This is a genomic window from Bradyrhizobium sp. Ec3.3 (genome assembly GCF_000472925.1).
In the GTDB taxonomy this organism is placed as follows: Bacteria; Pseudomonadota; Alphaproteobacteria; order Rhizobiales; family Xanthobacteraceae; genus Bradyrhizobium.
On the sequence record NZ_AXAS01000007.1, the window covers coordinates 115343 to 173013 of the forward strand.

The 57671-nt window shown below is 59.9% G+C and carries 39 protein-coding genes and 1 pseudogene (2 of these 40 running past the window's edge); 17 read left to right on the plus strand and 23 right to left on the minus strand.

Annotated elements, in window-relative coordinates; all coding sequences use genetic code 11:
* The 11 genes from tssG to YUU_RS0108605 all read left to right on the plus strand — a co-directional run.
* A protein-coding gene (tssG, locus tag YUU_RS50375) for a type VI secretion system baseplate subunit TssG (RefSeq protein WP_051389662.1) crosses the window boundary here: on the plus strand, nucleotides 1-212 show its end. Its footprint begins 775 nt before the window's first position; only the last 212 of its 987 coding nucleotides appear in the window; its start codon lies beyond the left edge, outside the window; the stop codon is at nucleotides 210-212.
* Nucleotides 213-848: 636 nt separating this feature from the next.
* Nucleotides 849-2600: a type VI secretion system-associated FHA domain protein TagH gene (gene tagH, locus YUU_RS0108560; protein ID WP_027522011.1), complete on the plus strand. Its 1752-nt coding sequence runs from the start codon at nucleotides 849-851 to the stop codon at nucleotides 2598-2600.
* On the plus strand, nucleotides 2597-3103 hold the full coding sequence (gene tssJ / locus YUU_RS50380; RefSeq protein ID WP_084801370.1) for a type VI secretion system lipoprotein TssJ: 507 nt from the start codon (nucleotides 2597-2599) through the stop codon (nucleotides 3101-3103). The genes tagH and tssJ overlap by 4 nt, the downstream gene beginning before the upstream one ends.
* 61 nt (nucleotides 3104-3164) lie before the next feature.
* Entirely contained in the window at nucleotides 3165-4535 is a 1371-nt protein-coding gene (gene tssK, locus YUU_RS50385) for a type VI secretion system baseplate subunit TssK (protein ID WP_063621677.1), read from the plus strand.
* Nucleotides 4528-5409, plus strand: a complete 882-nt coding sequence (gene icmH, locus YUU_RS50390; RefSeq protein WP_084801371.1) for a type IVB secretion system protein IcmH/DotU — start codon at nucleotides 4528-4530, stop codon at nucleotides 5407-5409. The genes tssK and icmH overlap by 8 nt, the downstream gene beginning before the upstream one ends.
* 13 nt (nucleotides 5410-5422) lie before the next feature.
* On the plus strand, nucleotides 5423-9028 hold the full coding sequence (gene tssM, locus YUU_RS0108580; protein WP_027522012.1) for a type VI secretion system membrane subunit TssM: 3606 nt from the start codon (nucleotides 5423-5425) through the stop codon (nucleotides 9026-9028).
* A 268-nt stretch (nucleotides 9029-9296) separates the two neighbouring features.
* Nucleotides 9297-10235: a serine/threonine-protein kinase gene (locus YUU_RS0108585; protein WP_084801372.1), complete on the plus strand. Its 939-nt coding sequence runs from the start codon at nucleotides 9297-9299 to the stop codon at nucleotides 10233-10235.
* A 115-nt stretch (nucleotides 10236-10350) separates the two neighbouring features.
* On the plus strand, nucleotides 10351-11832 hold the full coding sequence (locus YUU_RS0108590; protein WP_035661662.1) for a type VI secretion system Vgr family protein: 1482 nt from the start codon (nucleotides 10351-10353) through the stop codon (nucleotides 11830-11832).
* 22 nt (nucleotides 11833-11854) lie between these two features.
* Nucleotides 11855-12214: a hypothetical protein gene (locus YUU_RS0108595; protein ID WP_027522015.1), complete on the plus strand. Its 360-nt coding sequence runs from the start codon at nucleotides 11855-11857 to the stop codon at nucleotides 12212-12214.
* A gap of 188 nt (nucleotides 12215-12402) precedes the next feature.
* The gene (locus YUU_RS50395; protein WP_063621685.1) at nucleotides 12403-12915 is read left to right on the plus strand and encodes an Hcp family type VI secretion system effector; all 513 of its coding nucleotides are present in this window, start codon (nucleotides 12403-12405) and stop codon (nucleotides 12913-12915) included.
* Between the two features lie 213 nt (nucleotides 12916-13128).
* Nucleotides 13129-13440 carry a hypothetical protein gene (locus tag YUU_RS0108605; protein ID WP_027522016.1) on the plus strand — a complete coding sequence of 104 codons (312 nt, stop codon included), beginning with the start codon at nucleotides 13129-13131 and terminating at the stop codon, nucleotides 13438-13440.
* Nucleotides 13441-14046: 606 nt separating this feature from the next.
* Here YUU_RS0108605 and YUU_RS0108615 read toward each other — a convergent pair.
* Nucleotides 14047-15480 carry a hypothetical protein gene (locus YUU_RS0108615; protein WP_027522018.1) on the minus strand — a complete coding sequence of 478 codons (1434 nt, stop codon included), beginning with the start codon at nucleotides 15478-15480 and terminating at the stop codon, nucleotides 14047-14049.
* A gap of 326 nt (nucleotides 15481-15806) precedes the next feature.
* Here YUU_RS0108615 and YUU_RS58465 point away from each other — a divergent pair.
* Nucleotides 15807-15927: pseudogene (locus tag YUU_RS58465) on the plus strand (IS481 family transposase); the annotation flags it as partial.
* Nucleotides 15928-16095: 168 nt separating this feature from the next.
* Here YUU_RS58465 and YUU_RS0108625 read toward each other — a convergent pair.
* From YUU_RS0108625 to YUU_RS0108675, 11 genes are all read right to left on the minus strand, one after another.
* Nucleotides 16096-17871, minus strand: coding sequence for a tetratricopeptide repeat protein (locus YUU_RS0108625; RefSeq protein WP_027522020.1), 1776 nt, complete (start codon nucleotides 17869-17871; stop codon nucleotides 16096-16098).
* A gap of 5 nt (nucleotides 17872-17876) precedes the next feature.
* Nucleotides 17877-18530 (minus strand): DUF3540 domain-containing protein, encoded by a 654-nt coding sequence (locus tag YUU_RS0108630; RefSeq protein WP_027522021.1) that lies wholly within the window; start codon nucleotides 18528-18530, stop codon nucleotides 17877-17879.
* A gap of 17 nt (nucleotides 18531-18547) precedes the next feature.
* On the minus strand, nucleotides 18548-19492 hold the full coding sequence (locus YUU_RS0108635; RefSeq protein WP_156944171.1) for a hypothetical protein: 945 nt from the start codon (nucleotides 19490-19492) through the stop codon (nucleotides 18548-18550).
* A gap of 31 nt (nucleotides 19493-19523) precedes the next feature.
* Complete coding sequence (locus YUU_RS0108640; protein ID WP_063621679.1) at nucleotides 19524-19931, minus strand: DUF4150 domain-containing protein; 408 nt, start codon at nucleotides 19929-19931, stop codon at nucleotides 19524-19526.
* A 3-nt stretch (nucleotides 19932-19934) separates the two neighbouring features.
* The gene (locus YUU_RS54985) at nucleotides 19935-21011 is read right to left on the minus strand and encodes a pentapeptide repeat-containing protein (RefSeq protein WP_027522024.1); all 1077 of its coding nucleotides are present in this window, start codon (nucleotides 21009-21011) and stop codon (nucleotides 19935-19937) included.
* Nucleotides 21001-24156 (minus strand): DUF2169 domain-containing protein, encoded by a 3156-nt coding sequence (locus YUU_RS54990; RefSeq protein WP_084801373.1) that lies wholly within the window; start codon nucleotides 24154-24156, stop codon nucleotides 21001-21003. The genes YUU_RS54985 and YUU_RS54990 overlap by 11 nt, the downstream gene beginning before the upstream one ends.
* Before the next feature lie 996 nt (nucleotides 24157-25152).
* Complete coding sequence (locus YUU_RS0108655; RefSeq protein WP_027522026.1) at nucleotides 25153-26226, minus strand: Gfo/Idh/MocA family protein; 1074 nt, start codon at nucleotides 26224-26226, stop codon at nucleotides 25153-25155.
* Between the two features lie 652 nt (nucleotides 26227-26878).
* A complete protein-coding gene (locus tag YUU_RS58470) occupies nucleotides 26879-27031 on the minus strand; it encodes a hypothetical protein (protein ID WP_156944172.1) in 153 nt (50 codons plus the stop codon).
* A gap of 371 nt (nucleotides 27032-27402) precedes the next feature.
* Nucleotides 27403-27669, minus strand: a complete 267-nt coding sequence (locus YUU_RS0108665) for a hypothetical protein (protein WP_027522027.1) — start codon at nucleotides 27667-27669, stop codon at nucleotides 27403-27405.
* The gene (locus tag YUU_RS0108670) at nucleotides 27670-27906 is read right to left on the minus strand and encodes a hypothetical protein (protein WP_027522028.1); all 237 of its coding nucleotides are present in this window, start codon (nucleotides 27904-27906) and stop codon (nucleotides 27670-27672) included.
* A 71-nt stretch (nucleotides 27907-27977) separates the two neighbouring features.
* A complete protein-coding gene (locus YUU_RS0108675) occupies nucleotides 27978-28892 on the minus strand; it encodes a S1/P1 nuclease (RefSeq protein WP_245287972.1) in 915 nt (304 codons plus the stop codon).
* A gap of 856 nt (nucleotides 28893-29748) precedes the next feature.
* Between YUU_RS0108675 and YUU_RS0108680 the strand changes: the two genes are divergently transcribed.
* Entirely contained in the window at nucleotides 29749-29979 is a 231-nt protein-coding gene (locus YUU_RS0108680) for a hypothetical protein (RefSeq protein ID WP_027522030.1), read from the plus strand.
* A 503-nt stretch (nucleotides 29980-30482) separates the two neighbouring features.
* Here YUU_RS0108680 and YUU_RS0108685 read toward each other — a convergent pair.
* The 7 genes from YUU_RS0108685 to YUU_RS62640 all read right to left on the minus strand — a co-directional run bounded on the left by YUU_RS0108685 (nucleotide 30483) and on the right by YUU_RS62640 (nucleotide 45344).
* The gene (locus YUU_RS0108685; protein WP_027522031.1) at nucleotides 30483-36407 is read right to left on the minus strand and encodes a DUF3320 domain-containing protein; all 5925 of its coding nucleotides are present in this window, start codon (nucleotides 36405-36407) and stop codon (nucleotides 30483-30485) included.
* Between the two features lie 536 nt (nucleotides 36408-36943).
* Nucleotides 36944-38680 carry an ATP-binding protein gene (locus YUU_RS0108690; RefSeq protein WP_027522032.1) on the minus strand — a complete coding sequence of 579 codons (1737 nt, stop codon included), beginning with the start codon at nucleotides 38678-38680 and terminating at the stop codon, nucleotides 36944-36946.
* Nucleotides 38677-39726, minus strand: coding sequence for an SIR2 family protein (locus YUU_RS0108695; RefSeq protein ID WP_051389667.1), 1050 nt, complete (start codon nucleotides 39724-39726; stop codon nucleotides 38677-38679). Before YUU_RS0108695 ends, YUU_RS0108690 begins: the two co-directional genes overlap by 4 nt.
* A 62-nt stretch (nucleotides 39727-39788) precedes the next feature.
* A complete protein-coding gene (locus YUU_RS0108700; protein ID WP_027522034.1) occupies nucleotides 39789-42425 on the minus strand; it encodes an AAA family ATPase in 2637 nt (878 codons plus the stop codon).
* Entirely contained in the window at nucleotides 42425-43543 is a 1119-nt protein-coding gene (locus YUU_RS0108705; RefSeq protein ID WP_027522035.1) for a DNA repair exonuclease, read from the minus strand. Before YUU_RS0108705 ends, YUU_RS0108700 begins: the two co-directional genes overlap by 1 nt.
* Nucleotides 43544-44832: 1289 nt before the next feature.
* Entirely contained in the window at nucleotides 44833-45114 is a 282-nt protein-coding gene (locus YUU_RS0108715) for a BrnA antitoxin family protein (RefSeq protein WP_027522036.1), read from the minus strand.
* 89 nt (nucleotides 45115-45203) lie between these two features.
* Nucleotides 45204-45344 carry a hypothetical protein gene (locus YUU_RS62640; protein ID WP_371260476.1) on the minus strand — a complete coding sequence of 47 codons (141 nt, stop codon included), beginning with the start codon at nucleotides 45342-45344 and terminating at the stop codon, nucleotides 45204-45206.
* A 631-nt stretch (nucleotides 45345-45975) separates the two neighbouring features.
* Here YUU_RS62640 and YUU_RS50420 point away from each other — a divergent pair.
* From YUU_RS50420 to YUU_RS62645, 4 genes are all read left to right on the plus strand, one after another.
* Nucleotides 45976-47697 carry an outer membrane beta-barrel protein gene (locus tag YUU_RS50420; RefSeq protein WP_084801374.1) on the plus strand — a complete coding sequence of 574 codons (1722 nt, stop codon included), beginning with the start codon at nucleotides 45976-45978 and terminating at the stop codon, nucleotides 47695-47697.
* Between the two features lie 1080 nt (nucleotides 47698-48777).
* Nucleotides 48778-50070 (plus strand): pitrilysin family protein, encoded by a 1293-nt coding sequence (locus YUU_RS0108745; RefSeq protein WP_245287973.1) that lies wholly within the window; start codon nucleotides 48778-48780, stop codon nucleotides 50068-50070.
* Nucleotides 49989-51440 (plus strand): pitrilysin family protein, encoded by a 1452-nt coding sequence (locus YUU_RS0108750; protein ID WP_084801375.1) that lies wholly within the window; start codon nucleotides 49989-49991, stop codon nucleotides 51438-51440. Before YUU_RS0108745 ends, YUU_RS0108750 begins: the two co-directional genes overlap by 82 nt.
* Before the next feature lie 1053 nt (nucleotides 51441-52493).
* Nucleotides 52494-52811, plus strand: coding sequence for a hypothetical protein (locus YUU_RS62645; protein WP_254108779.1), 318 nt, complete (start codon nucleotides 52494-52496; stop codon nucleotides 52809-52811).
* A 691-nt stretch (nucleotides 52812-53502) separates the two neighbouring features.
* On the opposite strand, the gene YUU_RS0108765 is transcribed toward YUU_RS62645, so the two are convergent.
* From YUU_RS0108765 to YUU_RS0108795, 4 genes are all read right to left on the minus strand, one after another.
* Nucleotides 53503-55104 carry a glycosyl hydrolase family 18 protein gene (locus tag YUU_RS0108765; RefSeq protein ID WP_027522041.1) on the minus strand — a complete coding sequence of 534 codons (1602 nt, stop codon included), beginning with the start codon at nucleotides 55102-55104 and terminating at the stop codon, nucleotides 53503-53505.
* A 584-nt stretch (nucleotides 55105-55688) separates the two neighbouring features.
* Complete coding sequence (locus tag YUU_RS58475; protein ID WP_156944173.1) at nucleotides 55689-56471, minus strand: hypothetical protein; 783 nt, start codon at nucleotides 56469-56471, stop codon at nucleotides 55689-55691.
* 6 nt (nucleotides 56472-56477) lie between these two features.
* Nucleotides 56478-57350, minus strand: coding sequence for a nucleotidyl transferase AbiEii/AbiGii toxin family protein (locus YUU_RS0108790; RefSeq protein WP_027522043.1), 873 nt, complete (start codon nucleotides 57348-57350; stop codon nucleotides 56478-56480).
* On the minus strand, nucleotides 57343-57671 hold the 3' portion of the coding sequence (locus YUU_RS0108795) for a type IV toxin-antitoxin system AbiEi family antitoxin domain-containing protein (RefSeq protein WP_027522044.1). Its footprint extends 319 nt past the window's final position; the window shows 329 of its 648 coding nt (coding positions 320-648); the start codon falls outside the window, past its right edge; the stop codon is at nucleotides 57343-57345. Before YUU_RS0108795 ends, YUU_RS0108790 begins: the two co-directional genes overlap by 8 nt.

The window sequence follows — 57671 nt, forward strand, 5'->3', positions numbered from 1 at the left end:
AGCAGCAGTTTTTGTCACTGCTGCCCGCTCGCGAGACCCACACCATCCTTTGCCGTCTTATAAGTGCCGTGTTGCGCGAGCCGCTGGCCTGGGACCTCAAGCTAGAACTGGCGCCCGGAGAGATGCCGGAATGGGTTCTGGGTAGAGGAGAATTGGGCTGGACAACGTTGATCGACCCTTTCGAGGCGACAGAGAGCTCAGTTCTCTTGTGATCGTCTTCGCAACTTCATTCGTCAGGTTCGACGTATCGAGGTCCGGCGCGCACGCTTCTGGCAGGCCCTCGTCTTTGATGCATTGAAAGGACGGAGCCAGATGGTACATCCGCAAGCATCCAGCGACCGCCCAAGTGCCTCTGCCGAGCCTGCACGGATCGGCTACACGGCGAGATCAAGTGAAGGGGTCGTGTCGGAGCTCAGCCCCATGTTGACGCTTGTCCAGTATCTGACAATCGTAGCGCCTTGTCACGTTCAGAACACCGGCCGCTGCTTGCGGCGCCCCATTTTTCAAATGCCGATCAGTAGCTTGAAGAGTGAGAACCGTTGGCACGGCGGTTGCTAACAGGATGCCGTTAAGAGAGGGGCTTAAATGCAGGCGGACACGCAGGACGAGCGATGCTCTTCTTCTCTCGCACCTATGTGCCGCGCTCCTGAGAGGGAAAAATCACTGCCTCCTTCACCCGCCTGAGAGTCCACGAAAAGCGAATGTGCGTGCGAATCGGCCGATCGACCTCAAAATCTGGTGCAAGGAACAGGTGCAAGGGAGGTAGCTACGGTTGGCGCCTCGCACAAGTCTGGTCTGGTGGGCGCATACGAAAGGCGCGCTGAAAAGTAAAGTCGAACAAGGCTGGGATGCATCTCATACTCGGAATCATCGGAGAGAACGCTGAAAGCCTGGGCCGAAACGCAATACAGACGTTTGGACCGGAAGGTGGCGTTATCGGGCGGGGACTTGGCTGCAACTGGCAGCTTCCGGATCCAACCAATACTTTATCGGCACGCCATGCGCAGATCGCGTTCAAGGGTATCGGATTCTCCGTCACCGACACCAGTACGAACGGCATCTACATCAACACGATCGACGCGCCGTTGGGGCGCGGCAATACGGCGCCGTTGGCCGATGGCGACACATTATACATGGCCAGCTACATCATCTCGGTCATGATCGAGCACGATCCTGACGAGAAACGCAAGCAGCTCGGCTTAACGAGCTCGAACGCCGTGCGCATCAGTGGCGGAACGCCGGCTGTGCCGTCGCCTTCACTCGGTGAGGAATTGCCCGATGTGCTCCTTACGGCTGCCGGGCTGTTGGGTAGGCATGCAGATCTTCCACTCGATCCGTTAACGGCGATCGACGGGTGCCAGTCGTCCTCCCATTCAGCTGCGCAAGAGAAGCGACAGGCGGTCGTTTCACCACAGGTGCGTGATCTCTTGTGTCTTCTTGAAGACGAGGTTCCCGGCAAGGACGAGGGATCAGCCGAGCCGGATCTGCTGGCGGACTCGTCTCGGATGGCGCGATGCTCGAGCGCGGTTGACGCGGAGATGCCGCCCGCGCATGCGCGACTGCGCGAACCTCCTTTTCCGTTGCCGCAGGCTGAGACCTCATTTGACGAGCCATTGCGTCGGCCGCCTACACTCTTCAAGGAAAGCTCGGCCGCACAATCGACCGGCCGTCCTGCACCGATCATTCCAGAGGGCCTTGAAATTGGCGATCTGTTGCCGGGGGTTAGCTCGTTCGGAGTGGCGCCGCCCGCATCGCCACGAGAGACGAATTGGTGCCTCGACGCACCAAGCGCCCCGTTTCAGGTGGCGCCCAATCCGCTCAGTCCCGCTTCCGCCGATCGCCGGCCAATGAGCGCTCCCGGTGCATCGGATGTTCGTCCCGGACAGCGCGGGCCTGATGGGGCGGGGGTCATAAATGAGCGGGCTGCGCGGAGGCCGATCGACGCTTCGCAGGCTCACGACGCGACGCCCATTGCAGCCTCGCTTTCCCCCGCAGGGGCGCCGGCAGAATCAGGTGAACTCCAGGAGCTCTGGAACGTACTGGGGATCGATCCGGAGTGTCTGCCGTCGGCGCAGCGCCGGGAGGTCCTCGCTGAAGTCGGCCGCGCGGTCACAGAAATGGCCAACGGCCTGCAATCGCTTCTGGCTGCGTGGACCATAGTCAAAGGCGAACTCAAGATTGAGCCAGCACGGGCACGCGCTGGCGACAACAACGCATTCAAGTTCATGAAGAGCGGTCATAGCGCGCTGCGCGAGACGCTTGCGAAGCATCACGCTTTTCTCCCGCTTTCCCAATCAGTCCGTGAAGGGTTCTACGACATCAAGGCGCATGAGGCCGCCGCCATAGCGGCGATGCGCGCGGGGGTCACCAATGTTCTCACACATATGAGCCCGCAACGGATCGAGAGTGATGGCGCCAGGAAAGGCCTCTTTGGCACCCGCATCAACAAGGCCAAGCTGTGGGACCGGTTTGTCGAGCTGCATGCATCGATGGTCAATGACGTCGATCGGGCTGTGCGCACCCATACCGCAGAAGAGTTTGCGAGAGCCTACGACTCGCGGCTCTCGGCACTTGGCCCAAGCGGGCGGAAGGCGCCATGATGGTGTCGCCGTACAAGCTTCAGCGGTTATCTCTCGTGAGCGGAGCATTGCTGATAGCCGCCGTAGGAGCCAGCTGCTCGATCGATAAGAGCCTGAAGACAACGTCGATCAAGTTCGTCATCCAGACCGATCCGCTCGTCAATCAGAACGCGCGCGGTGAGCCGTCGCCTGTTGTCGTACGCATTTATGAGCTGAAGTCGACGACCAATTTCGACCGGGCGCAGTTCTTCGAGCTGCTCGACAACGACGCCAAACGCCTCGGGCCCGACCTGGTGGCTAAGCGCGAGACTGAACTCAAGCCTGGCGAGAAATACGATTTCGAGCGCAATACGCCCATTGACACTCGCTATATCGGCGTGATCGCCGGTTTCCGACTGGGCAACGATGCGCAATGGCGATCGACGGCCGAGATCAAGCCCGACCGAGACAACACGATTTTGGTGAAATTGACGGCGCATGCGATCAGCGTTGAAGCCAGCCAAAACTGGTGGAAGATCTTCTGATTGCCTCTGTCGCCGTCATGGCGAGGTCCTGAGCAGACCGGATTAACAAAGCGACTTGGCGATGGCTGTGACGAGTAGACCGATCTGGTCGGAAGGCATGTTGGTGCGGCCGCAGCACTTGCAGCAATACGACCGCTGGGTCGAGCAACTGCTCGAGAATCGCGTCGGCTGTCTGATCGCCCACGGTTGGGGCGTTCGGAAGATTGCCTTTGATCGCAGCTGCCTCGCGCTCGGGCAGGTCGTCCTTACCGAGCTCGAAGCCATTATGCCCGACGGCACGGCGCTTCGATTACCTGAGCACGGTCAGCTTCCACCTGGACGAACACCTCCAGCTGCGGCGAAGAACCTGCCGGTGAAGATCGCTGTGGCGCGGCGCCGGAAAGCCGGCAACGATCTCTCTCCCGGGGATGGGGATTCACTTTTGAGTCGCCATCGTCAGGAGGTCCTGCAGGTCCGGAATGCGACTGCGCCTGAAAAGCCTCCCGTCGATATTAATGTTGCAGCGCTGACAACGCATCTTGTGTTCGACGATGAGGAGCAGGGCGATCTGATCACGATGCCTATCGGTCGGATCCACGAGATCGACGCGGCCGGCGCCATTACGTTGACCGCCACCTACCTCCCGCCGGCCCTCGATATCCACGCGGTCCAACCGCTGATTGCGCTATTGAACGAGGTCAGGTCGTTGCTTCGGACCCGCGCTGAGGCTCTTGCCGCGCGCGCCGATCCGTCACGCGCGAGGGCGGATGGCGCGGGACTGATCGATCTTGTCACCTTATCCATCGTGAACGGCGCCGAAGCCGTTTTCGACCATTTCGCAGCGACGCGCGGGCATCATCCCGAAACGCTTTTCCGCGCGCTGCTTGGCCTTGCAGGACAGCTGTCGAGTTTCGCCGGCGATCGCCGCACACCCGCAGATATGCCCGCCTATTGTCATGAGGATCTCGAGACCGGCTTCACGGCTCTGGTACGTATCCTGCGCGAGCTCTTGTCCGTCGTGATTCAGGGCGCCGCGATATCGCTGCCGCTGCAGGATCGCGGTTACGGCATCCTGATCGCTCTCATTGCCGACCGCGCCTTGTTTCAGGATGCTCGCTTCGTTCTTGTAGCGGTGGCGAGTGTGGCGACCGAGACACTGCGCATCCAGCTTCCGGCGCAAATGAAGGTAGGCTCGGTCGAGCAGATCCGAGATCTCGTCAATCTTCAGCTCCCCGGTGTTCCTATTCGCGCGCTGCCTGTGGCACCGCGCCAGATACCCTACATCCAGAACGCCGTCTATTTCGAGCTCGATCAGTCAGTGGAGCTGTGGCGCACCCTGCCGCGATCGGCGGCCTTCGCTTTTCACGTCAGCGGTGACTACCCGGATCTGCATCTCGAATTCTGGGCTATCCGCGGAGAACGTTTAGCTAACCAGGCTGAAACACATGGATGAGCCGACAGTCATTGGGCGTAGACCGCTCGCTCCGACCCCTAATATTCAACGCGGCCAATCTTCCATTCGCGTTCCGTCCGGGGCCGCCGCAGCGAGGTTTCCCGTTACGCCAACACCAGCAGCTGAACCCGGCGAAGTTGGGATCGCCAATCATGCCGAAATTGTCGCGCAGGGTCTGTTCGAGCCAACCGCACTGGAAGACACATTGGTTGCGGCCGCAACACCGATCCTATTGATCGTCGCGCAGCTTCGCATGGTCGAGAACGCCGATATAGGGGCGATGCGCCGTGGAACTGTCGAGCAAATTCGTCGCTTCGAAGAGCGTGCCGTCAAAAATCAGGCGCGCCGCGGCGATGTGAGCGCCGCGCGTTACCTCATATGCGCGCTGGTCGACGAAGCTGTGATGACGACGCCATGGGGCAGTGAAAGCGTCTGGAGCGACAATAGTCTGCTCAACCAGTTCCACAACGAGACGTGGGGCGGCGAAAAGGTCTTCCAGATCGTCGAGCGTATCCAGGCCGAGCCGGCCAAATACCTCGCACTGCTAAAGCTCGTCAATGTCTGCTTGCTGATGGGCTTTGAAGGCAAATATCGCATCATGCAAGGCGGCCGCGAGCAGCTTGAAGACCTGCGCGCGGAGGTCCATCGCCTTTTGGGCGAATACACGACCGCGCCGCCTGCTCAACTGTCGGGCGAATGGCGCGGCATCAGGGCGCGCACCGGTGTGCGCAAGTACGGGCGCTTGTGGGTTGCCTTCGCCGTCGCCGCTTCTGTAATGCTCATCGGCTACACCATTTTCCGTTGGCGCCTCGGAAGCCAATTGGCGGCTGTCGAGCAGTTGATCGAGTCGATCGGCCGCTCGAGACCGCTTTAGGGGGAGACGCTACGTGTTCGGCGCACAATTGGCGGCACTCTTCTCGGTTCGAGGCATCGTTACGCTGGTCTGCTTGCTCGCGATCAGTCTACTCATCTGGTTCGGCGGTCCTTATCTCGTCGTGTCCGAGCAACGTCCGCTCGACCAGATGACCGTTCGGGCCGCCGCGATCGTGAGCCTTTTTTTCGCGGTCGTGCTCGTCACGCTTGCCCGTTACTGGCTGGCGCGTCGCACAAACCGACGCATCATCAAGTCACTGATGGAGAGCGAGGGCCTGATCGGGCATGCCGACAACAGCCGGGAGGAAGTCGAACTCATTCGTAGGCGTTTCGAGGACGCACTTAAGGTCCTGCGTGATACGGTCTTCGCGGGCAAGCGCGGACCAAGTTATCTGTTCGAGTTGCCCTGGTACATCATCATTGGCCCACCGGGCGCGGGCAAAACGACGATTTTTCGCAACTCCGGGCTCGAGTTTCCGCTCTCCCGGCAGCTTGGAGTCGAACCGGTCGCGGGCATCGGCGGCACACGAAACTGCGATTGGTGGTTCGCAGAAGATGCAGTCTTGATCGACACGGCAAGCCGTTACACGACGCAGGACAAGGATGCCGAGGTCGACCGTGCGGCCTGGCGCGGCTTTCTCGATCTTCTCCTGACACATCGGCGGCGGCGGCCCATCAACGGTATCCTGGTTGCGGTCAGCTTGGCCGATCTCTTGTCGCCGGACGAGCCGGTGAGGCGGCGGCACACCGAGGCCATCCGTTCGCGGATACAGGAGCTGCTGAAGACGTTTCGGATGCGCATTCCGGTTTATCTGCTGGTGAACAAATGCGATATGGTGCCTGGCTTTACCGAATATTTCGGCGATCTCGACCAGCAAGGCCGTGCCCAAGTCTTGGGCAAGACCTTTCCTCTCGGGCCGTGCGATCGTATCGGCGACGCCGTAGGTCTGGAGATGCAGGAGCTTGCGGAGCGGCTTGAGGCGAGGCTGGCCCTTCGCATGCACGATGAACGTGATCTCATCCGGCGGGGACTCATGTATGCGTTTCCGAAGGAGTTCTGGGGTATCCGGAGCGCAATCGCCGGCTTCGTTGGTGAGGTCTTCCGATCGCGCCGCTTCGAAGTAGAGCCGATGCTGCGTGGCGTCTACTTTACCAGCGGCACACAGGAGGGAGAGCCGATCGGTTGCGTGATCGATGCGATTGGCCGGAACTTCGGTCTGCAGTTGGCCCGGCGCATGCCGAGCGTTGGGCCGGGGAGGGGGTTCTTTATCAAGCAGCTGCTGACCGAAGTGATCTTTGCCGAGCAGGGACTGGTTGGCCGCAATTTAAAACTTGAGCGCCGGCTCGCGCTGGTACATGGCGGCGGACATATCATGGCAATGGTGCTGACGGTGGCTGCCTTCATTGGGTGGTATAGTGCCTTCACTCGCAATGAGGCGCGTATCGACCAAACCAGATCGACGGCGCAGATTGCGGAGGCGCGCCTCCTGGAGACGCGCGGACCGCTCGACCTTAAAGCCGTCCTGCCAACACTCAATGCCGCGCACCGGCTACGACTGGCGGCTGGGGAAGACAGTTGGTTCGCCTGGCTTGATGGTCTCGGCATCTCGGCGTCCCCTGTGCTCGCGCCAGCTGCCCAAAATGCCTACGACCGCATTCTGCTCAATCGCCTGCTGCCGGTTTTCGCGGGCAGGCTCGCCATCCGCATCGATGCCCTGTTGCGCGCCGGCAACGACGCTTTGCTGGATCAGGTCAAGCAGGTGTTCCGTACCTATTGGATGCTGAGCGATCCCGGGCATTTCGACCGTGGCGAAGTCGAGCACGCTGCGCGCAATGAAGTCGCGCACACGTTTGCGCTCGATCCGACGTCGGCGGGCGAGCTGAACCAGCATTTTGCGCGACTTATCGAGTTGCTGCCGAAGCCCATCAGTGTCGACCAGCAATTCGTGGGAACGGTACGCTCCCGGTTGAGCAAGCGTCCGGTCGTCGAGCAGGTCTACGCCCGCCTCCTCCGCGAAGGCGCGCAGAACACGCGCCTGCGGCCGATCGATTTGATTGGTCTAATGGGCTCAGGCCAGCTTGAGATCACCCAGATGCCCGCCTTGCAGATTGCCTTTCCCGCCATTGACGAACAGCAACCGGTTGGCAATGCTGCTATGATCCCGGGGATCTTCACGCGCGAGGGTTTCCTCAATTTCGTGCTGCCGAACCTGCCGCTCATCGCCCGAGCAGAGCAGAACGCCGACTGGCTACTCGCTGGCGCCCCGATCGGCACGGCAGATATTCAACAGATCGCGCTCAAAGTCATGGATCGGTATGTCAACGATTATATCCGTGTTTGGTCAAATGCCCTGAGCAGTATCCACGTTGTCAAGTTTGACGATTTGCAACGCGGCTCAGCGATCATGCGCGGATTGGCCGGTTCTCAAAGCACGCTCCAGCAGGTCGTTTCGCTCGTACGCGACAACTCGAATTTGCTGCCGCCAGGGGAGCAGACCTTGGCCAAGGCCGGAGATCCTGGCACCACCGCCGGGCCTTCCTCGGCGGCCGTCAGTCATGCCGCGGGCGCTCTGTTCCGTGCTGCGTTTGGCGATGCACCTTGGCCGGGAACGCGGATCACCGAAGCGTTCCGGCCTCTGGCCCAACTGGCCACAGACGGGGCGTCTGGACAGTCGACGGGCATGGATCATATCCGTGGTCTCTTCGGCGGTCTTTATGCGGCGATGGCCAACATTGTGGCAGCACCGGATCCGAACCAGGCCGCGTTTCAGCTCGTTCAGCGACGCGCCAAGGATCCGAATAACGACGCTTTCGGTGCCCTGCGCGCCGACTCGGCGCTGCGACCGGAGCCGATTCGCACCATCATGAACGAGACGACGCTTCAGACGTGGAACAGTTTGCTCAAGCGGGCGCACGACCATGTCGATGCGGTTTGGACGCACGAAGTGATCCCGGTCTGCCAGGGTATCATTTTTCAGCGCTATCCAGTGTTTGAATTGGCAAGCGAAGACATGACTCTCAGGGACTTCGGCGATTTCTTCCGTCCCGGCGGCATCGTCGATGACTTTTCTCAGAAATACCTTTCGCCGCTTGTCGTCGACCGTCGGACCGGCCTTGCACCGGCGACCATCGATGGCGCAGATGCACCAATCCGCGCGGATGCATTGATACAATTTCAGCGCGCGCGCCAGATCCGCAATGCTTTCTTCGGCAGCCCCGGGTCCGCACCGGCAGTGAAGTTCAGCATCAAGCCAGTCTACCTCAGCCCCAAATTGATGGGCGCGACGTTCGTCCTGGACGGCAAGGAAATCGCCTATCGTCACGAGGCGCCGCGTGCCTACGAGTTCGAATGGCCGACTCGAAGCGATGCAAGTATCGCTTCCATTACGCTTACCGCGGCAGATAAAACCGAGGAGAGGATCGAACGCTCCGGCCCTTGGGCACTGTTCCGGCTCCTCGACGCGTCACAACTGGCCTCAGGTGGCGCTTCGGATCGGTTTGCCGTGACGATCGGTAAGCCGGATGGGACCAGCGTGACCTACGAGCTGCGCGCGGCAAGTGTGAGCAATCCGTTCAGCTTGAGTGTCCTTCGTTCGTTCCGGTGCCCGGATAGCCTATGACCAGCGGGCGTCGGCGTTCGTTTCTCCATCTGCGGGAAGAGTCCGGCCAATGGTAATTCGTTGCACCGAGGCATCAGCGGCTCAACCTATCCTTGGAGGCGCCCCATCAGACGCAAGGCGATCGCAGGCCGTCGGGCTACAAGCAAAGCTCGCAATTGCGTTTTGAAATCGATGCCGCGAGCTCGGCGCTCCGCCTACTTTTGGCTTCTGCCAGGGGAACAACCGGTGATGTCCGGACGATCGTTGTCCGCTTGAGCGAGGATGCACTTTGAACGCGTCTTCGGTGGGGCCAATCGCACCCCTGGGCTACGTGCTCGGCGGCCGTTTCGACCTGGTGGAGGTGATCGGCGTCGGCGGCATCAGCACCGTCTATCGCGCGGTCGATCGGATCGGTCTGTGGGCGCGCGAACCAAATCCCGAAGTTGCAGTGAAGGTCATCCGACAGCACCCGACCATGCGCCAGGAATTGGTCGAGCTGCTGCATCGCGAGGCGCGTCTTTTGCGTAAGGTCGTGCACCGGAATTTGGTGCGCATTTATGACTCCGATTACGACGGCAAGTACCATTACCAGGTTATGGAGCTCCTCGAGGGCCGCTCGCTAGCCCAGATCCTGATTGAACATCACCGACGTCCACTCTCACCCGCTGCTTCCTTTCGTATTATCCGCGCCGCGGCGCAGGGGCTCGCCCATATGCACCGTTTCGGAATGGTCCATGGCGACCTGAAACCGGGAAACATCTTCATGACGTCAAGCGGAGCAGTCAAAATTCTGGACTTTGGTGCGGTCCTTGCGCTCGAGGAGACGACGCGAAGCGATAGGGCCGCGGCGCTATCGGATCAGATCGCGCTAATGACGCCGGCCTATGCATCCCCAGAGATGCTGATGGGCGAACCGCGGGCTGAAAGCGATGATGTCTACTCTCTCGCTGTGGTGGCCTATCTGGTCCTGACCGGCACGCATCCATATGCGCGGCGGCCGGCTGATGAGGCGCTCTACGAGAATCTGACACCCGCGCCGCCTTCGACCATTTCAACGGCGCAATGGCGGGCACTCGCCTCGGGTCTTGCCCTCAACCGCCGCGACCGCATCCAGACGGTCGATGAGTTCGTTCAGGGTCTCACCCGGCCGCCTTGGTTTTACCGCGTGTGGGGCGGCGCGCGCCATGCACCTGTCGTAAAGCGTGTAAGGAGACAAGATAATATTTGATCATTTCCAGTGCTTGGAAATTGCGGGCACACGCTTGCCGTCTCGGACGTCAGCTTGCTCCGCGGTAAAAGATACGAGCTTCCTAGCTCTGCGAGCGCTTCGACGTGGTGTGCCGATGACTGACTATAATCTCAGCATGAGTCTGGACATTCTCAGTAAGCCAGAGCTCGAGCTCGACGTGCAAGGCTTCGAAGGCACAGAGTGCATTTCGCTGCCGTTCAGCTATCAGGTTTATGCCACGACATCGAGCAATGCAGATATCGGCTCAATGATCGGGGAACGCGCCCGGCTGACGGTCAAAACCGCATGCGGGCGATGGATTGCCTCGGGCCTCTGCGCCCTGGTAGAGGAACTGGACCCAACAATAACCGAACTTCGGGTGCTTCAGTTCGTTTTACGCCCACGCTTCTCGGTCACCGAACTCTCCATAGCTAGCCGCGTTTACGGCCCTGGCCAGCCGGTCGGCGTGGATGACATCGTCAAGCGGGAGCTGAACAGGGCAGCCATCAGCATCCCCGCCGAGTACAATCTGGATAGCTACCCAAAGCGAAATTACGTCGCGCAGTACAATGAAAGTGATTTCAATTTCATTTCGCGCCTTTGCGAACGGAACGGAATTTTCTATTTTTTCAAGCAGGAAGACGATGGTGAGACCGTCGTCTTTGGTGACAAGAACCTGGCATTTCCCAAGGTCAGGTTCGGCGCCAGCGCGGCCATCCTGTATTCGCACCAACGCGACCGCGGCACGTCCCGCCGCGTCGACGAAAGCGCAATTCTGTCAGTCCGGCAACGCCGCGTTCTCTCGACAAAGACGATCAAGCTCCGCGATTACAACGAAACGGTGCCTTCCATCATATCCGTGGATGAAGAGGTCGGGCAAGGTGGCGGCTTCTTGGGGCAGGCGGAACGGTTCGGCGGGCATTTTGCTTCCGAAGGAGAAGCGATCACGCTTGCCAAGGTCCGTGCGGAGCAAATTGGCGCTAGTCAAACGATGTACATCGCCCACAGCGATGCGCCGGAGCTCCGCGCAGGGGGCATTTTCGCACTGCAGGGCCATCCACGGTTCGATGGCGAATATCTGGTCGTCGCCGCAGATCACTCGGCCTACCGGCCGGCGCCGACCGGGTTCAACGCGTTGCCGCGGAAAGGGCGGGCCTACTACAACATGGTCCACTGCATCCGGTCGGACGTGCCTTACCGTCCAGTCGCTATGACGCCTGTGCCGCCGGGCGTCGGTCTCTACAGCGCCAAGATCGATGGAGAGGCGTGGAACGAGCGGGCCGAAATCGACGATCAAGGCCGTTACAAGCTGCAGTTTACGTTTGCCGACGAAGCAGCGTCGAAAGGACTTGGCAGCGACTACGTTAGAAAGCTCGAGCCTTATGTTGGCCCGAGTGAAACCGGGCTCCATTTTCCCCTGGTCGCCGGAACGGAAGTTCTTGTCGGCTACATGAACGGCGATATAGACCGGCCGGTGGTGGTCGGCGCGGTGCACAATCCCGATATGAAGGGAGTAGTGACCTCCGAGACACATTTGTTCAATCGCATCAAGTCGCAGTCAGGCGCCTCTATCGAAATATTCGATGGGCCTACGTGATTTCTTCATCTCGTAGCGCTTTATGGCTGTATGGCGACCCGCGACCCGCGAGATCGATCCGTTAGAAGAAGCGGTCGCCAATGCAGCGCGCGCAACCATCCTGCCAACACCGACGATTAACGTGCCGCGGCAGTCGTCCGATGGCATTCGCACCCAATTGCTTCGCGACGGACGCGAATTGCGCCTGCTGCTATCTACGCAGTATCTAAAGCTGCAGCAACGAGGTCCTCGTGCAGTGGTCATCTACGCAGTGCGGGGCAATGCAGTCGTCGACAAACACATCGGTTATCGGGTGACGGGGCAGGCTGTGCTCGACGTTGCCACGCGTGCGTTTCTCGATGTCGAGTGTCGACTTGAGTCAGCAGGCTCTGTCATGCTGTGAGGGATCGCTGTACTTGCGCAGAGAACCTAGCGGGGACGGTGCGCCGAAATCTGCGCAGCCTTCTTTGACCGGCATATCCAAAAGATTGGTAAATACAAGCGATTTCAGTGCCACCGACATTTGGCACGGATGTTGCGATGTCTCTCGCGTCAGTTCGTGCGGGCGCATATCAGACAATGGAGGCGAAAGTGGCGCTTGAAGCTTACATTACGATCAAAGGCAAGAAGCAGGGCGACATCTCCAAAGATGCGTCCAAGCCTGATAGCATCGGGCAGGTCGCCAAGAGCGACGCCGACAACCAGTCAAAGATCACCGTCGTTGCCTTCACCAGTGGAATCGTTGTCCCACGCGATATGACGAGCGGTGTCGCCACCGGCGCGCGCAATCATCAGCCGGTGGTCTTCACCAAGTTCTTCGATCGTGCCTCGCCGCTGCTCTGGCAGGCGCTGGCCACCAACGAGGTGCTTGAAGAGGTGGTGTGCGAGTTCTACCGCGCCGACCCAGGGGGGATGCCGAAGCCGCAAAACTTCTTCAAAACGACCTGGAAGGACGCGACCTTGATCGAAGGCAAGGCTTTTCTGCCACTGACGATCAACCCGCAGAACAACTTCTTCCAAAACATGGAAGACTGGTCGTTCACCTACAAAGAAGTGAAATGGGAACACGTTCCCGGCAGTACCACCGGCGAAGACAAGTGGTGAACGACTTCGGTCCCCAGGCCGGTTTGCGGCGGCGGCGCTAGCTTTGTGAGTTCCAGCTCCGCTCGTGCTCCGCCCACTGGGGGCGCCTTGCCCGCGCCATGGCTGGGGACAGCAAAAGACGAACGCGGCGATAGCTCTGGTCGATCTCAAGTCGTTGCTTGCGCGGCTTAATGTCTGTAGCCAGGAGTAGCCTCGCTTCGGGGAGCGTTTGGCATGGCTGGTGATTTCGAGCTCGTGGTGCAGCATGCATGGCAAGGCTCCGCGGGTGATTTCATCGTCGCCGACGAAGAGGCATCGTCGGACTATGGCCATTTCGATTCTCTTCAATCGAAACTGACAGGCTTTGTGAGTGAGGTGAGTGCAGTTCCGTTCCGGCAGCTGATGCGGCTATTGCGCGGAACGGCAACTGTTCGCGCGCGAACGACAGCTGACCGTGTCCTGCTTCTGACAACAGTTCTGTTGGACTTGGAACGTCGGACACCGTCCGTCGTGTGCGAGGCGCTCCGAGCTGAACAATTTCGGTAGATCTCGTTTGCGCGGCCCTTGCTTTTGAGATGTTCCAAAAGTGGTTGGGCGCGGAGGACATCCTTGAGTCGGAGATGGACTATGACGGACAGTCCGCCGCACAAGAAGCAAAGCACGGCCGCCCGACAGGTCTACTGACCAACATGAGGCGCTCGACCTCGAGATTGACGCTGCACTTATTTCCCACTTCGAACGGAAGCCAAAAAGGGGCGACCTCGCCGGAAATTATGTGCGATGGGCGGCAAGGTCTAGCAGATGGATTTGCAAGACCGGAAGGTCACCAAAGGCGCTTAACCAACTGAGTGCCGATGTGCAGGCCTCTACCAAGGAGCGACGGGCTCTTTGGGGAGGAGGTTCTTACGCTCGAAAGAGCGTTGACCCGCCCACGGCCTGGTAGTCGCGTAGCCGATTCGAAGAGCTGAGTTGCACCATCCGACACGCCTCCGAGCCCCACCTGCACCCACCATCGCAAGGGGGCGGTCGGTCCTCAAGGACGCTTCGTGCCGCGCCGCGGTCGCCTGCGGCCATCCTTGACCGCCGGACGCCCCTTGCACCGAGCACGGCAGGTCGAGACGGCTGCGCCTGTGTTGCGTGAGATGATTTAGATCAGGTATCTGTTGGCCATTGTTGTGCGAACGGCTGTGATTCCGGGACGTGTGCGATGCGCGCTCCCGCTGACTCGCCCGGTTCGAGTTTGATTTGCGGGACAAGGATAATGTTATTGCCGCTTCGCGGATTGTTTCCGGTCACGACCCCATTCGCTGGATCCAACTGCGCCGTGTAGGGCTGGCCGAGGATGTACATATGTGTCGACTGGAACGGCGTCGTCGGCAGAAGGCCGTTTTTCGTCAGTTCGGCGATCAGGATGTCCGGGGCCGCTTGGCGGCCATGCTGCCAGCCCAAGTCAACAAGATGTCCATACTCCGCCACGGGCCTCCCTCCGCCGAAACCCGAGGACGGGAGCTCCACGAGGGATTGGGCAGGCACCTGGGCCGAGCTGGGCTGCGGAGTGTCTACCCCGGCGGAGGAATCCGCTTGCTCGAGGAGGAAGCTCCGAAGCTTTTTCAGCGCGGGTCGGATCGATGGGTTACTGGACGAGACCTTGAATTGATCAGCATCCTCCAACAGCTCATCGCGGTGAAGTCGGCGTGCGATCGGCGCCTTGTCGTTGTCAAAGAGCCAGTCACTGAACCGACGCAGCGCCGTTGCGTACACGCGGACACTCGCCGACTTCATATTCAAGTCTGTTGTTGCCCCGTATTTGTCAATAAGATCGTCGTCCTCGTCGTATTTTGCCTTCCTTAGACGGCCACTCACGGTTTTCCCTGCCGCGGCTTCCGCAAGCCCTTTCAACGCCCTCATGAGGGTAGTAACGGCGTCGGGGTCAACTCTTTGACTTACCGCATAGGCCTGCGCATCGTCATGCAGCTGATCGAACTGACCGGCCATTTCCGGCTTACCAGTCTGGCGACGCCAGGCGGAGAATTTCTTGAGCTCGCGTATCTGTTGCGCCACGACACCTTGGGTCCGGCCGGTCGTAATGGCTTGGCTTCCGAAGTCGGAAATAAGCCACTCGTCCGGAAGGGGCGCATTCAGATCCAAGTCCAAACCGCGATTGCTCGACTCGGATGGCAACGATCCGAGACTGCCGATGGCCGAGGACGACACGGCCGCGGTTGAAGACGATGCCCCGGTGATTTGCTGCGAACTGCCCTCACCGGTGTGCCCCCCCGCTGGCTCACGATGTTGTTCCCGAAGCAGCGCCAACGCGGGGCAGATCGCGCTGTTCTGGAATTCACGCTTGAACTGTTCTGCATCGTCCGTAAGCCCATCATGGAAAAGTCGGCTAGTCATGGGCTCCTTCTTGCCCTTCTTGAGCCAGTTACTGAACCTGCGAAGAACACTTGGATACCCGAGGTATCTCAACGGATGCAGACGCGTAAGTGTTTCTGCAAAATCGGAGATCAGCGCATCGTCCACATCAGGGAGCTTGTTCGGAGGGTTTTGCTTTTGCTTTTTAGCCTGCGGACTGCCCGTCATAATCCCACTCCGATGCGGCGAGGAGGCACTCAGCCTCACTCAGGGTTGCTGCATCTTGATAGCAAGGGCCGTGCCAGCGTTGTCCGGCCTGTTCAAGGGGCTTGTCGCGGCAGCCAATGAACGCCAGACCTTTCCTACGCGCCGATCGCTTGAAACCTTCGGACCGCCCATAAGCAGCGCGTTAGATCTCGCTGTCGCGATCTGGGTATCCAACATGCGCGGCGTCGAGATCAGGAAAGACGGCAAGTGCGTGAAGCTGAATGCAAACAGGGGCCTGGTCTTGCAGATAAAGGGCGAGCGCACGGCGAGTTCGAGAGCGAGTGACCGGCGCGCAGGATACCTTCTATGTCGGCAACACGAAGGGCGTTCGGCAGATCTATCAGCAGACCTTTCAAGGACTACAGCAAGGTGGCGTTTGCCAAGCTGTATGACCGCAAGGCGCCGGTCGTTACCCGGCGCCAATCTCCAGGATGAGCGTGAGCCCGCTAGGGGGCTTCTGCCGGGCCAGCCTGTCCGCGGCACGCTCTCATGTCGGAATTAGGCGTTTGGCGAATGTCTGCGGCACGCAAATCGAAAATGGTGACCTCCGGTTACGCTCTGGACGGCGCAAGCCGTTCAATCGATCGCGTGCGCGTGCAATAGCGCGGCGAGCCGGCGCCGACCTTCGTCGATCACCCCGGACCAATTCCCGAGCCCTTCCTGCACCACGACTTCGAACGATGGGTACCAGAGCGGCTTTCCGCTGCCCTGGGCCCAGTACCAAGGGTAGCCGTTTGGCACGAAGACAACGCCGGGAACTCCGAGCGACCCCGCAATATGGACTGCGAAGCTGTCGGGTCCAATCACCGCGTCGAGATTGGCGATCGCTGCAATCAATTCCGCTGGGCTGTCGATATGCACACCAGCATCAATAGGGCGGCTCCATCGCTTCATGTCGTGCCGTTGCGCGTCGGTCATCAGACTGATCGGCGTGATGGAGTGGGGAAGCGTAGCGGCGATCTGTTCCATGGTTAGACCGAGAACACCACCGTCCCACACGATGCCGACCAATGGTCTTGCAAATCTGGCCAGAGCGTCTCGCCATTTGGCGAATAACCCCGAATCGGGTCGCAGATAAGGGATGCCATCGGCAATGTTGTGCGCATCGATCGCCAGTATGCGCAATAACGATTGCAGCGGGGTGGTGGAGAGTCCAGACCTTGGCTCCTCTGAAATGACCTGCTCAGCCAGGCAGGTGAGAACTGCCCGGTAATGTGGCTCCGCAACGACTCGCACAACTTGCTGGCTCGCCAGCCGACGCACAAGACGAACGAGCGCCACGAATTCGAGCATGCAAGTCGTCGGCGGCACATAAACCAAAGTTACAAGGGCCAAGGCGACCGGCTCGGGCGTCGGGAAGCGACCGAGCGTCAGTTCAAGGGTCGTCTTCAGACAGCTTGCCGTTTCATCGTCGGGGCAGGCGTGCGCGACGTGGCTGGCAAGCGTGAGGGCGTCATTGAACCGGCCGACAAACTGCAGGGTGCGCGCCAGAACAAGCGCGGCGGAAAGATCTGATTTGTGGGTGCGTACGAACTGCGTGAGCTCCATAATGCCTCGATCCACCTCACCGTTTGCGATCGTGACGCGGGCCAGGATTTCGCGCGCGCCAAGAAGGGTCGGCGCATAGGCAAGCAACTTCTTGCAAGCGGCCTCCGCTTGCAGCCAGAGTCCAGTCGCGGCGCGGCAGTAGGCCAGATGCAGAAGTCCGGCCGTATCGAGCGGGGCCCGCAAATGGGCGCGTTCCGCAAGACTCAGCGCTTCGTCGAAGCGGTGCTGTTCGAGCAAGAGCACCGACATGTTGCGCAGCGTATCGGGATCGTCCGGGGTAAGTTCCAGGGCGCGAAGCAAGGCCGCCTCGGCCGACGCGTAGTCGCGTAAGGCGAGATCGATGGCTCCAAGTTGGAGGAAGGCGCGCGCATTGGCAGGCTCGTGCTTTAGAGCGGCTTGCGTGATCGCGCGGGCTTGCGCAATGTCGCTGCGGCACAGCAGCGCATGAGCAAGCGCGAGCTTGATGTCTTCGTTGTGCGGGACGAGTGCCGACGCGCGTTCCAGACAGATCACCGCCTCGTCGAAGCGGCCGAGCAATTCGTGGGCGATGCCGAGATTAGTGACCAGGCCGGAGTGCTCAGGATAGAGGGTTGCCGCTTCCGCCAGCATCTCGAACGCAAACTCGGTCCGCCGCCGCGCGAGCGCCAGTGTCGCCTTTACGTTGAGTATGTCAGGATCGTTGGCTACGATACGGACATCGTTCAGCAGCGCCTCCGCCTCATCGAGACGGTTGGTTGCAATGAACTCCTGTGCCGTTCTAAGGCGGTCTTGCCAGGTCGGAGCCGGAAAGCCAGTGGTCGGCATGCGCGCTATGCGACCGTCACACGTTTGCCGTCGAGGCGGAGGTCCTCGGTCACGGCAATGACCTTGCTGTGAGCCGTCTCGGAGGCAATGCCGGTCACTTTAATCACCTGGGTTTCGGTCTGAAGCGAGTCGATACGGTCGATGATAGCGATACGCTCGGCTGCCTTTACGGTAAGCGAATCCGCGCTCGCTTCCTGGATGCGCGTCACGCTGCGGAAACGGTCCGCAATCAACGTGTAAAGCCTGCCGATCCAGCTGGCCCTGTCCGCGAACACGGCAAACAGCTTAGTCCGCAGATCGATAGTGTCGGCGCGCAGGGACATTCGCTGACGGCCGGCGATAGCGATGGTGTCGCCCTCAATCGATAGATTGCCACCTGCGGGCAAAGCGAGGGTCCCGCAACTTGACCTCGGCCGCTCAAGCACAGCCAGAATGAAGACCTGCCTCGCATCGCTGAAGATTAGCACGAGGTCCTGAGGAATCGGCCGTACCAGACAGCCGAAAGCTACCACCGCCGTATGACGAGCGCCGGCGACTTCCACCTCCGACGCTGTGCCATTGTCATCGATTGCCACGATACGGGCAGTGTGATGCCCAGGATCAAGCAGGCGCTCGGTTGGCGCCAAGAGCTCAGCGTTGGTGCGGAAGGCCACTGTCATATTCTCACTCCTGCTGGCTACAGGTACAGGAGCGTACGCCAGTTTTGGGTGTTATACCGGCCGGTTGCGCTTTCGACCTCGCACACTCTGTCGACAACCTGGTGCTGATCGGAGCTCATTTGACCGATTTGCACTTGTGCGTCTGCTACTTGCACGCGCGTTTCGCACCACGTGCCGTCGAGCTTGACCCTTTTCACGTCAGCATCGTCTACCACCTTGAGATAGGTCTTCTTGACATAACGGATATCAGAATCAGCGACCTGCACGTTGTATCCACCGATGATCCTGGTCATATTGCCTGTCACCTTGTTGAATTCGTTGTCGATCGTGAGCGCATTTGCAAAGAAGTACCTGATCGAGCAGTTGCCGCCACAGCTGATTGAAAGATTGTAGCCAGCCCCGATGGAGATCGCCCCGCCGAGGAACGCAGCTACACTGAGGCCCACAGCCGTGGTAACGTTTGCGCCTTGAACGCAGGTCACTCTGGCATCGTTGTAGATTTCCATAGCCGAGCCGTTTGTGGTACGTTTCGAGTTGCCGTGAGTGGTCTCCGACACGTCGCCCTTGGTGGTCTGCTCGTAATGCGAGGCGGTCAAGCTGATGTTGCCCGCGGTTCCGTCGGCACCGGCGCTGATCGATACGTCGTTCTGGGCCGAGATCTCATAGGCGCCGTTTAGGACCTTATATCTGGCGTCGCCGTTCCTGACCTCGGTCGTGTGGCCGCGGCCGATTCTCATGAGCGAAGCGCCCTCAGCGGTTACCTGGAAGTCCTTCTGGGTGAAGGCAAGTATGCCAGCGTGGTCGCTTTCATGCTTGGTCGAATTGTTGTCGCTGGTTGAGATGAGGTCGGTAACAATCTCCTCCTCGCCGACCGAATAAGCGCCGAGCCGCAAATAGCTCGAGCTCGTCAGGGGAGAGTTTGGTGTTTCTGGGACGAAAAATCGGGCATAGGCATTCGACATAATCGGCTCCTCGGTCATTCGGATGGGTGCTTTAGCGTAGCGCCATGAATCGTGTTTGAGACGGTGATATCGACAGTCCGAATGTGTTCGGGCTGGAACCGTTCTGCTTGGTTGGCATCGCCATCTTGGTCGCCGGCGGGCCACCGATGAACAAATTGGTCGATCCCTTCATGGCGCGACCTGGACCCATGACCGTGCCCGACATGACGCCGAGGGCCACGCCCGCGTTGTCACCCGTCGATATCGCGCGCACCGTCTTCATATTGTGCGCCGGCATACACATGAGCAGGCAACGAGATTGGCTGGGAATGCTTGTCGTGTTCAAATTGATATTCGGATAGGGGGTGGGCACGACGGCGGGACCGGCCGGTGTGTTGCATACGTCGGGAAAGCCGAGATCCTGCGCCGACATGGGGCCGTTGGCATTGACGTAGGGCATAGTTCAGAACTCTCCATTGAACGGGGTCACGAAACTGGCATCGTAGAGTTCGGCAACAGCGCGTTCAGGCACCGTCGGCAGGGCGCTGCCACGCGCGCCGACGAACAGGCTGCCGTTAGTCGATGTGCAATGGAAATCGGTGCGTAGAAAGCGTGCGCCGGAGAAGTCGCTGCCATCGGCCTTAGCATGGTGCATCAGCGCATAAGGCATCTTTGCACCGCGAAACGAGGTAGATTTGGCGGATGCACGCGTAAATACGGCCATCTCCAATGTTGTGTTCGAGAGATCGCAGCTGTCGAGGCGCGCTTCCTGGAAGATGCATTGCTTCAAATCGGCGCTTCGCAGGTTGGCGGCTCGCAAGTCGGCCTTGTCGAACAGCGTATTCGAGGCGGTGGCGCGTGAGAGGTCGGCGCCCACGAGGCTGGCGCCTGACAAAATCGAGCCAGAGAGATCTACACCGGACAAGTTGACGCCGTTCAGCCTTGCCCCGCTCAAGTTCGCGCGCATCAGCGTCAGACCTGTGAGGTCTCGCTCGGATAGATCGCACTCCGCCAACAGGATAGTGTCGCATCGCATATTTGCGAGACTAGCGTTGCGCAAATCGGCCTGCGTGATGGCGGCGTTCGTGAGTGTGGTGCCGTCGAGCACGAGATTGGCCAGGTCGCAGTCCATGATGGCGCTTTGTGACAAGGTGGCGTCACGCAGGACGGCGCAGGTCAAGACACAGCGCATCATTGTCGCTTGAGTGAGCCGCGTCTCGCTGAAGTCGCCACGGCTGAGATCCGATGACATCAACGTCGACTGAACGAGATTAGCCCCTCGCCAGTTGGAATCGCCTGCGCAGCAATTCACAAACGTGCATTTGTCGAGGCAAGCGTCGGCGAATAAGGCGCCGCTGAAGTCGCAGTCCTGAAAAGTCATGCCAGTCAGGGAGGTGCCGCCGAAGTTGCTGTTGCGAAAGGATGAGCTCAGCACGAGGCCATCGTTCAGGGATAGTCCAGACAGCGTCTCGCCTTCGAGATTGACTTGGCGTACCGGGAGGCGGTGGGCGATTGATTGCAACAGCAGATCAACTGACATGGCGAGGGACCATAAGGACGGTATGCTCGATATTGGCGTTGCTCAGATCAACGGCGTCCAATGTCGAATCCATCAGGTCGGCACCATAGAGATTTGCATCGCGCAAACTGGCGCCGGCCAGATCCGCCTGATTGAGATGTGCCTCGAGCAGGTTGGCGGCATAAAAGTCGCAGCCGCGCAGATCGTTGCCGGTGAAGACCGCGCCTTTCAGCGAGGTCATTCGGAAGATCGCGCGCACCAAAGTTGACTTCCCGAAATAGACACCGTCAAGCCGCGCCATGCTGAAGTCGGTGCCGCTGATGTCGGCGTCCTGAAAGGAAAGCGCCTCCGCGCTGCTATGGCCGAAGCGGGCATCGCGAAGATCGATTTCACCGATGAAGCTGACCTGGTCAAATTTGGAGCCACTGAAATCGAGTTGCGGCGCTGCCACTTTGAGGAAGCAGGTTTGCTCCAGGCGAGTGCCGGAAAAGACCGCACCACACAGCGACAAGTCCATGAATTGTGTTCGCTGGAGGAGGGCACCCTGCCATAAGCTGTTATCCAGGGCGGCTCGAATGAACCCGCATTGATGTAGCTGCGCAGAGCGGAATGTGGCCCCGATCATTGGCAGGTGCAACATTTGTAGATCGGCGAGACGTGCGCGATCGAAGGACACACCCACCATTCGTGCTCCGAGAACATGAGTACGTACAAGCCTGCCGCCTGCGAAACGCGCCCCGCGGCAGTCGGCTTCACCAAGATTGGCGTCAGTAAGGTCGCTCGCGCTTAGATCAGCGTTGACGAGCACCGCGCCGGCAAGCGTGGCCTTCATAAGTGTTGCGCCGGCAAGGTTGGTCCCGTTCAGCTTGGCGCGTTCGAGAAAGGCGCCGGAGAAATCCGCTTTGGCGAATTGCCTGCCCGACAGGTCGGCGCCGGCAAGATCGCGGCCAGCGAGCGAGCGGCCGCGGCCGTATTCTTCCTCCACGACCTCGCCCAGCGCGCGTGCCACGGCTGGAGCCAGCGCCGATTGAGGTTCGAGCGGCTTGGGTGAGGCCAGCCTGACCGCGGCCATGGCGGGCGCGAGCTGACCTTCGGCGCGATCGATCTCGGTCTGCAGGCCGGTCAGGGCCTCCTTACTTTTCCGGACGGCCTCATCCAGCGCCGCTTCGGTCGTATCGGCGAGCGGCGGTTGATCGGTCCCGACGAATGCCTCGAACGGCGCACGACCATCGCTGGCTAACGAGGGCAGGGTGCCTCTGAGCGCCGCTTCGGCATCGGTGAAGACCGTGCGCAGACGCTGCACGGATTCAGTGGGTGCACCGTTGTTCTCGATCTGCGCTGTTATCTCGTCAATGGTCGGTGGCCGCGGCGGCTGGCACTTGACGCGCTGGGCTTCCTTTGGCAGCGCAAGTGAAGGGACGTCGGGCAGTGAAAAAGCGTCGTCCGATAACGAGGCTCGTATCGACTCAAGCGGTCTGCCAGCCGGCAGGCCGAAGAAGCGAGCGTGCGCAAGTTCGAATTGCTGATGCTCGTCGACTGGCCGTGTTGCTGCGCCAACAATCTCGCCACGCCAGTCCTTTGCCCGCGCGAGCTTGGCTTCGAACTCGTGCACGAGGGTCGGATCAACTTCCGGCGGCAAGATAGGCAATGGCTGGATCTGCTCAAAGCTTGCATCCATCGCGTGCGCAGCGTCCATGCTGCCGATCGCGGCAAGCAACGTGTCGATATCGCCCGACATAGCACTCCCGCCGGAAATCCTTTCATACGCCTCGCGCCTAGGCTCGCATTGAGCAGCAAGCTTGTCGACATCGGACACGGCCTTGGACTGGACCTCCTCCACGGCGTCGAGAATCTCGGCCAAGTCGACTTCGCCGCTCTCGAGTTCCTCGGGCAACAATTCGGGAATAGTTGACGGTTCGATGGGCGAGGTCTCGAATGTAGGGCGCAGCGCAGGTGGAAGATCGATACGTGCGAGCTCTTGATCGAGCGCCCAGCGCCTTGAGGCCTGCTGGCGCGATGCACGCTGTTCGGCCAATTCTCCTCGCCGTGCTGCGCGGCGCTCGTGCTCGGCAGACGAAAGCGCGGGCGTGAGTTGATGTTCCGAAAAGGCGTATCGCGCGGCGGTTTTCGGGTCGAGGCGCAGCCGCCTGACATTCAGATAATGATCCGCCGAGCGCGCGGGATCGCTCTGCCGCTCGTAGGCGACCATAATGTCGGCAACGTCGCTGCCGTCGATTTCCTGCACGGCGGTCGCGGCGCGGTAGATCATAATGCCCCGGCGAGCCCCGGCCAACAGCCACAGCGTATCGATGCGCGTCTGCAGTTCGCTGACAGCACGCTCTGGATCGCTCCAACCGATGAAGCATCGCACGCGAAAGGTTGGCAGCTGGCCTTCGATCAATGGATCTGCCGAGGAGAAGTTTTGCAGCGCATAGGGTTCTCCGCCGCAAAGAAAGCCGCCCAGGCGCTGGTCCAGCGGTGCGAACAGAAAGAGGCGCGCATCGACATCAAGCGCCAACGCGGGAGCGGCCGATTTCAGCCACGCCGCGTCATAAGTGCCGGCGTGTCGCAGGCGCTCCTTATCATCGAGGGCCATTGGTCCGAACGCTGCGGGTCGCGCCGCTGTCTCGATGAACTGAACCGCGTACTCGGGATCTTCGAGGTTGGGTAGGGCCACCACTTCGCCGGCCATGCTACGGCGAAGAGCCTCGTGGCCCGTGCCGGTCGGATTTGTCGGATGTCCGGCCCCGCCGAATGCGCGCTGACGCATTAGCGGCATCTGCCGGAAAGGTTTGGCAGCTGTTGGTCGCCAGCCGGACGCCGTCATCTGCCAATAGCGATCGCCCGTCACCAACAGGCGCTTCTGTATCGGTCCGAGCGACCAGCCCAATATTATGCGCTGGATCGGCCTTCCCTCGGGCGCTGCCGCATGTCCACCGATGAGCACTTCTGCTTGCGGCTTGGGCATGCCGATATCAAGCGGGCTGCCGGGCGGAAGTTCTTTCGCGCTCATGACCCAAAGTTCCTGCTCGCCCTCCAGGCGGTCAGCGCAGGGGTTTGCGAGGTCGAACATCGCCAAGGCGGAAATGATGAGGCTTGCCCCGCGAGGACGTCGCTCGCATCTGGTCAGTAGACCCAGCGTTCGGGGCTTTATAAGAATGGGCATAAGAGCGCCCCGCTAGATATCCCACTTCGCAATCTTATTTCTCCGGCGTGACAGAGTTGCGAATTGATCTGTTGCCGACGGCGCGGTGAATTGACGCGTGTGGCAGCCGCCCGCTCGGGCAGAGCCATCGTTGCGCTACACGTCAAGTTCGACTTGCCAGAACGTTCAGCTCACAAGGTTCGACGCTCAGTTAGCGAGTTCTCTTTGTCGAATACGTCAAATCGATCTAGACCATTAGGACCAATGTTTGCGAACGGCCGCTCGGGGGCGAAAGAAAGACTGCTCGTGAATGTGTTCTAATAGGACGAAAGACAGTGCACGTAACGCAACCGGCGGCGGTTGCAGGAACAACGCAAGCTCTTCGATCGTATCCAAGCCGATCCAGTCATGGCGAAATCGGCGACCTCCGAGGATAAAGCGACGCTTGATCATGATCGAGGAGGCCTCGCATCAAGCCTGATCGGCTTTGTGATTGAGTACAGCAATTTCCATTCCAAAGGCTGCTGCGATAATCGTGGGAAACGAAGGCTTTTCGTGCGAAAACGACCACTGGTCCGTGTCCAGTGTCTGGCGAACGCACAACGCCTGAAGTGCTCGAAACAGCGACCATGGTCTGCCGCACGCGAGTTCTTTCAAGATGATATCAGGAGCTTCAGTAGGGCAAACGTCGTCGGCACGTCGCTATATGCAGGCGAAGACGGCAAAAACTTTCGCACTTGCTCTCTTCGCGTTCAGCGGTCGGCTTGGTGGCGACTTCGAGGTATCCATGCCCGCGGTATCACGCGATGGACGAGACTAACTGCTTGTGACTACAGCTTACAACGGACGATGAAAAACATGATGGCAGCGCCGACCACAGTTCGAGGCCAGGCAGCAAAGAAGTGGGGTCGCACGCCGGACACGGCAGCTCGGCCTCTACCACGGCGCGGAGGTTCGGCGAGGGCTGGATCTATGCAGGTCGAACGCGTTTCGTCCACGTTGATGGCAGCAGTCTCCTCAGAGGACCAGTCGTCGATCGGTTGCAGGGACAAATCGCACCATGTCGGGCGTTGGATGGCGGGCACGTGGACGGGATGTGATCGTTTGCGGTTGCCCGGTCAGGATGGCCGTCTCAATTGCGAGCAGCGCGCGTAGGTCCGCCAAGCCTTCCTCGCCATCGGCTTCGGGCGGCGTTCCAGCCTTGATGCAATCTGAAAAGTACTGCACCTGCGCGGCAAAATGGTCGATGTGCGGAAACTGGGTTTCGCCGACCTCGCCGTCGCGGCGCAGTCGCAATTTTGTTGCCGTCTCGAACCTGAAGCCGGGGTCGAGTTCGATATCGCCCGACGTTCCGACGACCCGATAATAGTCGACGGTAGCCGCCTCGAAGCTCGCGACGAATTGGGCCAAGCCGCCTGAAGGAAAACGCAGCAAGGCCGCGACCGACGCTTCCACCTCGCCGAACCGCTGGTCATCGATCGGTCGGTGCGCCATTGCCACGGCCTCGATCGGCTCTTCAGCAAAGATATGACGAGCCGCGTTGACGCAGTAGACCCCGACGTCCTGGAGCGGTCCTCCCCAACTCGCAGCTTTGAGTCTGTGGTTCCCTGCCGCCGTCTGGAAACTGAACACCGATTGAAAGAAAAGCGGTCGGCCGATCGCGTCGTTGCGGATATGGTCGAGCACCGCGACGGTTCCGGGTTCGTTGTGGAGCCGGTAGGCGGTCATCAGAAGCACGCCGGCATCGCGCGCAGCGGCGATCATGGCGAGGGCATCTTGTTCGTTGGTAGCCAGCGGCTTCTCGACCAAAATGTGCTTGCCAGCGCGAGCCGCCCGAACAGCGTAGTCAGCATGCAAATGGTTGGGCAGAGCAATATATACCGCGTCGACGTCGGAGCCTCTCAAAAGGGCATCGTATCCGTCATAGTTGACGACCTGACCAACACCATGGAAATCCGCCAGTCGCGCGGCCTTGTCTCGATGACCGGTTACGATTGCCGTAACCTTCGAGTTTGCGGACTGTCCGACTCCCGGCAAGAAGGCCTGTTGCGAAATCGAGCCAGCCCCGACGACTGCATACCTGATCATCATTTCCTCTCCGAGGGCTCGTGTTGGATCGCGTTCGAGGCTGGTCGGAGTCCCTCCAACCTCGTTCGCTTCTGGCGGTCATGCAGCGGAGACGAGGTCGTATCTGAGGGGTGCCACCCCATTCCGGCGACAGCCTCGGACCCTGTACTGATTTCACCTCCCTCCTGACTTCCCATCAGATGACCGAGTTGGTAGAGTAACCGTTAGGCTGCGGCCAGATCGAACCGGACCTGCCGCATTGCGCCTGAAGTTGCGAATGCGCTGTCACAGCTGGCTCTCTGTTGCGGCAATAATTGCCAAGTCGCAGGAACATCAGAACCCCAAAGGTTGGCGAGGACGGACATTCACGGTCGAGCAATTGCCGTGCCAGTAAAGACCTTGTGCAAAACCTTGCTTCGAACAGGGGCGACGCATAGTTGAGCCTCCACGCAAATGTCGCAAACCCAGCACCCCAGCGCCGGAATTGTCGCTGTCGCCTCCCGGTATCGAAGCGAATGTTCCGATCAAGGGCACCCACGCCCCTGAAGCCGTCGCTGCGCCGTGAGCCGGATAGGCCTTGTGGGATCCGACAACAAGGCCGTCGGACAGCGGCTTGGTTCATCGGCCAGCAGTCTACGAACCCGGCAAGATATTTCATTGGACCAACCGATACGGCTCAACCCTGGCGGTCGGCCACGATCAGCATCGGCGCGAAGCGATGACTGGCTGGCTTGCTGGCTTGCACCAATACGGGCACGACGATCAGCTTGTATCGCGTGATTATGCCTCGAATAGATGTCGTTGCGCTGCCGTCTGCGGCCACGGCCATGCGTGACCAATGCGCGGTCTCAAGCAGTTGTCCTAGCTGTCGGCAATCAGTAGATCATGCGTTAGCAAAAGCTCATGCGTTTGCAGTTACCGCGGGTAAGTCAACGCATGACGCTCGGCCCAAAGGAGCTGCGGTGCAGGCCGTCGATCCGGTACGGGAAAAACGCCGGTGAGCGATGGGCAAGCTGCTGGAAGGACTGTGATTCAGTAAAGATGCTTGACACGTCAAAATGAACCACTGTGGTGTGAATCGCCCAAACTAGACCGATGAGGGTCGCCAGATTCGTCCGGGCCGATCTGCCAGCCATCGCCGCAAACAGAACCGCTTCGCGCGCCTGCCCCGCGGTAGATATGCGTGGAGGAGCGGCAGCCTTAGTTCGGCAAAGCCTGCTCGATGGCCTTGCGTTCCTTCACCGCCGTCGGCCGTCCGGGAGCCAGGCCGAAACCGAAGTAGCTGCCGGCGCCCGGGTTCGCCGCGGCCGGGTATTCGCGCGATAGCCAGCCGATCGCGGAGGCTCGCATCCAGACTTTGTCGCCGGAAAGCAGCGTGAACTGAACGAATTGGTCGCGGCCCGCAAGCTTGAGGACGTCGTCCACGGACTCTTTCACCGGCATCAGGTTTGCGAAGATGCCGAGCACCTACGTAAGCGGCGGTTTCGGACCGTTCGACGACAGCTCGGCCGGCACCGGAAAGAAGATTTGCGGCGAAAGGCGCAAGGTATCGGCGTCGACGCGAAATTCGCTGGTCGGCAGAGCGACGACGGCCGTAATATTCTTCGCGTCAAAGAAGACAGGCGTCCCGGTGATTGGCGTCAATTGGGCGAGCGGCGACGCTGCGAATACAGGCTCGACCAGGAACGACGCTACGGATACCACGATAGCCGCAAAATATCATTTCATTGTTCGATCCTCCAATTCTGCATCTCGCCGGTGGTCGGCAAAAAAAATCACTTCAGCGCGTTGTCGATCAGATTGGCCAGTCTGGCCGCAGCCAAGGCGGCCCGCGCTCGGGCCACGTTCTTGGCATTGGTCTCGTACTCGCGCGTTAGGAAGACCGGGTTCTTTCCCGCGCCGACCGGCGGCGCATACGCGAACTGTTTCGCAAGATCTGCGCTCTCCTGAGCCCATACAGCGGGATCGGCAATCTGCGCCTCAGCTTGGCTGACGCCGACGCTCGACAATCCGTCCTTGTCGTCCGCGTCGAAGATCGCGCCATAGGGCGAAGAATAGCCACCGAAGATCGCGTCCCAATAGGCATGCAGCGCCATGCTCCAGCCGCTCGCCGGAATCACGGACTCGGCGTTGCCGCCGGCGTCGCCATCCGGGATCTGGACCGTGTACCGTGCGGCCGCGTGGAGAGGCTGGTGGGCATCGCCGACGAGATGCAGGATCCAGACGAGATCGTACGAACGCACGTCGTCAGATGCGCCCGACGATGCGGGCAGGGCCGCGGTCAGGAGCTTGAGCTGCGTGACGAAGTCGACCGGATCCACGGGGGGCAGGGGCGTCCTGTCTGGACTGAAATCGATGTCCTTGAAGTGCCAGAAAGCGTGCTGGTTGTGGTCCGAATAGCCGATGTTCTGTCCCGCCGTGGGGCTCGTGACGGCGTCGCGCGTGTAGCCGTATTGTTTGGTCTTGATGTCGTCGGCCCACGTGGCGGCGTGAACGAATGCGTACATCTTGGCCGTCTTGTCGTCGGGCGCGCCCGCCGTCCACTTAGCGTAGTCCCCGTTCAGCTTCAGCAAGGCGTCGGCCTTGTCCCGGACGGGATCGGACAGTCGCTTGTAGGCCAGATAGGCGATCTGCATGTGCCCCTCGTCCCACCATGCGCGGGCGGGAGATGAGGCGATGCCGAGGGCCACGGCCAGAATCGAGATCGAAACCGCACGACGCATCTTGAGATGCCTCCACATTTTGTTGCCTTGGGTTGCGCTTAGAGGTTGCAACAATCCTGTTTCTTTTTACCAGAGCTCTATGACGGGCCAATGCGGGTTGCGAGGACCTTGTTGCAAAGTGTTGGTGCGACGCCTGACCATACCGACTTCCGGCCACGCTGCGGCCGATCGCGAACATCACCTCCAACTGGCGGGATTTGCAATTGAGCTCGCGACCACAGAGCGCGGGCAGAGCGAGGACCGCTCGTTGTTCGTGGCAGCGGGCATTAACCGCGTGGGTATGCATAGCACGATGGTATGCTGGTTCATCGTCCATGCATTCTGCAGGCCTTTTGTTGTGTCCGCGCGCAGCTTTTCTTCGCTCGTCGCCTCGAAGGCGCGTTTTCCGTGCGCGATCCTAGCACTAGAGATACCTGTGGTGCGTCTCAGCAACCCCGAGCCTTCAACCGACGCTGGATGAAGCTAAGTGGCAGGTCAGTCCCTCTCAGCTTTCCAAGGAACATCGCTTCTCTCGCGTTTGGAAGGTTGCCGCGCCACTGCCGATGAGGATGGGACTATCTGTGGCGCTAAGACGAAACGCCCGATTGTGCGAAAAAGCCATGCCTTCTCGGAAAAGCTACGCTTGAGGTGCACGGTCGCGAAGCTAGGCTCATGTAATCGCCTCAGATGGATCGATGTTTGTGAACCGTATCCGTTTCGGCGCTGGCGCTCTCGCCGTCTCCGGAATCCTATTCGTGATCTATCTGGCACTTCGACCGTTCTCCGACGAAAGGTCGCTGCTGGCGCCGCTGCCTTCGGGTCTCGGGCATGGCTGGCGTCGCACATGCTTGCCGTTGTGGCGTTTATGTTGCTGCCATTAGGGCTGTTAGAGTTGCCACGCTCTCTCCTTGCGACGCCCGCCGAACGTCGGTTCTTTGTCTCCGTCGTCTTGAGCGTGATTGGCATAGGCTTTAAGCTGCCGTTCTACGGCGGCGAAACCTATGGTCTTTACGCGCTGGGGCAGGAAGCGCCCCGGCAGAACTCCGACGCCATCCGCTCCGGACCGGCCTTGTGATGCTCACTAGCGGCCTGCTGCTCCCTGCGGTCTCAGCAATTGTGACCGCAACGGCGCTGCTTTGGCGCTCCTGTCAGTATCCGAGGGCAAGCGGCGTTCTTCGCCGCCGGTATGTCCTTGTACACATTCCCGCAATTCTTCAGCGCGCAGCCGCTCCGCATTACACGTGGATTACTGGTCGCAGTCGGCTGCGTTTGGATGGCCGCGTGTCTTTGGCGGCGGGGATAGTTGGCGCGTCGAGAGTAACTCTCCCCGGCGAGGCGGGTATGACCCATCGTAAACTGTTATTCGGCGCACCAGGGGAACGCTTTGAACCGTCTATATAAATCCGCTTCTTGCGCGGATTTTTGAGAATGATTTGTAAGAATTGCAGCTTTTCCACTGAACCCACTCGAACGTGTTGGGGCTGGCCTGGCGGTCTGCACATCAGCTGGACCGCTCGCAATCGGGAGTTGAAGACGGCGCGCCACGGTGTCTCCAGGGCGAAGCGGAACCTGTTCCCTCTAACCCGCAACCGTCACAGCGGCCTCGAAGCGTTCGCGTGTGGAAGCTGCGAGGCGTCCCAAACCGAAGTGGTCCTGCATACCGCGGATGATGTCCTCATCTTCCTCCAGGCCACTGCTCCGTAGCATCCGGGCAAGTCCCGCCAATTCAGGGACCGGAATGTCTCCGTGATCCCGCCCGCCAGCCCCTCGATAGGGCGTGCTGTCGTCAGCCGTGCCATCCTGCGGCCATATGATCTGCCGTTCGCCGTCCTTGGTCGTCGGAAAGCGATTACGACCAAGCGATGCCGCGACGGTTTTCTGCACGGTCTCGCCCGAGCGCAGGAAACCATGTGCGCGGGCAATGCGTTCGACGAGGACATCGAAGTAGATAGGGCCCTCGATCGCGATGACGTGGTCAACCATGCTACGCAATGTTCCGCGGTAGCCGACGTCATAGAAACGCTCGCGGTCGGGTGTAGCAACGTTAGCGGGATCAGCCTTGACATATGTGGCCTGCTTTTGAGTAGCCTCATGCCCTTCGTTTACCGGTCCTCGCGCGTAGACTTTCGGTTGTTCGACCGGCTGTCTGTCGTCGTTTGCCGGTTCAGGCGTGACTTCGGCCTGCTCCGCATCGGCCTGCGTCTCTGCGCTCGAGAGTTCGGCGCCAACGGGCAGGTCGGGGCCATCTGCAGATGGGCTTGCCTCCAGTGGAGACGCAGCTTTATCATCTATGGCGACAATTGGACGAGAGGCACGGTCGGCCTCGAGATCAGCCATCAGCCTGGTGTGAAGCTTTTCCACTGCGGCGGATGAATCCATCCACCATTCGGTGCTCCAGATTCGCAGAACTCGCCAGCCAAGATCCGTGAGCACCATTTCACGCAGGTGGTCGCGATCGCGTGCAGTTGCGGACCGGTGATAGGCAGCTCCGTCGCATTCGACGCCGGCGAGGTAGCGCCCCGGAAAGTCCGGATGCACGATGCCGAGGTCGATCCGGAAGAACGAGACGCCCACTTGAGGATGCACTTCCCACCCCTTCTCCTGAAGGGCTCGCATCACAGCGTCCTCGAACGGCGATTCCGTGTCGCGCCCGGTTGGCGAGAACGCTTCGGCGATGGCGCGCGCGCCGTTCGCGGCGAACTCGAGAAAGTGCTTGAAGTCGACCACGCCTTTAGCGCTCGTGCGTCCCAAGTCAATCTGCTCGGGCCGCAATGTCGCGAACACCAGAAGTTCGCGGCGGGCGCGGGTGACGGCAACGTTGAGGCGGCGGTGGCCGCCCTCGCTGTTCAATGAAGAGATCTGGGCCGTGACCCGTCCGGTCTTATCTGGCCCGACGGCGACCGAGAAGATGATTACGTCGCGTTCATCGCCCTGCACGTTCTCGATGTTCTTGACGAGAATCGGCTCCCTGGTCTGGTTGCGGTCGAAATGCGGCTCCAGCGACGGGTCGGTCCGGCGGGCCTGGTCGAGCAAGTTCTCGATCAGACGCTGCTGTTCTCCGTTGAATGTGACGACGCCGATCGAATGGGTAGATATCCTCATGCGCCTGATAACCTCGGCCACGACGGCCTCAGCCTCCTTCCGGTTCACCTTGGCGCCGCCCCGCTCGTATACGCCTCCGTCGACATGAACGTAGCGCACCGCGGTATCGCGCGTCACTGGAGAGGGGAAAGTCGTCAGTTCGCCGCGATAGTATTTGACGTTCGAGAACGCGATCAGGCTCTCGTGCCGGCTGCGATAGTGCCACGACAGCCGCATGCTCGGGACGTTCGATGCCAAGCACTCATCAAGTATGCTCTGCTGGCTCTGGACTATTGAGCCGTCGTCGTCTTCATCGTCCACGCCACGCTGTCCCACGTTTGTGGGAGGCAGCTGTTCCGGATCACCAACGATCACGACCTGGCTGCCGCGCGCTATCGCTCCGATCGCGTCCCATACCAGGATTTGGGAGGCTTCGTCGAAGATTACCACATCGAAAGGTTTGGCTTCCGCGGGTAGATATTGTGCGATGGAAAGTGGGCTCATCATTACGCACGGGGCAAGTTGAGTCAGCACGGTTGGGATGCGGCCGAATAGTTGCCGAAGCGGCATCTGTCGGGCCTTCTTGTTGATTTCACGTGCAAGCGTGCCCCATTCCGGATCTTTGCCGAAGTTGGTCTGGGTCGGTATTGCCGTTCCGATGCGTGCCTTCACGATATCTCTCGCGAGCTCTGCAACTTTCCGGTCGGCGGCAACGAACGCATCGATCGTGGCCTCGTGTTTCTCTGCGAGAAAGCTACTTAGGGTCGCGTCCTCGTTCACGATGGTTTCAGCGACCCAGCGCGCATAAGCATAATCGAAGATGCTGGTGAGAACGCTGCCGTTCACGGCTCCGACTTCGACAGCATCGATAAGAGGGGAAAGTCCGGCCGCCCGTGCCGTCTGAGCGGCGGAACGCCAAGTCGCCCATTGCGGGGCCTTGTTGAGATTTGCCTTCCAGCTCGCGGTTCGTTGGAGGAGCGCCTCCACCCAGTCGGCTTCGATCTTGACGATGTCGTCTGGATCATCGAGGCCGATACATACGCCCAACTCTTTGGCCGTCCGGTGCATGGTCGGAAATGCCTTGTACATCGTCTCGAAGGCATGTCGTACCTGTCCCCCGGGCCGGAAGCGCGAGCTATCGCGCAGCAATAGATCTGTGATGTGCGAGAGAACCCGATCCGGTGCGGTTCCCTCGATCGGATAGGCATCGACCGCGTCGCGCATGCTTGCGGCCCAGTCGATCAGCCCCTGGAAACGCGACACCTCGGTCTGCACCCCGCGCCACAAGCGCTCCATGCCCCTGAAGCGCGGTTTTATGGTCTCGATTTCGCGTAGCAGGACAGCGAGATCCTGCAGCACTACAATGTCTCGGCCAATATCGTCAGGCACCTCGCCCGAACAGTATGGGCTCAGTGCTAGTCTGACCTTCTTTTTCCGGGCGCTTCGAACGAACATGTTCGACGCGCACGCCTCGAGCCACTCACGCTCGAGCGATTGCAGGTCGAGCAGCGCAGCTTTGAGATCGTATCGGACAGAGAGTTCCGATATCTTTTCCTTCACTCGGGCCACGACGTCTGCAAGATCGTACAATGCGTTCACGCGTTCTGGTGTCTCGGCTGAGAGCAAGAGCGCTCCGTCTGCGGCATCGGCATGCAGCATCAGTGAGACGAGCTTGATCAGCTGCGGCAGGAGAGCATCGTCGCCGGCGCTGCCGTCGAGCCCGATCGACGACACCAGATCGTCGGCGGCGGCCCTTACTTCACGCAGTGCGAGATGGAGGCGGTCGACCAACTGGTGAAGCGACTGCACCCAGGCCGGGCTCCAGCGGGCCTGCTCGATGCCCTTGAGCGGATGGTCGACGGGATCGCCGACGGCCTCGAGTGCAGTGCGAATATCCGCGCAAGTCTCGCGCATCCTCGCGAGGTCTTCGGGAGCGTGCATTGTCCCAGCGGGCCATGTCAGTCCGACATGCAAAAACCGTTCGCGATCGGCAATGACGCGTCCGAAGGCCTCGTAGGCCGTCATCCCGTTAGCACGACGCCGGTGCAGCGCGGAAACAAGCTTATTCAGCTGGTCGCGCCGCCGCTTCAGTTCGCTGGCGGCGGCCGACCAATGCTCTTCGGTGACAAGACCGTGTTCGCGCCAGGCGGTGGCAAGCTGGTTGAGCACACTCGACTTTTGAGCCTTGGTCGAATGGACCTCGAGGCAGTAGTTGCCAAGGCCGATCGCGTGCATGCGCTGCCTCACGACTTCCAGTGCCGCCGTCTTCTGGGACACGAACAGCACTGTCTTCTGGTGGGCAAGGCAATTGGTAATCATATTCGCGATCGTCTGGCTCTTGCCCGTACCGGGGGGGCCGAACAGCACGAAATCGGCCCCGCGTTGAGCGGCCACAACGGCGGCGACCTGCGAGGAATCGGCCGACAACGGCGTAAAGAGCTCAGCCGGATCTACGATCTGGTCGATCGTGTTCTCGGCGACGAAGGTGGCTCCCGATCCATCATAGGTGTGGGTAGGCGTGTCTATCAGATGGCGGACGACAGGATTCCGCTTCAGAATGTCCGAGCGGTCGACAAGGTCCTTCCACATCAGGTACTTCGTGAAGGACAATGTCGCGATCACGACGTGCTCGGTGACCTCCCAGCTTTTGATGCTCTTGATATGACGTCTGATTGTCTTCCAGATCCCCGCGACATCGACACCTTTGGCGTCCTGTGGCAATTCTCCTTCAAGCTCCGGTATCGACAGGTCGAAATCCTGCTTCAGCATCTGTAGCAATGTCGGATTGAATCGTGCCTCGTCCTCGTGTAGCGCCAGCCGAAATCCGGAACGCACACTTTTGCGCTCAAGCTGAACCGGAACGAGGATCAGCGGTGCGCGGTAAGGCCCCGCGCCCTCCTGTGGTGTCCACTTAAGGAAGCCTAGGCACAGATACAGGATATTTGCGCCGCCTTCCTCAAAAGCGAGGCGGGAGGCGCGGTAGAGATCGGTGAGGCGTCCGTCAAGCTCAGTCTCCGGAACGAGGGTGTGCAATTCGCCGCGGGCCATCGCCTCTTTAATGAAATCCTGGCGGACGTCGTCGTGTCGCCGTTGCGCGAGCAGAGTGGCGTCGCGCCCGTCTGTACCGTCGAGAACGGTCGCTCTGCCAAGCAGCTTAAAACGGTCCCCGCTGGAAAGCTTGTCCTCGAGCATTGCTGCATCGGGGCACTCGATCGAGATAGTGGATTTCGCGTCCCTGAAGTTCAGTAGGCGGTTCTTCAGCGTTAGATCTAAGAGGTTCCGCTTCCATATCTCGAGCCGATCCAGGCTCCGCTCGGAAACGGGCTCGCGCGGCTTGTCGAAATCCTCCTCGAACTTCGGAATTTCACCGACTTCTTGGGAGCTGGAAGCTGCGCCAGCCGGCGTTATGGTTGAGGTGCCGGAGCTGGAGAGATCAAGCGGCCGGATCTTGGCACTCCGCGCGCGCTTGACGTCAATGGCAAGCTCGAACGGCGATGTTGCGTCCTCGGCGATCAGCTTTGCACCGGCATCGACCGCTTGCTTGAAACGCCCAGGATTTGCGCCGGTGAGGATCGTCGTCTCCACCAACAGCATCTCCTCGAGCTGCACGCGTTTGCGCAGCATCTGTGGGTCATCGATTGCAAGGCTCGAGAAATCTTCATCCACGAGCCACACGCCAACGAAAGCATGGCCTTCGGTCAGGACCAGAACCGGATTGAGGCCTGCCTGTTCGAGACAGGACGCATAGAGAAGCGCCAGATCAAGGCAGGTGCCGACCTTGCGAGAAAGGATCTCGCTCGGTCCGCGAATTTGCTGGCCCGACCGTTCGAAACTCTTCGGAGGAAGAACGTAGGCGATCGAGTGGGAAACGAGCGCCGCCCAAAGAGCGTCGGCGATCTCCCAGGCTCTAGCCTTGGTCTTCTTGCGATACCCGTCCATCGCGTCGTCGCGTCCCGCCGCGGCCAGCTTGCTTGAGGCTTCCCGCAAGATGACGTCGACGCTGGGATCTGTGGGTCTGACGAAGGCCGCCAACAGTTCGGGCGCGGCATTGACACCGCCCCAGTGCGACGGCGGCAGCAGATTGACCTCGCTGGCATTCTCGACAAGGGTTTCGCCAGCCGCTTCCACACGGATGCGCAACTCGGCTCGTCTCGAGGCATTGATAGCTGCTAAGAATGCCGGGTCCAGTTTCAGATCCAGGCTACGGATATGGTGTGTCGCCCCGGCCGCGATTTGTTCAATATGCCAGACCCCCGGCGTCATGAACGCGGGTTCTGACGTGAGGTGCACCGAAAGCTCCCTCAGGTCGCGGCCTTCACGATTTTCGAGCGCCAGTTCGCGGATAATCGGGACCGCGTTCTGATAAAAAGCAACATTGATGTTGTCCGCGGCGGTGCAAACTACCTTCAGCGTTCCGCCCACCGATCCCCCAGCCCGTGTCTGCTCCACCCTCTGCCCCCAAATGCTACGTTACAAAAAACATCGCAGGATTGATAAAAATGCCCGCGTACCCTCCTTTTTGGCACGCTGCGCACCAATGTCTTCACGCAATTAGCAATATAGGCTGGGTCACTTCTGCAATTCGAGAGTATTCCGGAGTTGTGCATCGGAAAATGGAATAACGCGCTCCTCCGGGAATGCGCCCGCCAAGGACTATGGGCACACGCTCGCCTCGTGAGCGGAAACGCGCATCGCAGCAACAAAATCAATAGATTAGAAGATGTTCCGTACGTTCTGGACACTGGTCCCAGGAATCCCGCTGTCAAGCAGCTAATCTCGGAACTTGGTATTCGACCAACCGCAAGAGGGTTGTTGCGAGCCCCACGATTCGAACTTTCTCATGGCCGACGATCGCGGCAGCCAACGGAAGTTGCCCGCAGATAGGCGACCCGAAGTGAAACGGGTGACGGGCGCGATAAGCGGCGTGGGCTGCCTCCGTAGCTCGGTTTGACCCAACGCTATTTGACGAGCGTCTGACGGCGCCAACTCTCCACGGCCTTGTCGAGCGCGGCTGCAGCCCTTGGATCCGCCCAGCGGTCCCAAAACTCAATCGTGCCGCTAAGCGGTTCGTTGGTCGGCTTTGCGATCCGGATGCGTGTAGGTAATAAGATCGCATCGCCGACCACGAGGGCCTCGCCGGTGTCGAGCACGGGCAGCAGATCACCAAACCCGCCCAGACTATCGGGCAGCAGGCGGCGTACCACCGTCTGATCGTCACCATTGGTCAAGCGCATGGCAATCAAATTGTTGCACTGACTCACGACGGTGCGATTCACTTCGGCGGGCCGCTGGCTGATGACGACAAGGCCAACGCCATATTTTCGGCCTTCCTTGGCAATGCGCTCAAAGGTCGCGATCGCATTCTCGGCGGCGCCGGAGGTCGCGTCCTGGGGAATATAGAGATGCGCCTCGTCGCAGAACAGCGCCACTGGATGACGCGCCCCCTGCGGACTCCACTGCTGCACATGAAAGACCATACGGGCAACCATGCCGACGATCAGCGGCAGAATGTCCGAGGGTACTTCGGAAAAGTCGATCACCTTTACCCCGCCGCGGCCTCCCTTGGCAGCTCGTCCGCCTAGGAGCAACGTGACTGCTTCATCGAGCCACTCATAGCCATCGGCGACGCCCGCTGCCGGAAATAAGAACCCGAGTCGACGATCTGTGCGCTTGCCTTCGAGGCGCTGAATCAAGCGGCTGAGCTTCCCGTGAAAGTCGCCCTGCTTTTCGGTCCTGACGCCTGGCACCATTTCCGTATTCAGACGATCGAGTTCCGCGAGCACCGATGCCATCGCAAAAGGGACGGGGCTGTCGATCGTGAAGTTGGCGAGGACATCAGTGTGGCCCCCTGCAGTCAGGAAGCTGGTCTTCGCATCGACGATCGCACGGGACATAACCATGGCCTGATTAGGCGCGTTTTGGTCGCTGCGGTCGACGAACATCGAGACTAGCGCTTCGTAGCTCATCAGCCAGTAGGGAAGGTGAAGCACGCCGTCAGTGAGGCCTTTGTCCGCATCAATATCGCCCGGACCCGCGACTCGAAGATGCACGAAACCGTCGCCGGCCATGGATGCATATTCGCCGTGCATGTCGAACACGATAGCGTTTGCGCTTTCAAGCTCGGCCACTTGTTCCAGGAGACGCGCTGTCGTCCAGGATTTACCGGAGCCAGTACTGCCGACGACGAGGGCGTGGCGCTGGAAAAGCCTGTTGCCGTTGACGAAAGCCTGCGCGTTGGGATCGAGAGTGTAAGCGCCGAGCGACAGACGCTGAGCTCCCCCAGTCACCTCAGAGATGACGCCCATGAAGCGGGTCAGCCGTTCGCCCTCAAGTGCGAAACAGCATGCATCGATTTCCGGAACCGTTTCGAGCGTACGCCGGAATACGTTGGCCCGCGTCCCGTCCCGGTCGAGCAGAGTTCCAATCAATGTGATGCGGACCAGATTAACCTCGGGATGAGCCTCGTCGGCACGCTCCACGTCGGCCACTTTCGCTTCCTCGAGCGCGGTGCGCGTGATCTTGTGGATAACGCCAATCAGCTTGTGGCCGGCCAAGCTGCTTTGGAGCGCGACCAGCCGATTGACCTGTAGTGCACGCAATGCATCGACATCATCGACGCGAACAATCACGGTGGCGGTATCGACCGATTGGACACGTCCGAGCGCCTCTGCATCGGCAAAGTCGAGCATGCTCATGCGGGTATTCCTGTTATGTGGTCGAGAAATCGGTCGAGGCGCCACAGCGGCTTGTCTAGGTCGAATCCTGCTGGCGCATCGTGCGTATATGCGCGAGCGCCTGCGGCGCTGTCTTCGATGGCGAGATAGCGGCGGCAACGGCCGCCGGTCAGAAAGGCCTTAGCGCTGACCGTCAGCTCCTTTGTGATCACGACCAGCGGTATGGAATTATAGTCGCAACGCTCAATAAGCTTGGTCTGGACATGCTCATCATTAAAACCGTAGCCGACGCAGAAATAAGAGCGGGCATTCTCCAGCGCGTTGTCGCTGCAGCTCAGGATTGTGCGGAACGGCTCGCCATGGGTCAGGCGGTACTTGTCAATTCCCGGCGTGATCATGAGCGGCGTATAGGCCGCCGGGATTGGGAGGGCGCTTCTCACGCCAACGATCTGGTTGGCTGCGTCCTGGAACCAATCGAGGGAGCCATGGACCTTCCAGATCGCCACCGTGCGCGACGGCCGCCCGTTCACGGTGACACGGGTATTGGGCGCCCGCGCCCGGGTCTGCAGATAGCCATGGTTGAAGCCCGTGAACGTGCTAACATCGGCCGCGTCGGCGGCGTATTCCGCGAGCCGGTCATAATTGGGCGTGACGACATGGATCGTCGTGTGCGTGCTGTCGAAGAGGTGCCGATAAAGCCTGGTTAGCGGCAAGGTGTGGCGATCGGCCAATAGCGATGCGAGGACAGCCAGGTCGGAAGGCAGCAGAAATTCCCGTGTAGCGCCTGCAATGAATTGGGTTTGGCGTTCGGTAGGACGTACCGCCTGTAGCGCGCTTTCAAGATCGGTGCCGGCCTTGAGATGACCAATGAACGACGTCCATTCGGCATTCTCTTCAGCTGTCCATCTAGAGGGAAGCGACGCGGCAGACAAATGCTTTGCCAGCGCTCCCATTCCCGGCACACCATGCGCCGCCGAGGCGCCACTCCCGAGGATGATCACTGGGGTGGCGCTCAGCGCGCTCTGGGCAAATTCCTGCGCGATCTCGGCCTTGCTCTTGGCCGCCATGCATTTCTTCCTTGATCAGACTGAGTGGGCTGCGGCGATCAGCTGAGATGCGCTTTGGGCTATCATGCAAGCATGATCCGGTTAGCCTCGAGACCGCGGTAGGCGCTGGTGCGGCAGCTCAAAATGATGATCTGCATGCGCTGGGCGGCTTCGGTCAATATCTCCAGCATGACTTCGAAGCGATCGTCATCCGCAAACACCAGCGCGTCATCGAGCACAAGCGAGGCAGGTTTTCCGTTCTCGATGAGTAGGTCCGCAAAGGCGATGCGCGTGAGGACGGCAAGCTGTTCCTGGGTCCCCTTGCTGAGATCATCGGTGGCTTCTTCGCGGCCGGCGCGCAACAGCTGCATCGGACGGAGATCCTCCGCGAATGTGATCGATGCATTGGGCAAGAGCCGGCCGACGAAGGGCGTGACGCGCTGTGTGATGGGTGCAAGAAGACGACGGGCAGCATCGCGTTGCGCTTCGCGGATGGTCTCCGCGAGCATTGCGAGCATCTCGGCTTCCTCCTTCAGCCGGGCATGTGCTGCGGTCGCAGCCTCCGCGAGCTCGGCGGCGGCTGCCGCCCGGCTGGTCGGCCCCGTGCCGCCGAGTGTCTTGGCGCGTTCTTCGAGCTGGGCGATTTCGCTCACAAGAACAAGCCTGTCAGTGGCCAGTCGCTCGCCTCGCTTGCGTAGATTGTCGCGACGCTGCACCAGCACGGTCTCGTCGAGCCCTTCGACGGCGCGCCGCGCTTCGTCGCGAGCAACGATCGCACGCGCTTCGGTTGCCTTTGCAGCCGCCAATGCGGCGCCGAGTGCAATATCGTCGAAAGCTTCGAGCTCGGTCGCGAGTTGGTCACCGAGCCGTGAAACGTCTGCTACAGCGCGCTCGACCTGACCCGCCAGGCGAACATGGGCGAGCTGCGCCTCCTGCAGCGTCTCGAGCGCAGCCTGGCGACGACCCTCGGCTTCTCGTTCAGCGGTGCGCGCGGCCCGCCAGGCTTCTTCGAAATCGCCTTCAGTTCGATCGGTGCCATCCTCGGCGAGCTGTGCTGGCCGGTCTGTGGCTGCGAGCGCGCCGCGCAGCGAATCCAGGCCTGCGGCAATGCCGAGCTCCGGATCCTCGGGACAGGAGGCCGCAAGTCGAGCCGACAGCACAGAGACCGCTTGGGTCGCTTCCACACGCGCTCGCGCCGTCTCCTTGGCGGTGATTGTATCGGTACAGCCGACCTCGGCGAGAAACGCGGCGAGATCCTGTTCTACTGCACGAAGTCGGGCTTGTGCAGGGGCTCCAGAAGCAGGCGGCGTAACCGTCACGCTTCCGATACCTTCGAACACGAGAGTCTGGGTGTCGGTCACGAAGACGCGCCTGCTGCCCTCTACCAGAGCGCCGTTCAGGCGAACTTGCGGCGCCGTCTGCAGCAAATCGATCTTGATGAGGGCCGCGCCAGCGGTGGCGGCCGCTTTGGCTTCGACGAGGGTCTGTTCGAGGTCCTGCAACCGCGCGCTCGCTTCCAGCGTCATCCGAATCGCCGCGACTTCGCCGCGACGCGCCTGGAGCTCGGCTGCAATCCTTTCGGCGGCCTCGAGGCGGGCAAAGGCTGCGGCAAGCGCGTGCTGGCGCATTCGCGCAGTTCGCGCTTGTTGCGCTGAAAGCCTGTCTTCCTCGGCCATGCGCAAGGCGACCCGAGCGGTCTCGAGTGTTGCGGCCGCCTCACTTTCGGCCTGCTCGGCCGATCCCTGAACGGCGTCATGATCCGCGGCGACCTGACGTACGGTCACTGCGGTCCGCTCGGCGCGCTCCGATTGGTCGCGTAACTCGCGCCGAGATACCTCACGGGCTTCCAATCGCACGCGTTCGCCGGTCGCTTCGCGCAGCAATGCTTCGGCAGTGCGCAATGCTTGTCCCGCGGCCTTCGCGCGATCGATATCGGCCTCCAGTTGGGCGAGACGTTCGCCCTGTTCGGGATCCTCGAGTTCGCGAACTAACCGCCGTTGCTCGTTACGCTTCGACTCGAGTCGATTGAGCACTGTATCGAACTGCTCCAGCTCGGCCTGTGCAACGCGCGCCTCTTCGCATGCGGCAGTTGCTCTTTCCTGAGCCTCAAGGAGGCGGCGGGCGGGGCGGCCCGTCGGGGTCTGAAAATCAGCAAGATTTCGTTCAATGGCCTGCAGCACTGTAGTCGTACGCTGGCCGCCGGTTACAACGCCGACCTCGCTGGCCAGGACCTCCTCAAGCGTCCGGCGGGCACCTTGCCCCGGGACTCCAAACACGAAGGACTGGCCTTGCTCTACCCAAAGCAACCCTAGCGCCCCGCGACTATCATCGTCGGCGCCGCGATTGCCAGCGCGGGCGAACCCAAGTAGCGCTTGCAGGCGTTCCTCGGCTTCGTCGCCAGTCGCGCGCCCATTGGGCCCTTCGAGCTCCACCGAAGCGTTCTGGAGGAAGCGTTTGCGCAGCCTCCAGACATCGCCCCTGATCTCGAAAGTCAAATCGACAGAGGGCGCTACATCGTCGCCATGCGGCCGAAACGAACGAATGCGATCGCTTCGCGATCCATGCCGTTCGAACAACACTGCTCGCAATGCCTCAAGCGCTGTCGACTTGCCTGCTTCATTTTGGTCGCACACCAGGTTCAAGCCGGCCTTGAAGCCGGCCAGCCGGATCGGCCGGCGAAACTTTCGGAAATTATCGATAGCGAGGTCGCGGATCAGCATCAGTGTGCCTCCGCGCGGGCGGCTCGGCGCTGTTCGACATAAAGGCGCTCGAGCGCGGCGGCAGCGCGCTTGGCGAGCACACCGCCTTCCGCAGACAAGGCCTGCAGGCGTTCGGCAGCCACGTGCAGCACGCCATGGGCATCGATGTCAGCGAGGTCCGCATCGGTCGGACGCGCATAGAGATCGTCGAGATTGAGGTCAAGCCAGCGCACTTCGTGCGCCAGCTCTCCTTCGAGCCGGTCGCGTAGAACCACTCGCTCTGCGAGTGTGAGAAGGCCAGATAATTTAAGACGCAAGATAAGGTTTCGACGCTCGACGGCAGGGGCCAGACCGGCGAGCAAGACGTTCAGGTCGGCCGCGCTGCTGAGCGACCAAGTTTCCGCTCTCCAATGGTAGCGCCCGGTCGATAGGTCCGCTACACTTGGCCTTTCGAACCCTAGGTCCACGCAAAGCGCGACGCCGCTCACCTCGCGGCCGAAATCATCAGGTTCAGGCGTTCCAGAATAATAGGTGTTGGGATCGATTTCGTGCCGGCTGTGCCAGTCGCCGAGTGCAAGATAGGTGAGGCCGGACCGGCGCGCTCGATCCGGCGCAATCAGGTTTCCAGCCGTTCCGCGGGAACCGAAATCTCGGATTGGACCATGTGCGAGACCGATGCGCTTCGCGCCCGCGGGGGTTTCCGCGAAATCGAACCATGCAGTCGGGTCTTCTAGCGCCCGCTTGAACTGCAGCGGGGCAGGGAGCAGCCAGAATCCATCCTTGAGTTCGAGAGGCCGTGGTTCGAGGCACACGGTTACAGTGTCGGGCACCTCGCCGATGAGACGGCTCCAGAGACCGTCGGCACGCGCCGGATCGTGATTGCCCGGAAGCAGGACCCAGCGTATATCTGATGCGGCCTTCATGCGCGTGAGCGCCTGACGATAGACGCGGTCACCTGGTTCTGGACTATCGAACACATCGCCGGCCACCAGCACGAGGTCTGCGCCTTCGCGGCGCGCCGCGGCGGCAAGCGTGTCAATCGCATCGAGACGCGCTTCGAATAGAGCAGTGCGAGCTTGGTCGGGCACTCGTCCAAACGGCTTACCGAGCTGCCAGTCCGACGTGTGTATGAATCGCATCAACTTCCCTCGCCCAAATCCGGATCAGTGCTATCGTGCGCCTAGCGGAAAGCATGAAGCATTATCCCCTCCAGTTCTCTATTGAAGGGGAAGGCTCCGGCCGCGCTTTTTGAAAGGTCAGCTAAGCGCTGGTCCGCTCAGCCGGTGAACTGCTTGTGCCGCGGCAAGGTAGTGCTCAAACCCATCGGGGTCCCGCGGCGATGCTTGTCGAAATCGTAGTGCACTCGATAATTCCTTCTCAATATGCATCGCTCTTATTCCGTTCCTGATGATCGAGCAAGCGAATCCCTGTGGGTGTCATCGCTTCCGCGTCGAGCGGCCAATGCGCTGCAAGCAGCGGACAGATAACCGTCCAGATCAAATAGCCAAACCATCGTGCGCCCAACCAAACTGGGCTGCGGTAATCACCAGGTCGTCGGAAAGCTCCACCATTTCCCTCAAGTCGCACTCGATAACGTCCGTTCTTGCTGTCCCAATGCAAGTCCGAGCTCACCGTATCGAGCCTGATCTCCTTTATGATCTCGAGGTTATGGGGATGTTCGAGTGACGATCTGCCGCAAATGACGCTGCATCATATTCGCCGTCGAGAAGTTTTGTCTCGCGTCAGCCCCCACCCAAGCGTCCGGAAAGCTGCTTCAATGGGCGCTGTCGCGCAGTATTTCTGCAACGAAGAGTCGGCAAGGGGCGCGCCTGTCTGACGCTGCCGCCAACGCTGCTGAGCAGCACCTTCTCGGGTCCTCTGCATGTGCCTGCGCAGGCGGCGCAAGGATCAACTCGGTTACGCGAATCGGTTAGAATCGGTCACCCGCTAGCGTCGGCATCGTCTCCATGACCGGCTCACGCCGGGCTCCACGCAAGCGCAACTGCAAAGAGCAGTTGGAGCAGCGGGCTTCCACCCGCCAAACCATGGAGAACCAAAATGGGAGATGATCCCAATTCGGGGCCAAAGCGCGTGCACGTGAACGCGTACACGCGACTACGCCATGGACGCCGTGAGCACGTTTGTGAGCACTGGCGTTCTTGGCCGCGTCAACTCGACTTTGGCTTTTGAGGTCGGACGGCAAAACTGGCCAGCCGACAGAGTAGGGGAGCGGAGTTGCCCTCCGTCTCAAGAGAGGCGAAGCCCGGCTTTTCTGCCGGGCTTCGCTGCTTTCGGATTGCTGCGGTTCTTTGGTTTTGCTGAAGGCCGTACCTTCGGCGTTTTGCCTTAACGGGAGCGAGGGAGATCTTAGCGCGCTTTGCAAATCCGCGATCGGATTACTCCCGCGCTCCTGTCAAAGACGGATCGGCTATCCAGCCTTTCGTTTAACAATCTTCACAAGCGCGTCGTCGATTCTGCTCTGCCAATTGGGGCCGCCAGCCTTGAAATGATCTAGAACAACGAGGCTGAGCCGCAGCGAAACCAGCTTCTTCGTAGACGCCTTATTGGGGCCGCGGCCCTTTCGCATCGTTGGGAAGACCTCGTGGATGGCTTTTGCCTTTGCAAAGTCGCGATTAGTCCATTCGGGGTTATCGCTTACAGCACGCATATCGCTGGCGGTATAGCGCTTCTTAGCGACGATTCGCTTCATAGAGCTCCCTTTCTGCTTTACTGGCTGGGCGCATGCTGATGATGCTGACGGTCTCCTTGCCGTACATCGCGAAATAGCGTCGCGAATATTCACGCCGATGCGCGATAACGGTCTCGCTTGGCTTCCAAGACGACAGCCGTATCGAAGAACTTCTCGTTGAGATCGGCGAAATCCATCCCGTGCTTGCCGAGATTGGCGAGCCGCTTTGGTTCGTCCCAAATGATCTTCACGAATTATTTCGTAGCTAAGATAGTAGGATGTCAGGAGCAAGACGTGGCCGTATTTCGGCGGACCTGCATTGCAGGTCGGGCAAGGTACATCAATCCTATCGAGGGCGCGGCTGAGGCCAAGTACAAACGCTTTCGTCATCCGGACGATCCCAACTTCCCTGGGACGTATCACATACATTCGGCCCCCTGTGTGTTGCTGTTTGCGTTGGCGGCAGGAGTGGAGATCGACTGGCTTCGTATGTGGCCAGAACGCGACATGCTTCAGCAAATCAACTCGGAATCTCTATCCGGGCAGAGCGGCCTACTTGAGGGCTGCGTGATCCATATCTTGTAAGTCAACAGCACGTCTGCCGCTATCGTCACCGGACGATTACAGAGCGTCCCCCTATCCATCCGCTGGATGCCGAGCGTCAAGCGCGCGCGGTATGACCTACATCAGACGCGGACTTGTTTCAAAGATCATCGGTCTTGTTGCGAAGGCGACATCACTGACGAGCAACTGCAGGGAATGCGCGCCGCGTCCGATGGCCTGGATCCTGCACAACATTCGCCCCGTGGAAGCAGTGCGACAACGTCGGTCATTCGGCCTTCGTTGCAAGTTGGCGCGCGCGTTGTGTGTTCGTGAGGTGATATGAGACCTGAACTTTTGTTTTGGGGGACGGCAACGGCAGCGCTCGTTGCAAGCGGGGTCGTCAATTCGGCAGATTTTAAGCCGGCAGTAAAGGTCCCGCCTGTCTTATGGAGCTGGACCGGAGGATATTTCGGCGGGCAGGTCGGCGGGGGCTACGGCCGGACATCATTTAGTGATCCCTACGGTCCCTCGATCTATGGCGACGTGGTCGAAACCCCTGTATTCCTGGCAGGAGCGCAGATCGGTTACAATTGGCAGAGAGACCACTGGATCTTTGGCCTTGAATTGGATGTCAGCGGCGGCATCTCGGACGGTGCAAACACCTGTCTTGCCGCTTCCGGTGTTCTCGTGAGCGCAAACTGCAACGCAAGTCCGGACGTCTTCGTCACCGGGACCGGCCGGCTGGGTTATGCCTTTGGCCCGCAGGGCCGCACGCTTGCCTATTTCAAAGCAGGTGTGGCCTGGCAACACAACCACGGCGATATCGCCAACGGTAACGAGTTTCGTAGCAAGCCATACCCCTCCGGATGGGCGCCACAGAATGCAACCCATTTTGACTATGGTCGTTGGGGAGGCATCATCGGCGCGGGTGTCGAACACGCGCTCACGCCGGCGTGGTCGGTCAGTCTCGAATATGATTATCTGAAGTTCGGCGGACCAAGTGTGGCAACCCCTTCGACGCTAGAATATCCACCCTTGGCAACGGTGCCAGCTAACACCGCTCACCTGACCAGCGGCTACCAGATCGGCAAGATCGCTCTGAACTACCATTTTGACGCCGATGCATTGACGCCGCGATGGCCGGATACGCCGCTCTATCCGATAAAGCCGACCTTTAGCGCGCCGGCTATTCCCTTCGCCGCAGGCTGGTCGCTTGAAAGCGGCACACGGCTCTGGCTGAGCCGAGGAAAATTTCAATGGGAAAATGGTCCGCCCGGTCTTGTGTCGAGGCTGACCTATCACAAGCTGGATGGGATTTCCGGTGAGTTGTTCGAACGGGTTGACAGCCCCTGGGGGATCTTCCTGAAGGGCAATATCGGATTCGGGCTCTTTAACAGCGGGAATGAGAATGATGAAGATTGGGGCTTAGTTTGGGACGCCGGCGATCCCATGGCCTATACCAACACGATCTCGGGTCAGGCAAACGGAAGGTTCATGTACTACACGGCCGATGCGGGCTATGATTTTTTGCGTGGGAGCACGTACAAGATCGGTGGGTTCACCGGCTGGACCTATTACGGCCAAAAGTCCGATTCGACAGGATGCGTTCGGATCGCGTCGCTTCAATGTCTCGCGCCGGGCGATCAAAGGACAATTGGCAGCCAAGATACCAACTGGAATGCGCTGCGCATCGGCCTCACCGCTGAGACCATGTTTCTCGATCGTTGGCGCGTGAGCGCCGATGTCGCCTATTTGCCCTGGACGGATTTCCAGGGGCGCGACAATCATCTGCTGCGCGACCTCACGACCTTCATCGATCATCGCGGGAGTGGTGGCCATGGGGTACAAATAGAAGGCGTTCTATCGTACCTCATCACCAGCAATTTCAGCGTCGGCGTCGGCGGCCGTTACTGGGCGATGTGGAGTCCGAGAGATAGTGAGCAATTCGCCACCCAAGCCGAGCAGGCGCGCACCTTTCCCGTCACCTCTGGGCCCTACCTTGCGAACTATCGCATGGAACGATGGGGCACGTTCCTGCAGGTCTCCTACAAGTTTCACTAAACTCGTTCCCCCCTCGCTCTACGCGTCGAAAGACACCGACTAGAGGGCGACCATCAAAGGCGAAAGCTTAGGTGCCGTGCCTCGAGTCGGCCGGAGGCTGCAAACTGCAAGCTTTTGAGCCGTCAAAGCTCAAAAGCTTTCATCGTTATGACGGGAGGCCAGGCGCTGCCGGCGGTTAGAATGATGTGCTTTAGCCGACAGATCTGCCATTACGCTCCCCTACATCCCAAATGCGTGATTGGCCTTTGATAAAATGGCGTTCGATCACGGTCAGATGCGGCAACTGCAAATCGCGCGTCGATTTCTCTATTGCAAGCTCCTGGTCTCAAGATCGTTCTGCACTCGCGCCACAGCCGCCATTTCTACGCTCGCGCAAGTTTAACGGTTGTGAAACGTCGATCGCAGCTTTCTGCAGCCTAGACCGCCGAGCTGACCACAAACCGAACAGCGGCATCCTGCTGGGACCTTGCACAAGTTCTCGAACTGGCGCTGATCGCGGCCACCCATGCACTTGGTCATCTCATTCCAGAAAGTGGGCAGGCCAGCAACGCGCTGGGCGGGTGCAACTGTGATTCGCAAGAAGGAGTCTCTCGATAGCCGCACCTGTTCCAACGCGCGCACCGTGTCCGATGTATGACGATGTGTGAAGATGCTGACAGGCTGCTTAGGGCGATCACGTTGCAGTTCAAACAGTTTCTCCTTTGGCACGACTAATGCTTTGGGTTCGTCGGCGACGCGCCTGGCCGACGATATCCCCTGAAGCAAGGGGATCTGTCGATTGGTTATCCAAAAGCATGGAGCATCCGACAGATGACTTCGATCATGACCACATTCCTCATACAGAACCAATCGCGATGGCGCTTGCAAAAAGCCATGCCGATCCAGCGGTTGACGAACCGTTTTAAAAACAATGCCGCGCCCCTTCGAAGGCCCGATCGGGCTTTCGTTTCGAAAAATCTACTACGGCTGCTGTCAGGACTTCCGACGTCCTCATCGCGATCGGTCGTTTGCCTTCTGGCGCGGGTCCTGACGTGCGCTTTCGTAATAGCCGGCGTATCAGACGAGAGTCTTGCGAGCTCCATGCGACTCACCAGCTTTGCGCTTGGTAACGGCCTGCAAGTGGTCGTGATCCCGGACCATCGCACACCGGTGGTGACGCAGATGATCTGGTACAAAGTAGGCTCCGCAGATGAGGCGCCGGGCAAATCCGGACTCGCCCATTTTCTCGAACATCTCATGTTCAAAGGCACGGAGGAGCACGCGCTCGGTGAGCTATCGCAGATCGTGCATCGCGTCGGTGGAAACCAAAACGCCTTCACGTCCACTGATTTCACGGCCTATTTTCAGCGCGTCCCGCGCGAACAACTGTCGACCATGATGGACCTCGAGGCCGACCGGATGACTGGCCTGGTTCTGAAGGATGAGAACGTGCGAGCCGAGCGCGACGTCGTGCTCGAAGAGCACAACATGCGGGTTGCCAACAGTCCCGAGGCGCGGCTGTACGAGCAGATGGTGGGAGCGCTCTACCTCAATCACCCCTATGGACGGCCGATCATCGGTTGGCGACGAGAAATCGAAAAGTTGGATCGCGAGGACGCGCTTGCCTTCTACCGCCGCTTTTATGCACCGAACAATGCGATCCTGGTGATCGCTGGCGACGTCGCAACCGCCGACGTGCGCCTGCTGGCCGAGTACAATTTCGGCTGGATACCGGCCCGGCCCGCGATTTCCGCACAACGCATCCGTCCCCAGGAGCCGGAGCCCGCCGGCCCGCGCACCGTCACGCTGTCCGATCCGCGCGTCGAGCAGCCGAGCGTGCAGCGCATTTATCTCGTGCCCTCAGCCGCGACCGCGGCGCCCGGCGAGAGCGAGGCACTCGAGGTGCTCGCGCAATTGATGGGGGGCGGCAGCAACTCCTATCTCTACCGCGCGCTCGTCGTCGACAAACCGCTCGCGGTCTCCGTCAGCGCCAGCTATTCGAGCATCTCGCTCGACCCGAGCCAGTTCTCGATCGCGGCCTCGCCCAAGCAGGGCGTCAGCTTCGCGGAGGTCGAGCAGGTCATCGACAACGTGATCGCCGACATCGTGCAGAACCCCATCCGTGCCGAGGATCTCGAACGGATCAAGAGCCGGCTCATCGCGAGAGCGATCTACGCCCAGGACAGTCAGGCGGTGCTGGCGCAATGGTACGGTGGCGCGTTGACGACGGGCCTGTCCATCGAGGACATCCGCAGTTGGCCCGATCGCATCCGCGCCGTGACCGCCGACCAGGTACGCGCCGCCGCGCAGAAATGGCTCGAGAAGAAGCGCTCGGTCACCGGCTATCTGATCAAGGACACCACCACCGCCAAGCGCGAGGAGAAGCGTTTGTGAACCAGTCCTTCCTTTGCACTCGACGCACTGCGCTCTCCCTTGCAGGCGGACTCGTAGTCTCGCTCGGGGCGGCCGCGCCGTCGTTCGCCGCTGCCAAGATTGAGCATTTGGTCTCGCCGGACGGCATCGAAGCCTGGTTCGTGCAGGATGCGACCGTGCCGCTGATCGCGATGGAGTATTCCTTTGCCGGTGGTGCGTCGCAGGATCCCAAGGACAAGCCGGGCGTCGCCAACCTCGTCGGCGACCTTCTCGACGAAGGCTCCGGCGATCTCGATTCCAAGACCTTCCACGAGCGGCTCGACCGCCGCGCCATCGAGCTCTCCTTCAACGCCGGCCGTGACACGTTCCGAGGCAGCCTGCGTATGCTCCGCGACAACAAGGACGAGGCCTTTGACCTGTTGCGGATGGCGCTGACCTCACCGCATTTCGACACCGCCGATGTCGAGCGTATCCGTTCCCAGGTGATCTCCGGCCTGCGCCGCCGCACCACCAATCCGACCGCGCTTGCCGGCCGCAAGTTCGTGGAGATGGCCTTCGGCGATCATCCCTACGGTCGGCAGACCAGCGGGACGCTGGAAAGCGTGCCGACCATCACGGTCGCCGACATGAAGGATTATGTCGGCCGCGTGCTGGCCAGGGACACGCTGAAGGTTGCTGTCGTCGGCGACGTCGACCCGGCAACCCTCGGCAAGCTGCTCGACAAGACCTTTGGCAGCCTACCGGCCAAGGCGAACCTCACCCCGGTCGCCGACGTCGAGGCAGCCGCGCCGCCGGGGCGCGCCTTCGTGCCGCTCGACGTGCCGCAGACCGTGATCACCTTCGGCGGCCCCGGCGTGAAGCGCAGCGATCCGAACTTCATGGCCGCCTACGTCGTCAACCACATCCTGGGCGGCGGCGGATTGTCCTCCCGGCTCTACCGCGAGGTGCGCGAGAAGCGAGGGCTCGCCTATTCGCTGTTTGAAGCGCTGCTGTGGATGGAGCACTCGGCCGTCTTCATCGGCAACACCGGCACGCGCGCCGACCGCGCGGGCGACACCATCGATGCGATCGAGAAGGAGGTGCGCCGCATCGCCGAGGAGGGACCGACGCAGAAGGAGCTCGACGAGGCGAAGTCTTATCTGAAGGGCTCGCAGATGCTGGCGCTCGATACCTCTTCGAAGCTCGCGCAGGCGCTGCTGCAGTATCAGCAGGACAAGCTGCCGATCGACTATATCGAGAAGCGCAATGCCATCGTCGATGCCGTGACGCTGGACGACGCCAAGCAGGCCGCGAAGCGGCTGTGGGGCCAGGGCCTCCTGACCGTCATCGTCGGCCGCGCGCCCCAGGCGGCCGCGCAGCCCGCCGCAGCACCCGCGACGAACTCGAACTGAACTGCTTTATGGCTAGTCGCGATCCATAAATCGAACTCGCCGCCTCCATGACTGTGCACGAAAAGAAACAAAACATCTCCCTCTTGCACGTTGTTTGATGGGCTGCGCTCCGCCGCTAACTTCTTAAGAGACGGCGATGCGCGACCCGCGACCCGCTTGAATTCTCCTAATGCGTATTCGACCGCAGATTGTCGGTGAAATATCCGTTCGGCGAACTCGGGTGCGTTCCGATGCTCTCGCAGCCTTGCTTGAAGAGGTTGTTCACCCGCTCGCCCGGCCGGGAGAGGAGCAGTTGCAGACAGTCGCTGCCCTCAACAAGGTCCTTGCGCACGACGGATAGCGCCCGCTAGCATCGGGTCGCTTCAGGGTAGTCCCGCGCATATAGGCGATTTTCCGCAGATGTCTGCGCAAGGTATCGTTTTTCGATACCTTGCGCAGACGACTATAGGCAAATCCCTTGTTTTGACATTGTCGGTATTTCAATCGCTCGAGTTGTCTTGCTCCTTCGGCGGAAGCGAGGCCTCGTTCGCCTTTCTGTCTCTGTTACGCATCATGCGCGTTCTTTGCCGATAAATTCCGGGTTGCTGAGTCGGATATAGTTGTCTGATTGGACGCGAGTGCCGCCTCTCTCGCATCGTCAGCAGGTTTCAGTCATTCATCCCGTGGTCGAAGTATTCCTGGTGCTGCCCACCAGCAGCATCAAACTTCGCATGGCAGCTGGCACTTGCGTGCCTATCGGTCGGATCAGCCCTGAATGGTCCGTTGCCAGAGTGAGGAGCGCCAACGCGTCAAATGCGCTTGAATCGGTCGTAGCGTTAAGTTGTACACCATTCCGGAGGCATATCCGCGAAGCATAGGCAAATGAAAAAAAACCTTCTCACTGTTGTACTATGTTCCGTTTTCGGTTTGCTCGGGCCGAATACGGTTGCACTTGCGGACTCCACCCGACGCTATGATTGCACCATAGACGGGACGGATCGAGAGCCGGTAGGCGATCGGAATGGGCACATCATTGTCAGCCTTCAATACACCTGTCGCGTCGCGGATGGGCTGTTGAAGGACGCGGGAATTACGGGAATATCGGTCAGCGAGTGGGACGGTGAGAAAGGGAAGTACCTGGCTTCTCTCGACGTTCACCGCGCGCTCGAAGGATTTGCAGTTGGTCAGCTCTTGGAGGGGATCGGCTCCTCAGTCATGGAGAACAACAGGACCGCTGGCATCGCAGCTTCGGGTAAGACGGCGTTTAAGTTCGCATCCGGCTCGCTGGCAGCTCTCTCCGGAAAGACTGTCAAATTTACGACCATGCCGGCCGGTGCTCGTCGGTTCGAGTTGGAGTTCACAGATTGGCCTGAAGCTGCTCAACCGAAATGACGCCGCGCCGCGGCGGCACCCATCATGTCATTTCCGAAGTCCCGGCTACGGTATGAATGGCGGGACGCCGTGCTCGTACGATGATAGCGAATCGCGAGCAGGTGGTTGATGTTCTGCCGGTCCAAATCAGCTTGTTGGTGGATGCCGAAGGGACGAACAGATAGTTCTTCGCAACAAATCCGCGGCTGAAGCACTTGAGAGCAGCTCATACGATGAGCGATGATCGAGGTGCAACAACACTTTCCATGGCACCGGGCTCTGGAGCCACTCACACGAGTTTCTCGTTCATGCACATCGTGGATCGAGATCCAGTCAATTCGAGTGACGATCCAAGCACGATTTATTCTCACTGTGCACAACGGCAGCCGCTCGGAGCGAATTCGCCGTTAGCACTTCGCGATCAGTGCGCATTCGCCAGCGCTCGCTAAGAGGGCTCAAGGCATGGTCTCCGATCTTGTTCACACGTAAGAGTTCGTGAGATCCAAGCGTGCTCCTTGGCAAAACTCATGTGCATCTAGCAGGTCGCTATCCCACCCGGTCGCAGTCACGGCTCCAGGCAATCTGGCAAGCCACGGCCGAGCAGACAATCACGGCCCTATGGGAGGCTATCGGCTTTCGCTTTCGATAAACTGACGCCGGCAGAACCCGCCTTCAAGGCAGCAGGATATGATCTTGAGTAACTGGATCTCCTCTAGCGTGGGATGTTGGCCTCGCAGTTATAATACTGTCCGGAAAGCCCCATTTTCGTGCAAGCTTCCTTCAGCACGTCCTTCGGGCTAGCCCAGTTCGGTTTCCATTGATCTCGATCGAAGCGGACGTTTTTGTATAAATCCCACATGATGATCCCTGACCGAGAATGCTTGATTGTCTCATCTATGATCTTCGTCAGATCATCTCTGGTAAGTGGCAGATTCCCGCTTGCTGGTTGTCCCACTTCAAAGCCGACCGCGATCGGTGGCGTGATCAGGAGTTTGCGGGGCTGAATTGAGGCTCGAGCGCCGGTTCTCGATCCTGAGACTTTTGCGTGCAAGTCTGCAAACTTCGAATCTGCCGGTAGTCCGTTGCCATTTTTGAGCCAAACCGCGGACTGCGCATAGTAATAGTTTACTTGTCCTACGAGATCACATGGAATGTGAGTCCCGGGACGGGTGCGCTCACAGTCCAGTTCACCAAGATCGTAGGACATAATGCCGACCTGGCTTAACTTGTCTATCTCCGCTTTGTGGAGGAGGGCGGTGTTGTAGATCAGGCCATAAAGATTGCCGCCCCGCCATACACCTCCATAAATGCCCGAGTTCGGAGCGACAGTGTCCCAATTGGCCGACATATTCGGGATCCCACCGTTGGCAGGGGCTGCAACGCTGAGCTTCAAGGATCGATTGATGCTTGTGATCGCGTTGTCCAACGATTTCAGAATCGCAGCGAACTTCTCGACCGTCCGCGGCATAGCACGTGGAAGCTTGTCGCTGTCAGGATTGAGTTTCATGGCGTCGCCAAATACGTCAGCTCCGATGCCAAGCTGCATCAAGGCCTTGTCGTCTAGCATCTCCGCTTTCATCGCATCATTGGTCGGTGCGGGCGGCGTGAGTTTGTCGGGAGTCAACGTCCAAGACTTGGCATTGATGTCGGCGTGCCAGAACTCTTCATAATCGACATCGATGCCCGTAACCCCAAGATCATTTGCGAGCGCAACGATGTTCTTGTATGCGCTGTCCGCGCCGCTTCCTATGATGCCGCTTTCAAATTGAGGACGAGGTATTTCAGTCGAAGGGTTCGGAAAGGTATCATACACTTCATCCTCGGGGCCGCATGAATTGCTCTTTCCTGCCGTCGCATCGTAGATATTGGGATAACAACTGAAATTCCATCCGCCGACTGCTATGGAGGTTTGCACGCCATGGGCTCTTAGATCGGCGACGATCCTTTTCAGAGTCTCGAAATCGGCTTTCGGATCTCTGTTCTTCGTAGAGACAGCCTTGGTTGTGCCTTTGTCACTGCTACAGGTATAACCAAAAAGTCCCGTGCAGGTTAGATCGTTCGATGTGTATTTGGTCAAACTGGGCTGCACGAACGACAGCACGAGGCTGTTGAAATTCGTCTGATCGTGCTCGATCTTCTCGCTGAGCTCCTTGAGATTTTCCAGACTCGCGTAGTAGTCCGGCGTGCCTTTTTCTGCGCCGGGGCCAGTCAGGTAATATGCCGAAATTGTGGGCGCCGCGAGCCCATTCCCTGCAAGGCAAGATGCAAGCATGATCGACAACAAAGCCAGGCGCAATGTTCTTCTGCCGCTCATCATTTTTTTCCTTTTGACAAGATCGACGGCTGTCCCGCTTCCGAGCGTCGAAACCTGTCCTTAATGGCAAACTTCTGCATTTGTTCAGCTTCGGCGAAGAAATGCTCAAGGGCGGCGTAACTGTTGGCTAGGAGAATGCTCGGTCGAAAGGCACGCGTTGGCGCTCATGGTGGTCGCGATGCTGGTCGAAACGAGTGTGCTGCTTTGGATGCCTGGTCCGGGATGCTATCACAGTCCGATCGATATCGGCGATGCTATAGCGTAACCTGATTTTAGAGAAACTTCAGAGGCCTTGACACCGCAACGGTTTTCAACGTCTCCCGATGCTTCCTCATTTTTGCGCCCTGTCTAGGAGCGTCAAGGCGGCATGTCACAACTTCGCGTCTATGCGGGATTCGGATCGCAGCCAGCAACGCGGCAACAAGCGATCGGTCCTCTCCGAGCTCGAATTCAGCAACATCACCGCTTAAAAGCCCCCCGCTTGCGCGACGAGTGCGACAACCGCGATGACCAGCGCAAACATCAGTGCGACGCTCGCGCCCTGAGCATATCGCTTCATGGAGTTCTTTGAGAGTTGCGAAAGGCTATACGTTCCTCACTCGACATAGTCCTAAGTTCGGAGTCGGAGGGTACGCGCACGGAGCCGGTGTTGGGACGCGACGTTCACTCGGCGAGAGCTTGATGATGCGATTGAGAACCACGTCTCCGTGCGAGCGTCCGACCAGATGTGCGGCATGGGTCGCAGACGCGACTTGTGGCGTGCGGCATATCTCGCTCGTCTGGGGGAGATCACGATTCAAATCAGTGTTCGGTACGGCCTCGATGAGGAACGGAGACTGTCCGTCAAGCCAAGGGTGCAGCCGGAAAATTTCGAAGTTGCCCAGGTGGCTGGCATAGGTCTCTGGGAATGGCAGGTTGAGTTGTTGCTGTAGAACCGAGAGGAGGCTTGCGAGCGGTTCATGTTCCCGACCGACCAGAGCCTCCACGTCGGGAAGGGAGTAGTACAACTCGGTTGGAACGCCTGATTGACCGAGAGCTTCCTGAACGATGACGCGGGCGGCCGCCACACGGAGCTGGAAATTCGAAGGAGATACTGCCGCCGTATCGATGGTGCCACGCGTGATCTTGTCGTGGAAGACTGCAAATGCGTCGTCCGTGACGGTGGCCTGATGGACGGTCAGCTGCGCGTTGGCGGATAGTGTGAAGGTCGCTTCATCGTTCCAGCCGGGCGCATGGAAGCTACGAGCTGCACATCCGTGAACAAACCCGCCACCCTGTGCGTGCTTGATCGAGCCGATCCAGAGCCTCCATGAAGATGTCGCGGATGTTGTTGGGTCAGTTGTGACTGGCGAAGCCGGATTCTGCACGTCGGGTCACTCGTTGTTGCGCACCAACTCCAGTGCATTACTCGCATGAGGCATCAGAAAACCCGCTAGCGCTTCAACCACGTCGGCAAGCGATCCGGGATCAATGGCGACGTCCCGGATGAAGGCAACCCATTGCTGCTGCTTGGTCGGATCGGCTGCAAAGATCGGCGTCAGCGCATCGGGCCGCTCGGTCGGAATAGCCGTCTTCCTTCGTGCGAAGGTCGCGGCGATGGCCCGGGCCAGCCGGTCGTCGGAGAATTGATGCGTCTTCGCCAAGACCCAGATGTCGTAGAAATCCTTGAGCCGGCTGTTGGCAAGGCCAAGCATCACCATGGCCTGGAATTTTTCAGCAACGACTGTTTCGGGCGGATAGGCGCGAAGTTTGGGCGCCGGCTGATCGAGCCGAGCGGGCAGCTCGATCTCTTCGAGGCCCGGCTCGGTGGCATCACCATAGCCGATGTCGATGACGATGCGGACACGTGCGCCATCAACCGTCGCATAGGCCTTGAGCCGAAGGCCACTACACCCGGATTCATCGCGAACCCGATCGACCGTCAGGTCTTTGGCGTCAAAGATTACACCGTCATCGGCGTTGATGGCGCAGACTTCGTTAAAGGCTTTGAGCGTTAGCCCGGGATCGCTTTCGCCGAACCCGAGCAGATCAAGATCGCGGGTAGGTCGGTGAGGATCGTCCAGCCGCATGAGCATGGCACCCTTGAGGACGAACCGGTTGCGCTCTTTGCTGATGCTGAGCCGGTAGAGAAGCCGTTCAAGCGTGTACTGCGTGAGCAGCAGTTCGAAGGGCTCGTTGCGTTGCTTCAAAAGATTGAGAAGGCGCGCGCGGATGGACGCGCCGACATTTTGCAGCGGCTTACGCATCCAGAGTTAGCGCCTCTAGGCGAGGCTGAACGACTTTTTCCCAGACACCGCCTTCGACGGCAAACCGTGCGATCTCGGCGGGCGTGGTTTTGCGCAGTCGCAGGGCTTCTTTCATGGCCTGTGTCGCCTGCACGAACCCGCCGGTGCTCTCGTAAGCCGCATGCTGAAAGCGCGCGCTTCTGAATAGGTCGATAATGGTCTTTGCCGGAGAATAGATGCGGACAGGGACATTCTCGATCGTGTGATGCTCGATGCCCTTGTCGAACACCTTGGGCCCAAAGCGGACGATTTCAACTCTGGGACGCTCGATCTTCGGCCGCC

Excerpts from the sequence above, each read along its gene's own strand:
- YUU_RS0108750 (WP_084801375.1), top strand. The coding sequence starts at position 49,989 with ATGGCTCGAGAAGAAGCGCTCGGTCACCGGCTATCTGATCAAGGACAC.
- icmH (WP_084801371.1), top strand. The coding sequence starts at position 4,528 with ATGGATGAGCCGACAGTCATTGGGCGTAGACCGCTCGCTCCGACCCCT.
- YUU_RS0108680 (WP_027522030.1), top strand. The coding sequence starts at position 29,749 with ATGCTTGCCGTTGTGGCGTTTATGTTGCTGCCATTAGGGCTGTTAGAG.
- YUU_RS0108590 (WP_035661662.1), top strand. The coding sequence starts at position 10,351 with ATGACTGACTATAATCTCAGCATGAGTCTGGACATTCTCAGTAAGCCA.
- YUU_RS0108745 (WP_245287973.1), top strand. The coding sequence starts at position 48,778 with ATGCGACTCACCAGCTTTGCGCTTGGTAACGGCCTGCAAGTGGTCGTG.
- YUU_RS0108595 (WP_027522015.1), top strand. The coding sequence starts at position 11,855 with ATGGCTGTATGGCGACCCGCGACCCGCGAGATCGATCCGTTAGAAGAA.
- tssJ (WP_084801370.1), top strand. The coding sequence starts at position 2,597 with ATGATGGTGTCGCCGTACAAGCTTCAGCGGTTATCTCTCGTGAGCGGA.
- YUU_RS54985 (WP_027522024.1), bottom strand. The coding sequence starts at position 21,011 with ATGTCAGTTGATCTGCTGTTGCAATCAATCGCCCACCGCCTCCCGGTA.
- tagH (WP_027522011.1), top strand. The coding sequence starts at position 849 with ATGCATCTCATACTCGGAATCATCGGAGAGAACGCTGAAAGCCTGGGC.
- YUU_RS0108630 (WP_027522021.1), bottom strand. The coding sequence starts at position 18,530 with ATGACAGTGGCCTTCCGCACCAACGCTGAGCTCTTGGCGCCAACCGAG.
- YUU_RS0108690 (WP_027522032.1), bottom strand. The coding sequence starts at position 38,680 with ATGAGCATGCTCGACTTTGCCGATGCAGAGGCGCTCGGACGTGTCCAA.
- YUU_RS0108695 (WP_051389667.1), bottom strand. The coding sequence starts at position 39,726 with ATGGCGGCCAAGAGCAAGGCCGAGATCGCGCAGGAATTTGCCCAGAGC.
- YUU_RS0108605 (WP_027522016.1), top strand. The coding sequence starts at position 13,129 with ATGGCTGGTGATTTCGAGCTCGTGGTGCAGCATGCATGGCAAGGCTCC.
- YUU_RS0108625 (WP_027522020.1), bottom strand. The coding sequence starts at position 17,871 with ATGCCGACCACTGGCTTTCCGGCTCCGACCTGGCAAGACCGCCTTAGA.
- YUU_RS0108655 (WP_027522026.1), bottom strand. The coding sequence starts at position 26,226 with ATGATGATCAGGTATGCAGTCGTCGGGGCTGGCTCGATTTCGCAACAG.
- YUU_RS0108635 (WP_156944171.1), bottom strand. The coding sequence starts at position 19,492 with ATGTCGAATGCCTATGCCCGATTTTTCGTCCCAGAAACACCAAACTCT.
- YUU_RS0108765 (WP_027522041.1), bottom strand. The coding sequence starts at position 55,104 with ATGAGCGGCAGAAGAACATTGCGCCTGGCTTTGTTGTCGATCATGCTT.
- YUU_RS0108700 (WP_027522034.1), bottom strand. The coding sequence starts at position 42,425 with ATGCTGATCCGCGACCTCGCTATCGATAATTTCCGAAAGTTTCGCCGG.
- YUU_RS0108790 (WP_027522043.1), bottom strand. The coding sequence starts at position 57,350 with ATGCGTAAGCCGCTGCAAAATGTCGGCGCGTCCATCCGCGCGCGCCTT.
- YUU_RS58470 (WP_156944172.1), bottom strand. The coding sequence starts at position 27,031 with ATGGCCGTGGCCGCAGACGGCAGCGCAACGACATCTATTCGAGGCATA.
- tssK (WP_063621677.1), top strand. The coding sequence starts at position 3,165 with ATGGCTGTGACGAGTAGACCGATCTGGTCGGAAGGCATGTTGGTGCGG.
- YUU_RS50420 (WP_084801374.1), top strand. The coding sequence starts at position 45,976 with ATGAGACCTGAACTTTTGTTTTGGGGGACGGCAACGGCAGCGCTCGTT.
- YUU_RS0108705 (WP_027522035.1), bottom strand. The coding sequence starts at position 43,543 with ATGCGATTCATACACACGTCGGACTGGCAGCTCGGTAAGCCGTTTGGA.
- YUU_RS0108615 (WP_027522018.1), bottom strand. The coding sequence starts at position 15,480 with ATGACGGGCAGTCCGCAGGCTAAAAAGCAAAAGCAAAACCCTCCGAAC.
- YUU_RS0108640 (WP_063621679.1), bottom strand. The coding sequence starts at position 19,931 with ATGCCCTACGTCAATGCCAACGGCCCCATGTCGGCGCAGGATCTCGGC.
- YUU_RS0108715 (WP_027522036.1), bottom strand. The coding sequence starts at position 45,114 with ATGAAGCGAATCGTCGCTAAGAAGCGCTATACCGCCAGCGATATGCGT.
- YUU_RS54990 (WP_084801373.1), bottom strand. The coding sequence starts at position 24,156 with ATGCCCATTCTTATAAAGCCCCGAACGCTGGGTCTACTGACCAGATGC.